Origin of the sequence: Streptomyces termitum (assembly GCF_014650175.1) — a bacterium.
Taxonomy (GTDB): domain Bacteria; phylum Actinomycetota; class Actinomycetes; order Streptomycetales; family Streptomycetaceae; genus Streptomyces; species Streptomyces termitum.
The window spans coordinates 1-55,385 of record NZ_BMUL01000004.1 but is presented as its reverse complement, the minus strand read 5'-3'; the positions used below and the strand labels follow the sequence as shown (position 1 = coordinate 55,385).

The 55,385-nt window shown below is 73.7% G+C and carries 54 protein-coding genes (1 of these 54 running past the window's edge); 15 read left to right on the top strand and 39 right to left on the bottom strand.

Features of this window, described 5'->3' with window-relative positions; all coding sequences use genetic code 11:
* Together IE219_RS08870 and IE219_RS08865 are read left to right on the top strand one after the other, a co-directional pair.
* Positions 1-454, top strand: partial view of an AfsR/SARP family transcriptional regulator gene (locus IE219_RS08870; RefSeq protein WP_189976043.1) — the 3' portion only. Its footprint begins 2,681 nt before the window's first position; only the last 454 of its 3,135 coding nucleotides appear in the window; the start codon falls outside the window, past its left edge; it ends in the stop codon at positions 452-454.
* A 117-nt stretch (positions 455-571) separates the two neighbouring features.
* Positions 572-1,048 carry a hypothetical protein gene (locus IE219_RS08865; RefSeq protein WP_189976042.1) on the top strand — a complete coding sequence of 159 codons (477 nt, stop codon included), beginning with the start codon at positions 572-574 and terminating at the stop codon, positions 1,046-1,048.
* Positions 1,049-1,463: 415 nt separating this feature from the next.
* On the opposite strand, the gene IE219_RS08860 is transcribed toward IE219_RS08865, so the two are convergent.
* From IE219_RS08860 to IE219_RS32235, 3 genes are all read right to left on the bottom strand, one after another.
* Positions 1,464-1,979: a glycine-rich domain-containing protein gene (locus tag IE219_RS08860; RefSeq protein ID WP_189976041.1), complete on the bottom strand. Its 516-nt coding sequence runs from the start codon at positions 1,977-1,979 to the stop codon at positions 1,464-1,466.
* Positions 1,980-2,041: 62 nt separating this feature from the next.
* On the bottom strand, positions 2,042-3,283 hold the full coding sequence (locus IE219_RS08855; RefSeq protein ID WP_189976040.1) for a phenylacetate--CoA ligase family protein: 1,242 nt from the start codon (positions 3,281-3,283) through the stop codon (positions 2,042-2,044).
* A 131-nt stretch (positions 3,284-3,414) separates the two neighbouring features.
* On the bottom strand, positions 3,415-3,549 hold the full coding sequence (locus IE219_RS32235; RefSeq protein ID WP_268256841.1) for a hypothetical protein: 135 nt from the start codon (positions 3,547-3,549) through the stop codon (positions 3,415-3,417).
* 751 nt (positions 3,550-4,300) lie between these two features.
* On the opposite strand from IE219_RS32235, the gene IE219_RS08850 reads away from it, so the two are divergent.
* From IE219_RS08850 to IE219_RS08825, 6 genes are all read left to right on the top strand, one after another.
* A complete protein-coding gene (locus IE219_RS08850) occupies positions 4,301-5,791 on the top strand; it encodes a sensor histidine kinase (RefSeq protein WP_229849669.1) in 1,491 nt (496 codons plus the stop codon).
* Positions 5,721-6,380 carry a response regulator transcription factor gene (locus tag IE219_RS08845; RefSeq protein ID WP_189976039.1) on the top strand — a complete coding sequence of 220 codons (660 nt, stop codon included), beginning with the start codon at positions 5,721-5,723 and terminating at the stop codon, positions 6,378-6,380. Before IE219_RS08850 ends, IE219_RS08845 begins: the two co-directional genes overlap by 71 nt.
* A gap of 360 nt (positions 6,381-6,740) precedes the next feature.
* Positions 6,741-7,343 carry a carbonic anhydrase gene (locus IE219_RS08840; protein WP_229849668.1) on the top strand — a complete coding sequence of 201 codons (603 nt, stop codon included), beginning with the start codon at positions 6,741-6,743 and terminating at the stop codon, positions 7,341-7,343.
* 72 nt (positions 7,344-7,415) lie between these two features.
* On the top strand, positions 7,416-8,966 hold the full coding sequence (locus IE219_RS08835) for a SulP family inorganic anion transporter (RefSeq protein ID WP_189976038.1): 1,551 nt from the start codon (positions 7,416-7,418) through the stop codon (positions 8,964-8,966).
* A 251-nt stretch (positions 8,967-9,217) separates the two neighbouring features.
* Positions 9,218-10,438, top strand: a complete 1,221-nt coding sequence (locus IE219_RS08830) for an MFS transporter (protein ID WP_229849704.1) — start codon at positions 9,218-9,220, stop codon at positions 10,436-10,438.
* Between the two features lie 114 nt (positions 10,439-10,552).
* Complete coding sequence (locus tag IE219_RS08825) at positions 10,553-12,247, top strand: flavin-containing monooxygenase (RefSeq protein WP_189976037.1); 1,695 nt, start codon at positions 10,553-10,555, stop codon at positions 12,245-12,247.
* Here IE219_RS08825 and IE219_RS08820 read toward each other — a convergent pair.
* The 9 genes from IE219_RS08820 to IE219_RS08780 all read right to left on the bottom strand — a co-directional run bounded on the left by IE219_RS08820 (position 12,228) and on the right by IE219_RS08780 (position 19,741).
* Positions 12,228-13,226: a TIGR03842 family LLM class F420-dependent oxidoreductase gene (locus IE219_RS08820; protein WP_189976036.1), complete on the bottom strand. Its 999-nt coding sequence runs from the start codon at positions 13,224-13,226 to the stop codon at positions 12,228-12,230. The genes IE219_RS08825 and IE219_RS08820 overlap by 20 nt on opposite strands.
* Before the next feature lie 10 nt (positions 13,227-13,236).
* Positions 13,237-14,637 (bottom strand): dihydropyrimidinase, encoded by a 1,401-nt coding sequence (hydA, locus tag IE219_RS08815; RefSeq protein ID WP_189976035.1) that lies wholly within the window; start codon positions 14,635-14,637, stop codon positions 13,237-13,239.
* Between the two features lie 30 nt (positions 14,638-14,667).
* Positions 14,668-15,948, bottom strand: coding sequence for an aspartate aminotransferase family protein (locus IE219_RS08810; protein WP_189976034.1), 1,281 nt, complete (start codon positions 15,946-15,948; stop codon positions 14,668-14,670).
* Complete coding sequence (locus IE219_RS08805; protein WP_189976033.1) at positions 15,945-16,784, bottom strand: nitrilase-related carbon-nitrogen hydrolase; 840 nt, start codon at positions 16,782-16,784, stop codon at positions 15,945-15,947. Before IE219_RS08805 ends, IE219_RS08810 begins: the two co-directional genes overlap by 4 nt.
* A gap of 245 nt (positions 16,785-17,029) precedes the next feature.
* The gene (locus IE219_RS08800) at positions 17,030-17,422 is read right to left on the bottom strand and encodes a PPOX class F420-dependent oxidoreductase (protein WP_189976032.1); all 393 of its coding nucleotides are present in this window, start codon (positions 17,420-17,422) and stop codon (positions 17,030-17,032) included.
* A gap of 11 nt (positions 17,423-17,433) precedes the next feature.
* Entirely contained in the window at positions 17,434-18,609 is a 1,176-nt protein-coding gene (locus IE219_RS08795) for an alginate lyase family protein (RefSeq protein ID WP_373298808.1), read from the bottom strand.
* 125 nt (positions 18,610-18,734) lie between these two features.
* Positions 18,735-18,881, bottom strand: coding sequence for a hypothetical protein (locus IE219_RS08790; protein ID WP_189976030.1), 147 nt, complete (start codon positions 18,879-18,881; stop codon positions 18,735-18,737).
* A 195-nt stretch (positions 18,882-19,076) separates the two neighbouring features.
* Positions 19,077-19,376 (bottom strand): hypothetical protein, encoded by a 300-nt coding sequence (locus tag IE219_RS08785; RefSeq protein WP_189976029.1) that lies wholly within the window; start codon positions 19,374-19,376, stop codon positions 19,077-19,079.
* A 113-nt stretch (positions 19,377-19,489) separates the two neighbouring features.
* Positions 19,490-19,741, bottom strand: a complete 252-nt coding sequence (locus IE219_RS08780; RefSeq protein WP_189976028.1) for a helix-turn-helix domain-containing protein — start codon at positions 19,739-19,741, stop codon at positions 19,490-19,492.
* Between the two features lie 48 nt (positions 19,742-19,789).
* Here IE219_RS08780 and map point away from each other — a divergent pair, with 48 nt between their 5' ends.
* Entirely contained in the window at positions 19,790-20,557 is a 768-nt protein-coding gene (gene map, locus IE219_RS08775) for a type I methionyl aminopeptidase (RefSeq protein ID WP_189976027.1), read from the top strand.
* Between the two features lie 59 nt (positions 20,558-20,616).
* Positions 20,617-21,318, top strand: a complete 702-nt coding sequence (locus IE219_RS08770) for a hypothetical protein (RefSeq protein WP_189976026.1) — start codon at positions 20,617-20,619, stop codon at positions 21,316-21,318.
* A 7-nt stretch (positions 21,319-21,325) separates the two neighbouring features.
* Here the strand turns inward: IE219_RS08770 and ggt are convergent, their stop codons facing one another.
* Positions 21,326-23,134 (bottom strand): gamma-glutamyltransferase, encoded by a 1,809-nt coding sequence (ggt, locus tag IE219_RS08765; protein ID WP_189976025.1) that lies wholly within the window; start codon positions 23,132-23,134, stop codon positions 21,326-21,328.
* Positions 23,135-23,250: 116 nt separating this feature from the next.
* On the opposite strand from ggt, the gene IE219_RS08760 reads away from it, so the two are divergent.
* Positions 23,251-23,982, top strand: a complete 732-nt coding sequence (locus IE219_RS08760; RefSeq protein ID WP_189976024.1) for a hypothetical protein — start codon at positions 23,251-23,253, stop codon at positions 23,980-23,982.
* Here the strand turns inward: IE219_RS08760 and IE219_RS08755 are convergent.
* The 16 genes from IE219_RS08755 to IE219_RS08680 form a co-directional block, all read right to left on the bottom strand.
* Positions 23,948-25,222: a cytochrome P450 gene (locus tag IE219_RS08755; protein ID WP_229849703.1), complete on the bottom strand. Its 1,275-nt coding sequence runs from the start codon at positions 25,220-25,222 to the stop codon at positions 23,948-23,950. The two genes, IE219_RS08760 and IE219_RS08755, sit on opposite strands and share 35 nt — an antisense overlap.
* Before the next feature lie 323 nt (positions 25,223-25,545).
* Positions 25,546-26,412, bottom strand: a complete 867-nt coding sequence (locus IE219_RS08750) for an amino acid ABC transporter permease (protein ID WP_189976022.1) — start codon at positions 26,410-26,412, stop codon at positions 25,546-25,548.
* On the bottom strand, positions 26,409-27,053 hold the full coding sequence (locus tag IE219_RS08745; protein WP_189976021.1) for an amino acid ABC transporter permease: 645 nt from the start codon (positions 27,051-27,053) through the stop codon (positions 26,409-26,411). The genes IE219_RS08750 and IE219_RS08745 overlap by 4 nt, the downstream gene beginning before the upstream one ends.
* Positions 27,054-27,070: 17 nt before the next feature.
* A complete protein-coding gene (locus IE219_RS08740) occupies positions 27,071-27,994 on the bottom strand; it encodes a glutamate ABC transporter substrate-binding protein (RefSeq protein WP_189976020.1) in 924 nt (307 codons plus the stop codon).
* Between the two features lie 14 nt (positions 27,995-28,008).
* Entirely contained in the window at positions 28,009-28,752 is a 744-nt protein-coding gene (locus IE219_RS08735; RefSeq protein WP_189976019.1) for an amino acid ABC transporter ATP-binding protein, read from the bottom strand.
* A 153-nt stretch (positions 28,753-28,905) separates the two neighbouring features.
* Positions 28,906-29,343, bottom strand: a complete 438-nt coding sequence (locus IE219_RS08730; protein WP_189976018.1) for a DUF6278 family protein — start codon at positions 29,341-29,343, stop codon at positions 28,906-28,908.
* A gap of 205 nt (positions 29,344-29,548) precedes the next feature.
* On the bottom strand, positions 29,549-30,328 hold the full coding sequence (locus IE219_RS08725; protein ID WP_189976017.1) for an exodeoxyribonuclease III: 780 nt from the start codon (positions 30,326-30,328) through the stop codon (positions 29,549-29,551).
* Positions 30,329-30,411: 83 nt separating this feature from the next.
* Positions 30,412-31,044, bottom strand: a complete 633-nt coding sequence (locus IE219_RS08720; RefSeq protein WP_189976016.1) for an MBL fold metallo-hydrolase — start codon at positions 31,042-31,044, stop codon at positions 30,412-30,414.
* Positions 31,045-31,096: 52 nt separating this feature from the next.
* On the bottom strand, positions 31,097-32,371 hold the full coding sequence (gene pcaDC / locus IE219_RS08715) for a bifunctional 3-oxoadipate enol-lactonase/4-carboxymuconolactone decarboxylase PcaDC (protein ID WP_189976015.1): 1,275 nt from the start codon (positions 32,369-32,371) through the stop codon (positions 31,097-31,099).
* Between the two features lie 115 nt (positions 32,372-32,486).
* On the bottom strand, positions 32,487-33,899 hold the full coding sequence (locus tag IE219_RS08710; protein WP_189976014.1) for a DEAD/DEAH box helicase: 1,413 nt from the start codon (positions 33,897-33,899) through the stop codon (positions 32,487-32,489).
* Between the two features lie 15 nt (positions 33,900-33,914).
* Complete coding sequence (locus IE219_RS08705; protein WP_373298800.1) at positions 33,915-34,517, bottom strand: hypothetical protein; 603 nt, start codon at positions 34,515-34,517, stop codon at positions 33,915-33,917.
* Entirely contained in the window at positions 34,514-35,677 is a 1,164-nt protein-coding gene (locus IE219_RS08700; protein ID WP_189976013.1) for an ROK family glucokinase, read from the bottom strand. The genes IE219_RS08705 and IE219_RS08700 overlap by 4 nt, the downstream gene beginning before the upstream one ends.
* Positions 35,678-35,713: 36 nt before the next feature.
* Positions 35,714-36,508, bottom strand: coding sequence for an ATP-binding cassette domain-containing protein (locus tag IE219_RS08695; RefSeq protein WP_189976012.1), 795 nt, complete (start codon positions 36,506-36,508; stop codon positions 35,714-35,716).
* Positions 36,505-37,560 carry an ABC transporter permease gene (locus IE219_RS08690; RefSeq protein WP_189976011.1) on the bottom strand — a complete coding sequence of 352 codons (1,056 nt, stop codon included), beginning with the start codon at positions 37,558-37,560 and terminating at the stop codon, positions 36,505-36,507. Before IE219_RS08690 ends, IE219_RS08695 begins: the two co-directional genes overlap by 4 nt.
* Entirely contained in the window at positions 37,557-38,588 is a 1,032-nt protein-coding gene (locus IE219_RS08685; protein ID WP_229849667.1) for a sugar ABC transporter substrate-binding protein, read from the bottom strand. Before IE219_RS08685 ends, IE219_RS08690 begins: the two co-directional genes overlap by 4 nt.
* A gap of 96 nt (positions 38,589-38,684) precedes the next feature.
* Positions 38,685-39,398: a GntR family transcriptional regulator gene (locus tag IE219_RS08680; protein ID WP_308434019.1), complete on the bottom strand. Its 714-nt coding sequence runs from the start codon at positions 39,396-39,398 to the stop codon at positions 38,685-38,687.
* 140 nt (positions 39,399-39,538) lie between these two features.
* Here IE219_RS08680 and IE219_RS08675 point away from each other — a divergent pair, with 140 nt between their 5' ends.
* Positions 39,539-40,570, top strand: coding sequence for a Gfo/Idh/MocA family protein (locus tag IE219_RS08675; protein WP_189976008.1), 1,032 nt, complete (start codon positions 39,539-39,541; stop codon positions 40,568-40,570).
* Here the strand turns inward: IE219_RS08675 and IE219_RS08670 are convergent.
* Genes IE219_RS08670 through IE219_RS08660 form a run of 3 tightly spaced genes read right to left on the bottom strand, consistent with a single transcriptional unit; the run spans position 40,567 to position 42,906 of the window.
* Positions 40,567-41,001 (bottom strand): PaaI family thioesterase, encoded by a 435-nt coding sequence (locus IE219_RS08670; RefSeq protein WP_189976007.1) that lies wholly within the window; start codon positions 40,999-41,001, stop codon positions 40,567-40,569. The two genes, IE219_RS08675 and IE219_RS08670, sit on opposite strands and share 4 nt — an antisense overlap.
* Positions 41,002-41,011: 10 nt before the next feature.
* The gene (locus tag IE219_RS08665; RefSeq protein ID WP_189976006.1) at positions 41,012-41,698 is read right to left on the bottom strand and encodes a response regulator transcription factor; all 687 of its coding nucleotides are present in this window, start codon (positions 41,696-41,698) and stop codon (positions 41,012-41,014) included.
* Positions 41,695-42,906, bottom strand: coding sequence for a sensor histidine kinase (locus IE219_RS08660; RefSeq protein ID WP_189976005.1), 1,212 nt, complete (start codon positions 42,904-42,906; stop codon positions 41,695-41,697). The genes IE219_RS08665 and IE219_RS08660 overlap by 4 nt, the downstream gene beginning before the upstream one ends.
* Positions 42,907-43,050: 144 nt before the next feature.
* Here IE219_RS08660 and IE219_RS08655 point away from each other — a divergent pair, with 144 nt between their 5' ends.
* Positions 43,051-43,269 (top strand): hypothetical protein, encoded by a 219-nt coding sequence (locus tag IE219_RS08655; protein ID WP_189976004.1) that lies wholly within the window; start codon positions 43,051-43,053, stop codon positions 43,267-43,269.
* Between the two features lie 41 nt (positions 43,270-43,310).
* Here IE219_RS08655 and IE219_RS08650 read toward each other — a convergent pair whose 3' ends face one another.
* Both IE219_RS08650 and IE219_RS08645 read right to left on the bottom strand, forming a co-directional pair.
* On the bottom strand, positions 43,311-44,243 hold the full coding sequence (locus tag IE219_RS08650) for a DMT family transporter (protein WP_189976390.1): 933 nt from the start codon (positions 44,241-44,243) through the stop codon (positions 43,311-43,313).
* A 126-nt stretch (positions 44,244-44,369) separates the two neighbouring features.
* Positions 44,370-44,981 (bottom strand): dihydrofolate reductase family protein, encoded by a 612-nt coding sequence (locus IE219_RS08645; RefSeq protein ID WP_189976003.1) that lies wholly within the window; start codon positions 44,979-44,981, stop codon positions 44,370-44,372.
* A gap of 180 nt (positions 44,982-45,161) precedes the next feature.
* Between IE219_RS08645 and IE219_RS08640 the strand changes: the two genes are divergently transcribed.
* Positions 45,162-45,902: an SDR family NAD(P)-dependent oxidoreductase gene (locus IE219_RS08640; protein WP_189976002.1), complete on the top strand. Its 741-nt coding sequence runs from the start codon at positions 45,162-45,164 to the stop codon at positions 45,900-45,902.
* Positions 45,903-46,155: 253 nt separating this feature from the next.
* Here IE219_RS08640 and alc read toward each other — a convergent pair whose 3' ends face one another.
* Both alc and allB read right to left on the bottom strand, forming a co-directional pair.
* A complete protein-coding gene (alc, locus tag IE219_RS08635) occupies positions 46,156-47,271 on the bottom strand; it encodes an allantoicase (RefSeq protein ID WP_189976001.1) in 1,116 nt (371 codons plus the stop codon).
* 3 nt (positions 47,272-47,274) lie between these two features.
* On the bottom strand, positions 47,275-48,612 hold the full coding sequence (allB, locus tag IE219_RS08630; protein ID WP_189976000.1) for an allantoinase AllB: 1,338 nt from the start codon (positions 48,610-48,612) through the stop codon (positions 47,275-47,277).
* Between the two features lie 326 nt (positions 48,613-48,938).
* Between allB and IE219_RS08625 the strand changes: the two genes are divergently transcribed.
* Positions 48,939-49,742 (top strand): IclR family transcriptional regulator, encoded by an 804-nt coding sequence (locus IE219_RS08625; protein ID WP_189975999.1) that lies wholly within the window; start codon positions 48,939-48,941, stop codon positions 49,740-49,742.
* Between the two features lie 73 nt (positions 49,743-49,815).
* Here the strand turns inward: IE219_RS08625 and IE219_RS08620 are convergent, their stop codons facing one another.
* The 3 genes from IE219_RS08620 to IE219_RS08610 form a co-directional block, all read right to left on the bottom strand.
* The gene (locus IE219_RS08620) at positions 49,816-50,496 is read right to left on the bottom strand and encodes an ABC transporter ATP-binding protein (RefSeq protein ID WP_189975998.1); all 681 of its coding nucleotides are present in this window, start codon (positions 50,494-50,496) and stop codon (positions 49,816-49,818) included.
* The gene (locus tag IE219_RS08615) at positions 50,493-51,569 is read right to left on the bottom strand and encodes an ABC transporter permease (RefSeq protein WP_189975997.1); all 1,077 of its coding nucleotides are present in this window, start codon (positions 51,567-51,569) and stop codon (positions 50,493-50,495) included. The genes IE219_RS08620 and IE219_RS08615 overlap by 4 nt, the downstream gene beginning before the upstream one ends.
* Before the next feature lie 180 nt (positions 51,570-51,749).
* Positions 51,750-55,385: RHS repeat domain-containing protein (locus IE219_RS08610; protein WP_189975996.1), on the bottom strand; the 3,636-nt coding region annotated here is incomplete at its 5' end.

The following is a 55,385-nucleotide window of genomic DNA, read 5'->3' as shown; positions in this document are numbered from 1 at the left end:
GATGGACCGTGCGGCCCGCGACCGCACCGGCGAGGCGCACGCGCTGCTGGGCCTGGGCCTGACGCACCTGCGCGCGGGCCGTGCCGAGGCGGCCGAGGGGGCGCTGCTCCAGGCCCTGGCACTGGCCCGCCGCACCGGCGACCGGGCGGCGGAGGGGCGGGTCTCGCTCGCCCTGGGCCGGGCGGCCCTGGAGGGCGGCGCGCCCGGCGCGGCCGTCGCCCATCTGACGTCGGCCCGGGAGGTGTTCGGCGGGATCGAGGGCGGCCGGGTGTGGCAGGGCCGGGCGGCCAGCGCGCTGTTCGACGCGTACGCCGCCGACGGCGATCCGGCGGCGGCCCTGGCCGAGGCCGCCGGAGCCGAACGCCTCCTGGCGGCCGATCCGGCCCCGGCCGCGGCCCGCCTGCGCTCGGAACTCGCGGGCAAGCAGCTGCTGGTGCGCGGCACGACGGGCTGAGCCGGTACCGGAGAGGCGGCGCCCGCGTCCGGACGGCCGCCCGATAGCGGGCGGGTAGCGAACGGCGGCACCCTGCGGAAACCGGGCCGGCAGGCCCACCCGCAGAAAGGCCCGCCCATGCCCCGCCCCACCCGGACCGCCCCTCCCAGCCGGACCACCCCAACCGCTCCGGCGCCTCCGACCGCTCCTGCCGACCCCGCCGGCTCCCCGCCTCCCCCGGTCCGGGCCACCGCCGCCCCACCGGTCCCCCCGTACGAGGCGGCGGACGCCGCGCGGGCCGTACGGGCCCTGCTCGTACCGCGCGTCAGCTCGGTGACGGTGCTGGGGACGGGCCCGGCCGTGGGCGCCCACCTCGCGGCGCTGGTGCGCGAGGTGCCCGGCCTCGGCAACGTCACGGTCCACCCGGGCCCGGCCCACTGGCCCGACCCGGAGACCGCCGCCCTCGCCGCCGCCCACGGCACGGTCCTGGCCACGGCGGACTCCCGCGACCGGGCCCTCCTGGGCGCGGACCTGGTCGTCCTGACCACCCCGGCACCCCCGGTGGACCGCACCCTCCTCGCCCCCTCGGCGGTCATCCTCCGGGCCGCACCCTAGGGCCTGTCCGGAAAGTCCCGCCCCCGTACCGGCGAGGGTCCGGTCTCGCCGCGGAGCGGGTCAGTGCGGCGCGAGGCGCGGGGTTCCGGCGTTCGGGCAGGCGGCGCCGGGCGTCGGGGCGCTTCGGAGCCGTGTGACGGGCCGCTGCCTCCGGGCGGTGTCCTGGACGGCGGTCCGGGCGCCCGAGACGATCGCGCGGGCACGTGTCAGCGCGCCGGCCAGGGAGGGGCGTCGCCCGCGGCCCGCGTCCCGGTCGGCCACGAGTCCGGGGCCCGCGCACAGGAGGCCGCACTCGTGGCCGGGTTCCCGCCGCGTCACGCCGCGCGGGGCGCGGACGTCACGCGGATCCGGGAGGTGCGGCCGCCCGGCAGGCCGATCGGATCGGGAACGGCGGCGCCCCGGGAGGGAGAACCGTTCACGCCTCGGCCGCCTGCTTCAGGTCGGCGATGGCCGCGAGGGAAAGACCCATCTCCTCGTGCAGGAATCGCACGATGGTCCAATGGGGCAGCGCGCCCTCGTCGAAGGGGCCGAATTCACGGCAGTACAGGGGTATCCAGCGCAGCGCCTCTTCCAGCGCCCGTTCCCGTCCCGGTTCTTCCTGGTAGTCCTCGTAGGCGATGCTCCGGTGGTGGATGAAGAATTTCCCGGGGAGGCGTTCCTCGCACAATGCGCGGTACTCGCGCGTCTGAAGAATGAGGTAGTGCCATATCTCGTCGATGTCCTGCTCGACCGGGAGGAAGAGCCCGCTGAGCTGTTCCCGGTGGCGCGAGACGAGGTAGAGGTAGCGCAGGCACTCGGTTATCTGGCGCTCCACGAACTCCACGGGGGCGTCCCGTTTCCCGTCCGTGAAATGCCGTACGACCTCCGCGTGCAGCGTCTCCCCGAGAAGGCTTGTCATGTCGCGGGGGGAGAGGGTTCGACCGCTGGTCATGGCGCTCCGGTTCTTGAGGAGGAGGAAGACGGAAAAAGAGAGAGGGGGCCTTTCGGTGGGGTTCAGGCTCCGTCGGCGGTGAGCCAGGCGTACTTCCCGGACCGCCCGATGGGAAGGTGGCTCCGGTGCTCGATTCGGCAGCGCCGGCCGGTCAGTTCTTCGAGCCCCCGCCGCAGCGTCTCCGATTCCCCGGTTCCGACGGGCTCGCCGGTGAACGTCGTGTACAGGAGGGTGGCCTCCTCGCCGCCGTGGACGTCGAGCCGGTGGACGAAGACCGCGTCGGACGCGTCGCCCACGAGGCGGTCGAGATCGCCCTGGGCGACCGGTCCCCGCGGCGTGCCCAGCAATTCCTTCACCCGGCCGCAGAACTGGACGATGCCCTCCGGGTCCGGCTCGCCGTCCGACGTGCGCACGCAGTCCCCCGTCCGGTAGCGGACCAGCGGCATGTAGGGGTTGCGGACGCTGGTCACGACGAGTTCGTGGATCGTGCTTCCGTCGGCCACCGGGAGGAGTTCGACGCTCATCCCGTCGAGGTGCGGCCGGTACCGGCCCTCGCGGTCGCTGAAGTACAGGTAGCCCAGTTCCGTACTGCCGAAGAGGTCGATGACGGGACAGTCGAAGTGCCGGCGCAGGTAGCGCCGTACGTTCACCGGGGTGTACTCGTAGGCGTGGATGATGCTGGCGGGCGGGGGGAAGGCGTCCCGCAGGTTCCAGGCCAGGGCCTTCCGCACCAGATGCGCCAGGTGGTAGCCGGAGCAGTCGAGGTGGTAGAGCCCCTGGGGGTGTTCCCTCCGGGCCTGTTCGATCTCGCCGAGCATGCGCAGCACCTCGTCGCGGTCCCATGTCGCGGGGTCGAGCCGGAGGTTGAGGTAGCAGGTGCGCTCGTCCAGCCGGCGGTCGTCGAGGGTGGGTACGGGGTCGGGCTCGACGCCCCGCCGGGCGGCGTTGACCCTCGCCACGTGCTCCGTCGCGAGCACCGTGGTCAGGGAGACGCGGCGGCAGCCCGACCACCACGTCCCGGCGATGTCGGGGTGGTCGCTCCACAGCTCGTAGTAGGAGCGCAGCAGGAAGTAGGGGGGCCGGATGATCTGCATGCGCGCGTGGTTGGTCCCGGTGGACAGGACGAACTCCGCCTCGCCCGAGGCCAGTGCCGCCGCGAGCCGGGGCGTCATCCAGTTGTCGGGGAATCCCCGCGCGATCTCCGGCTTCTCCAGGAGGGGGAAGTACCCCTCGGCCAACGCCTTCTGGTAGAGGGGTATGTCGCGGACATGCTGGATCACCGCGTCGGTCGGCTGGCCTTTCATTAATTCCTTCTCATGTTGCGCATGGTCGAATCGGAACGGGGCAAAGGGGTCGGCGACCGGGCGCCCGGAGCATATCGGGGCAGGCAGGGGAAACCTCCCGCGCATTTGCCCCGGGCACCCTTGCCGAGGCGTCAGGAGATGCAGCCGGCCTTCGGGGACGCGCTGATGCAGCCGCTCTTGGTCGTCGCGCTGATGCAGCCGTCCTTCGCCTGCGCCTGAGCGGAGTTGACGGACATCCAGTTCTTCCAGACGTCGTCCTCTGCCATCCTCCGGATGAGCTGTTCCATGGTGATCTCCGATACTCGTGGAAGGTTTACTTCGGGCGGACCGTTCATGGAGGAACTTCCTGGCGATTCGCTCCCGGCGATCCGCTCGGTGAATTTAGGAGCGTGATCGATGGACTGTCAACGATTGGTAAAGAAGAATCATGAGAAGTGGTCTTGCCGCAGCGCTCTTTGGCGCGATTCCGACTACTCGGCGCTGGTTCTGTGCCGATTCGTCCGGCGCATCGCGCCACGTCCCCCGTGCGCGGCGACGCGGGCCGTCGGTCGCGGCGGCGGAGAGGACGGGACACCTGCCGGATTCCGGCGGCCCCGCACATGAGGATTCTCTCCTCATGCGCGGCACCCGGATCACGGGCATGCACAATGACCGAATGCTGTGGCACAGGCTGGGGCTGGCACTGGGAGCGGGAGTGACCCTGCCGGCGCTGCTGATCGTCTGGTACTGGCCGGGCCAGCACTCCCCACCTTCGATGGGCCCCGCGGTCGTCCTGGAGCGTCCGCTCCCGCAGGCACCTCCGCCCACTTCCGCGGCCCGTCCGGGACGACCGGCCGGGCCTCTTCCGGCCGCCCCGCGGCCCTCCGCCGCACCCCCCTGCCCCGAAGGCAGGGAGGTCGCGGCCCTGCCTCCTCAGGAGACCGAGGACGACGACTTCTGGGACGACTTGACAGACTTGGAGGAACGGGACGAGTCGGGCTGCCTCCGGGGCCACGACGATGACGAGCGGGACGACTGATGCCGAATCTGTCGATCAGTGCCCGGTCCCGGATCGTGGGCTGGATGATGGTGCTGCTGAGCGCGACCCTGACCGTGCCCACCTTCGGGATCACGGTCCTCTGGCGGGCCGAGCTGGACCGCCGGGTCGACGTACAGCTCCGCGCCGAGGCGGACAAACTGCGGGCCTTCGCCCGGACCTCGCGCGACCCGCGTTCCGGAAAGCCCTTCGCCACGGGGGCCGCGCTGCTCACGGCGTTCATGACGGTTCATCACCCGGCCCATGACACGGCCTTCTTCAGCGTCGTCGACGGGCGCGCCGACCGGCGTAGCCCCGGCCCGGTGCCGGTCCGTCTGGACCGGGATCCCGAGGTCGTGGCCATGGCGAGGGAAGCGACCGACCCGGGCATCCGGTGGCTGGACACCCCGGCGGGACGCGTCCGCTACGGCGTCGTCCCGGTGCGCGTGGAGGGCGACCGCGCCGACACCCGGCTCGTCCTGGTGGCCTTCCGGGACCGGCAGTTGAGCCGGGAGTCGCAGATGGCGCGCACCCTGCTGGCCTCGGGGGGCGTCGCCCTGCTGGCCGCCGGCGCGGCGAGCTGGCTGGTGGCGGGCCGCGTACTGGCTCCGATCCGGCTGGTCCGGCAGACGGCGGAACGGATCAGCGAGACCGACCTGACGCAGCGGCTGCCCGTGCGGGGCAACGACGACGTGGCACGACTCGCCGAGACGTTCAACCACATGCTCGAACGGCTGTCGCAGGCCTTCACCTCGCAGCGCCGTTTCCTGGACGAGGTGGCGCACGAACTGCGGACGCCCCTCACCGTCGTGCGCGGACACCTGGAGCTGATGGACGCCGCCGGGGACGGCGAGTCCCGCCAGACCCGTATCCTGCTCCTCGGCGAACTGGACCGGATGCGCCGGATCGTGGACGACCTCCTCCTCCTGGCACGGGCCGAGCGCCCGGACTTCCTCACCCTCGGCCCGACCTCGCTGACCGATCTGGCGGTCGACGTGGCGGCCAACGCGCAGGGGCTGGGGCGGCGGCGCTGGAAGGTCGCCGAAGTCGCCGACGCCACCGTGCGGGCGGACGGCCAGCGGCTGACCCAGGCACTGATGCAGCTCGCCGCCAACGCGGTCGCCCACACGGCCGAGAAGGGCACCATCGAGATCGGTTCGCGCCTGCGGCGGGGCCGGGTGGTGCTGTGGGTCGCCGACACCGGGCCGGGCGTGGCCCCGGAGGACCGCGAGCGGATCTTCCACCGCTTCTACCAGGCCGACGCGGCGAGTTCCGACACCGGCATCGGCATCGGGCTCGCGCTCGTCCGCGAGATCGCCCAGGCCCACGGCGGCGGCGCCCACGTCGAGGACGCCCCCGGCGGCGGCGCGCGCTTCGTCATCGACATTCCCGCACTGCACCCCACGACGGAGGACACCCACGGTGAGCCGGATCCTGATAGCGGAGGACGATGCAGGAATCGCCGCCTTCGTCGAAAGAGGGTTGAGCCGTAACGGCTACGTCACCCACGTCGTCGCCGACGGCGTCTCCGCCTACGAGCTCGCGCGCGGCCGGGACTTCGACCTCCTGATCCTCGATCTCGGCCTGCCCGGCCACGACGGACTCACGGTCCTGCGCAAGCTGCGGAACGCGCGCGTCACCCTGCCCGTCGTCATCCTCACCGCCCGTGACGCGGTGAGCGACGTCGTGGGCGGGCTGGAGAGCGGGGCCGACGACTACATGTCCAAGCCCTTCGCCTTCGACGAACTCCTGGCGCGGGTACGGCTGCGGCTGCGCCGCGAGGAGCCGCTGGACGCCTTCCTGCTGCGGGTCGGGGACCTGGTCCTCGATCTCCGCACCCGCCGGATCCGGGCGGGGGACCGGGTCACCGACCTGTCCGCCCGCGAGTTCGCCCTGGCGGAGATCCTCCTGCGCAATCCCGACCGGGTGCTCTCGCGGGAGCAACTGCTCAGCCACGTATGGGGATTCGACTACGATCCCGGCTCTAACGTCGTCGACGTCTACGTCCGCTACCTGCGGCGCAAGATCGGGGCCGAACGCGTCCAGACCGTGCGCGGGGTCGGCTACCGGCTCAAGGTCTGACCCGCGGCCGCCCGCGCGCGAGTCCGCCGGAGGGTCCCCGCCGGCCCCGGTTCATGAGAACTGTCTCACCGTCATCCCATTTTCAACTCATGGTCTGGACCAATAGTGTTCCTGCGGGTCGCCGACGACGCGATGCCCGTGAGGCGACGCGTTCGGCCGCCGCGGCGGCGTTCCGGGACCCGGGCGCCACCGCACCGACAGCCGGCACGGGCGACCTCGACGACACCCCCGCGCGACGACTCGCAGCCGTTCCCCACGGCACCCGTGCCACCTCGTACCCCCGAGAGCCCTGTCGCACCGGCCGAAGCCGCCACCGGTACGACGAGCCACGCACCACTCCCCCCCAAGGAGGACACTCCCGTGTTGCACCTCATCGACCAGGCCCGGGACTTCCCTCACCGATACGGCGAAGAGGGACCCGGTCTCCACGGCTTCGCCGACGGCCAGCGCCCCTCCGCCATGTTCATCACCTGCTCCGACTCCCGCGTGGTCCCGACGCTGCTGACCGGCGTCGGACCGGGCGAACTGTTCGAGCTGCGCACCGCGGGCAACATCGTCCCCCCGTACGACCCGGAGAACGCCACCAGCGAGATGGCGACGATCGAGTACGCGGTCTCCGTGCTGGAGGTGTCCGACATCATCCTCTGCGGGCACTCCCACTGCGGCGCCGTGGGAGCCCTCGCGCGGGGGGAGGACCTGCGGACCCTGCCCGCGGTGCGCGACTGGCTCAGCCGGTCCATCCCCGCGGAGGACGGCGGGCCCGGCCTCGAAGACCCCGGCCCCGATGTCGCGCTGCCCGTGCAGCACAACGTCGTCGCGCAGATGCGGAGGCTCCGCGACTACCCCTGCGTGAGCCGGGCCGTCCGCGAGGGCCGGCTCGGCCTGCACGCCTGGTACTACGAGGTCCACACCGGCGTCGTCCGGGCCCACCAGATCGCCACGGGCGCCTTCTCCTCCCTGTAGACGGCGATGCCGACGCGCGCGGTCCCGCCGCCGCCCCGGCCGCCACTCCCCCACCCCCAGGAGCCGAAGTCAATGAAGACCTCTCCCCGTCTCCGGTTACGGCCGGACGTCCTCTCCCGCGACCTGCTCGCCTCGGTCGTGGTGTTCCTCGTCGCCGTCCCCCTGTGCGTCGGCATCGCCGTGGCCTCCGGTGTCCCCGCCGAACTGGGCCTGGTCACGGGCATCGTCGGCGGGCTGCTGGTCGGCGCGCTGCCGGGCAGCGCGTTCCAGGTCAGCGGCCCGGCCGCGGGGCTCACGGTCCTCGTGTACGAGGCCGTGACCAGCCACGGGACCGGTGTGCTCGGAATCCTCGTCCTGACCACGGGGCTCCTCCAGATCCTGCTCGGTGTCGTCGGCTTCGGACGGTGGTTCCGCGCCATCTCCACCGCGGTCGTCCACGGCATGCTCGCCGGCATCGGCCTCGTCCTGATCGGCAGCCAGCTCTACGCCCTGGCGGGAGCCGAGGCGCACGGAAACGGTCTCGCCAACCTGGCCGGCCTTCCGGAACTGCTCACGAGGAGCGTGTCCGGGGCCCCGGCGCTGTCCTCCTGCGCGATCGGCGCCGGGAGCATCGCCGTGCTCGTCCTGTGGAAGCGGCTTCCCGGACGCCTGCCCCGGCTGCTTCCCGGACCGCTGGTGGCCGTGGGTCTGGCCACCGTCGCGGTGGCGGTGCTGGACCTGCCCGTCGCCACCATCGAGGTCCGCGGCCTGGTCGACTCCCTCGATCTGACGGGCCCGGACGACATCGGGCTGCTGGCGGATCCCTCGCTGCTGGGCGTCGTGCTCGCCTTCACGCTCATCGCGTCCGCCGAATCCCTCTTCAGCGCCGCCGCCGTGGACCGGATGCACGACGGCCCGCGCACCCACTACAACAAGGAACTCGTCGCCCAGGGAGCGGGGAACGCGCTGTGCGGCCTCGTCGGCGCGCTGCCCATGACCGCCGTCATCGTGCGCAGCGCCGCCAACGTCCAGGCCGGTGCCCGTACCAAGATGTCCAGGATCCTGCACGGAGTGTGGCTGCTGCTGTTCGCCGCCCTGTTCCCCGCCGTCCTCGGCCTGATACCCGTGGCCGCGCTCGCCGGGGTGCTCGTCCACGCCGGTGCGAAGCTCGTCCCGGTCAAAATGTTCGGGACGCTCTGGCGCGAACACCGCGGCGAGGCGGTGGTGCTGGCCACGACCGGGCTGGCGATCATCGCCACGGACATGTTCATGGGTGTCCTGGTCGGCATCGGGGCCGCCGTCCTCAAGACGGCGTGGGAGACCTCCGCCGTCCGTCTCGACGTCGGCGAGCGGGACGGGCGCACCACGGTCGCCCTCAGCGGCAACGCGACCTTCCTGCGCCTTCCGCTGATCCTCGACACCCTGGAGGCGCTGCCGAAGGACCGGCCGGTGGAGGTCGACCTCTCGCGGCTGCGCCACCTGGACCATGCCTGCCGGACCGCCCTGGACGCGTGGACCGCCCAGAACGACGCCGGCCTCCGGGACCCCGGAGGCATGCCCGACCCGGAACCGCGCGAGACCGCCCTCGTCGCCGCCGCACGGGGCGGCGGCACCGCGGACGGCCGGCGCGGAACCACCTCCTGACGGACGTGCGCCCCTCCCCCTCGTCCTCAGCGGGTTCCACCCCGCACCGGCACCACCGGGAGCGGTTCCCCCTCCCGGTCCGCTGATGCCCCACGCCGTCGGCGCGGCCGCCCCCGCGCCGACGGCTCCCGCCCGCCCCGCCCGCACCGGCCCCACCGGTGCGGGCCGCCGCGCGCCCGACGCCCCCGAAGGAGCCCCATGCCCACCCCCGCCACCCGCGCCCCCTCGGGCCATGCCGCCCGGGAGCACGCGTGACCCGCACGATCCCCCCGGCCACGGCGGCGGGTTTCTCCCCCGGACAGCGCCGCGCCCTGACGGTGCTCGGCATCTCACAGGCGCTCGGCGGCCTGGGCATGGCGGCCGGCATCACGGTCGGCGCGCTGCTCGCCCAGGACCTGCTCGGCTCGACCGGTCTGGCCGGGGTCCCGGCCGCGCTGTACACCGCCGGCGCGGCCTTCGGAGCGGCGGGGCTCGGGCGCGTCGGTCAGCGTTTCGGGCACCGTCCGGGACTGGCGCTCGGCCACGGCATCGCCGCGCTGGGCAGCGTGGGCGTGGTCGCGGGAGCCGCGGCCCGCTCGCCCGTCCTGCTCCTGACGGCCCTCTTCGTGTACGGGGCGGGTACGGTCACCGGGCTCCTGGCGCGCTACGCGGGCGCCGGTCTCGCGCCGCCCGGACGACGTGGCCGGGCCGCCGGAACCGTCCTGTTCGCCATGACCCTCGGAGCGGTCGTGGGCCCGAACCTGACCGGACCCACCGGCGACCTCGCCGCCGCCTGGGGTCTGCCGCGGCTGACGGGGCCCTTCCTGCTGGCGGCGGTCGCGTACGTGGCCGCGGCGCTCACCCTGGTGGTGTGGTCGCGCCCGGATCCGCCGCCCCCGGCCCCGCCCCGGAAGCCCGGGGCCGCCCGTACCGGGTACGCCGCCCCCGGCGTCGTCACCGGCGCCGCCGTGATGATCACCGCGCAGCTCGTGATGATCGCCGTGATGACCATGACTCCCGTCCACATGGCGGGCCACGGCCACACGACACAGGCGGTGGGTCTGGTCATCGCCCTGCACGTGGGCGCCATGTTCCTGCCGTCACCGCTGAGCGGCCTGCTCGCGGACCGGATCGGCGGGCAGTGGGTCGCCACCGCGGCCGGAGCCGTCCTGCTGGGCGCGAGTCTGCTCGCGGGCCTCGCCCCGCCGGCCTCCGCCCCCTCGCTGGCCTGCGCACTGGTCCTGCTCGGAGTCGGCTGGAACCTGGCCCTGCTCGGTGGCACCGCCCTGCTCACGGACGCCGCGCCCGCCGAGAACCGGGCCTCGGTGCAGGGTCTCGCGGACGTGGGGATGTCCGTGGCGGGCGCGACCGGCGGCATGGCCTCCGGGCTGGTGATGGGCGGGGTCGGATACCCGGTCCTGGCCATGGCCGCCGGGGCCCTCGCCCTCACGGTCATCCCGGCGGTGGCGATGAACCGCGGCCGCCCCGCCTGACGACCGGCCGGCCGGTACGTGCGCGGGAGGACGCCGCGTAACCCGTCCCGGCGGACTCTCCGCTTCCCTTCTCCTCCTCCCTCGTCCGTGATCCGACAGAACAGGAGCCGGCAGATGAGCCGTCCGACGATTTCCCCGGCGAGCGACCCGACGGTGTCCGCCGCCCGGCCGCCCGCCGCCGACGACCGGGTCGACGCCGTGGTCGTGGGGGCCGGGCTCTCCGGTCTCTACCAGCTCCACCGGCTGCGGGAGCTCGGCCTGACGACGGTGGTCTTCGAGGCGGGCGACGACATCGGCGGAACGTGGTACTGGAACCGGTACCCCGGGGCCCGCTGCGACATCGAGAGCATGTCGTACTCCTACTCCTTCTCCCCGGAACTCGACCAGGAGTGGGAGTGGAGCGAGCGGTACGCCGCCCAGCCGGAGATCCTGCGCTACATCCACCACGTCGCCGACCGGTTCGGCCTGCGCGAGGACGTCGCCCTGCGCACCCGGGTCACCCGCGCCGTGTACGACGGGGCGGACCACCGCTGGCGGCTGTCCACGGACACCGGACGGACCGTCACCGCCCGCTTCGTGATCATGGCGACGGGCTGCATGTCGGTCCCCAAGGACCCGGGGATACCCGGTGTCGACAGCTTCACCGGCGCCGTCCACCACACCGCGCGGTGGCCGCGCGAGGACGTCTCCTTCGCCGGGAAGCGGGTCGCCGTGATCGGCACCGGATGCTCGGGCGTGCAGGCCGTTCCCGTCATCGCCGGCGAGGCGGCCTCCCTCACCGTCTTCCAGCGCACCCCGGCCTACGTCCTGCCCGCGCGCAACCGTCCACTGCGGGCCGCGGAGCGCTCGGCGCTCAAAGCCGGGTACCCCGAGTTCCGGCGGGCCCAGCGGCGCTCGCGGGGCGGGACCGTCTTCGCGCCCCCGACCCGCTCGGCGCTGGAGGCGGACGAGACGGAGCGCACCGCCGCCTACGAGGCGGCCTGGGAGGAGGGCTTCCTCAACGGACTGGTGCGCACCTACACCGACATCCTCACCGACGAGGAGGCCAACGCGACCGTGGCGGAGTTCGTCCGGTCCAGGATCCGGTCGGTCGTGACCGACCCCGCGACGGCGGAACGGCTCTCCCCGCGCACGTTCCCGTTCGCGACCAAGCGCCCCTGCCTGGGGACCGGCTACTACGAGACGTACAACCTGCCGCACGTGGCCCTCGTGGACCTGCGCGCGACCCCGATCGAACGCGTCACCCCCCGGGGCATCCGCACCTCGGACGGGGAGCACGACCTCGACGTGATCGTCCTCGCCACCGGCTTCGACGCCCTCACCGGCTCCCAGCTCGCCGTCGACATCGTCGGCAAGGGGGGCGTGACGCTCCGGGAGCGGTGGGCCGAGGGCCCCCGGAACCACCTCGGGCTCGTCTCGGCCGGCTTCCCCAACCTCTTCACCGTCCTCGGACCGCTCAGCCCCTCCGTACTCACCAACATCACGGTCTCCATCGAACAGCAGGTCGAGTGGATCACCGACTGCATCGGCCACCTGCTCAGGAACGGCCTCACCGAGATCGACGCCACCCCGTCCGCCGAGGCCGACTGGGGGACGCACGTGGCGGAACTCGCCGCCCGTACGCTCTACCCGGCGGTGGACTCCTGGTACACCGGGGCGAACGTCCCGGGCAAACCCCGCGTGTTCCTCGCCTACGCGGGCGGGCTCGACCGGTACCGGGAAGAGTGCGACACCGCGGCCCGCGACGGCTACACCGGCTTCACCCTCTCTTCCCCCGGCGCGTTCCCCCTCAGCGAAGAGCGGGAATGATCTCGGAGCCGTAGGCGTCGATGGTGCCCTCGCGGTCGTCGTGCATGGCGTAGACGGCGAACTGGTCGACGCCGAGGTCCTTGAGGTGGCGGAGCTTGTCGATGTGGGCCTCGGCGGGGCCGAGGAGGCAGAAGCGGTCGACGATCTCGTCGGGGACGAAGGCGGTGTCGGGGTTATCGGCGCGGCCGTGGTGGGAGTAGTCGTAGCCGTGCCGGTCCTTGATGTACGCGGTCAGCTCCTCCGGCACCATGTCCGAGTGCTCGCCGTACCTGGCGACCAGGTCGGCGACGTGGTTGCCGACCATGCCGCCGAACCACCGGCACTGGTCCCGGGCGTGCGCCGGGTCGTCCCCCACGTAGGCGGGGGCGGCGACGCAGATGGTGAGGGCGTCGGGGTCGCGGCCGGCGTCCCGGGCGGCCTTCCGGACGGCCTTGACCATCCACTCGGTGAGGAACGGGTCGGCGAGCTGGAGGATGAAGCCGTCGGCCTTCCGCCCGGCGAGCGCGAGAGCCCTGGGCCCGTACGCCGCCATCCACACCGGCAGCTTGCCGTTCCTCACCCACGGGATGCGGATCGGGTTGCCGTCCACGGTCGCCTCGCGGCCCTCGGCGAGGTCGCGGATGGCGTCGATGGCCTCGCCGAGCCGGGCCAGGGTGTTGGGCCTGCGGCCCGCGACGCGCATGGCGGAGTCGCCGCGGCCGATGCCGCACACCGTGCGGTTGCCGAACATGTCGTTGAGGGTGGCGAAGGTGGAGGCCGTCACCTCCCACGTACGCGTCCCGGGATTCGTGACCATCGGGCCGACGTGGAGCTTGGTGGTGTGTTCGAGGATCTGGCTGTAGATGACGAAGGGTTCCTGCCAGAGCACGGCGGAGTCGAAGGTCCAGCCGTAGCGGAAGCCGTTGCGCTCCGCCCGTCGCATCAGGCCGACGACCTGCGAGGCGGGCGGGTCGGTCTGGAGCACGATGCCGAAGTCCAAGGTCATTCTCCTAGCTCAGGTACTGGCAGGTGGCGCGCGGTACGAACGTGCCGTGGCCGGCGCGGCCGGTGTACTTCCGTCCGTCGATCACGACCTCGCCCCGGGAGAGGACGGTCTCGACCTGCCCGGTGACGGTCTTCCCCTCGTACGCCGAGTAGTCGACGTTCATGTGGTGGGTCTCCGCCGACAGCACCTGTGTGGCGTGCGGGTCGTAGATGACGACGTCCGCGTCCGCGCCGGGCGCGATCGTGCCCTTCTGCGGGTAGAGGCCGAACATGCGGGCCGGGGTGGCGCAGGCGATCTCGATCCAGCGGCGCCGCGAGATGTGCCCGTCGACGACGGCCTGGTGGAGGAGGTCCATGCGGTTCTCCACCCCCGGCAGGCCGTTGGGGATCTTCGAGAAGTCGCCCCGGCCCAGCTCCTTCTGGCCCGTGAAGCAGAACGGGCAGTGGTCCGTGGACACCACCTGGAGGTCGTTGGTCCGCAGTCCCCGCCACAGCGCCGCCTGGTGCTCCTTCGGCCGCAACGGCGTCGAGCACACGTACTTGGAGCCCTCGAAGTCCGGCTCCGCCAGGTTGTCCGTCGACAGGAAGAGGTACTGCGGGCAGGTCTCGCCGAAGACCGGCAGGCCCAGGTCCCGGGCGGCCGCCAGTTCGGCCAGCGCCTCCTCGGCGGACACGTGCACGACGTAGAGGGGGCTGCCCGCGACCCTGGAGAGCTGGATCGCCCGGTGGGTGGCCTCCGCCTCAAGCAGCGCCTTGCGGACCTCCCCGTGGAAGCGGGGATCGGTCTCGCCCCGCGCCAGGGCCTGTTCCACGAGGACGTCGATCGCGATGCCGTTCTCCGCGTGCATCATGATCAGCCCGCCGGTCCCGCCGGCCACCTGCATGGCCCGCAGGATCTGCCCGTCGTCCGAATAGAAGACGCCCGGATACGCCATGAACAATTTGAACGAGGTGATGCCCTCCTCGACGAGCTTCGGCATCTCCCTGAGCGTCGCCTCGTTCACGTCCGACATGATCATGTGGAAGGCGTAGTCGACCGCGCAGTTGCCGTCGGCCTTGGCGTACCAGGTGTCGAGCCCCTCGCGCAGGGAGCGGCCGACGGACTGGACGGCGAAGTCGACGATGGTGGTGGTGCCGCCCCAGGCGGCGGCGCGGGTGCCGGTCTCGAAGGTGTCGGAGGCGAAGGTGCCGCCGAAGGGCAGCTCCATGTGGGTGTGGGCGTCGACGCCGCCGGGGAGGACGTACCGGTCGGTGGCGTCGAGGACGCGGTCGGCGGTCCAGCCCGCCGCCGTGTCGGAGCCGCGGGCGGCGAGCGCGGCGATCCGGCCGTCCTCGACGAGGACGTCGGCGTGGAGTTCGTCGGAGGCGGTGACGACGAGGCCGCCCCGGATGAGGGTTCGGGTCACGGGACTTTCTCCCTGCCTGTGAGAAGCCTGCTAGAGCGTGCGGAGGGCCTGCTCGAGGAGGGCCGCGCCCTCCTCGGCCTCGGCGACGGTGAGCGAGAGCGGCGGTGCGACGCGCAGGACGCTGGTGTCGTGGCCGCCGCCCTTGCCGATGAGGAGTCCTCCCGCGCGGGCGGCCTCCAGGACGGCGGAGGCGGCCTCGGGGGCGGCGGCGCCGGTGGCCGGGTCGGCGAGTTCGACGCCGATCATGAGGCCCCGGCCGCGGACCTCGCGGACGGCGTCCACCCCGGCGGCCGCGGCCCTGATCCGCTCGATGAGGAGGCCGCCGACGCGGCGGGCGTTGCCCTGGAGGTCGTGGTCGAGGAGGTACGACAGGTTGGCGAGTCCCGCGGCCATGGTGACGGGCGAGCCGCCGAAGGTGGAGATGGAGTGGGCGTCGAGGCAGTTCATGACCTCGGCGCGGGCGACGACGCCGCCGACGGACATGCCGTTACCGATGCCCTTGGCGAAGGTGAGGATGTCGGGCGGTCCGGCCTGGGCGTGCGCCTGCCAGCCCCAGAAGTGGTCGCCGGTGCGGCCCCAGCCGGTCTGCACCTCGTCGGAGATCCACAGGACGCCGTGCCGGTCCAGGACACGGCGGAAGGCGGCGTACAGGCCGTCGGGCGGGGCGGTGAAGCCGCCGACGCCCTGGACGGGTTCGGCGATGAGCGCGGCGACCCGGTGGGTGTGGCCGAGGAGGTCTTCGAGGTCGGCGACGCACGCCTCGGTGAAGCCCTCGTCGGTGAGGCCGGCGAAGGGGCCCCGGGTGCGGACGGCGCCGTGGACGTACAGGGTCTGGAGCGGGGAGAGGCCGGTGGGCGACCAGGCGTGGTTCCCGGTGACGCCGACGGTGGAGAAGGAGCGGCCGTGGTAGCTGTTGCGCATCGCCAGGATCTGGTTCGAGCGGCGGTACGCGGTGGCGAGGAGGAGGGCCGTGTCGTTGGCCTCGGTGCCGGAGGTGGTGAAGAAGACGCGGGCGTCGGGGATGCCGGAGAGGGCGGCGATCCGCTCGGCCAGTTCCACCATGGGCCGGTCGAGGTAGAGGGTGGAGGAGTGGACGATCCGGCCGGCCTGCTCGGCGATCGCCTTGGTGACCTCGGGGAGGGCGTGGGCGGTCATGGTGGTGAGGATGCCGCCGAAGAAGTCGAGGTAGCGGCGGCCGTCGGCGTCCCAGACGTGCCGGCCCTCGCCGTGGGTGAGCTCGATGGGGTCCTCGTAGTAGAGGGCGAGCCAGTCGGGGAGGACGGCGCGGTGCCGGTCGTGCAGGGCGCTCACGGCTTCACCAGCCCGTCGTACGCGTCGGGGCGGCGGTCGCGGTAGAAGGCCCACTGCTGCCGGACCTCCTCGATGAGGCCGAAGTCGAGGTCGCGGACGACGAGTTCCTCCTCCTTGTCGGAGGCGACGTCGCCGACGAAGCGGCCGCGGGGGTCGACGAAGTAGCTGGTGCCGTAGAAGTCGTTGTCGCCGTACTCCTCGACGCCGACGCGGTTGATGGCGGCGACGAAGTACTCGTTGGCGACGGCGGCGGCGGGCTGTTCGAGCTGCCACAGGTGGGCGGAGAGGCCGCGGTGGGTGGCGGACGGGTTGTAGACCAGCTGGGCGCCGCCCAGGCCGAGTTGGCGCCAGCCCTCGGGGAAGTGGCGGTCGTAGCAGATGTAGACGCCGACCTTGCCGACGGCGGTGTCGAAGACCGGCCAGCCGGCGTTCCCCGGGCGGAAGTAGTACTTCTCCCAGAAGCCCTTGACCTGCGGGATGTGGTGCTTGCGGTACTTGCCGAGGTAGCTGCCGTCGGCGTCGATGACGGCGGCGGTGTTGTAGTAGAAGCCCTCGGACTCGATCTCGAAGACGGGGACGACGATGACCATGCCGGTCTCGCGGGCCAGCTCCCGCATGCGGTTCACGGTGGGGCCGTCGGGCACGGGCTCGGCCCAGCGGTAGTGCTCGGGCTCCTGGACCTGGCAGAAGTAGGGGGCGTTGAACACCTCCTGGAAGCCGATCACCTTCGCGCCCCGCCGGGCGGCCTCGCGGGCGTGCTCCTCGTGCTTGGCGATCATGGATTCGGTGTCGCCGGTCCAGGTCGCCTGGACGAGTGCGGCGCGTACGACGGTCATGAGCTGCTCCTTCGGCACGGCGTCAGAGAGCCTCTACGCCCGTAGACACGGTGCGTAGGAGGAGAACGTAAGCCCCGTCACACCCCGGAGCAAGACCGCCGCCCTGACGAAGCGGAGTCGATCATGTTTCATACCGGAGTGGTCCGCATCGGACACGTACCGACACGTACCCGTTGGCCCCTTTCTCCGGCGCTTCCCCGGCGCTCCTCCGGCGTGTCTCCGGCGTTTCCCGTCCCGGGAGCGGCTCAGAACGTGACGACGATCCCGGTGTGCGGGCGCTTCCCGCGCCGGAAGAGCGCGGCCGGCCGGTCGACCAGCCAGAACTGGTAGGTGTACTTGCGGGAGAGCAGCGCGCGGACGCGGCGCAGCTCCTCCCCCGTGACCAGCCGGGCGGTGCCGGGGACCCGGGCGGCCCCCTCGGCGACGTTGCCGCGCACGTCGCAGACGGCCAGCTCGACCCGGGGGTCGTTGCGCAGCCGCTTGACCTTCCAGGAGTCGGTGCGGGTCCACACGTACGCCTTCCCGTCCTCCACCGCGTACCAGACCGGGGTGGCGACCCCCGTGCCGTCCCGGCGGAAGGTGGTGAGGCTGACGTAGCGGCCGCGCCGCAGCGCTTCGATGGTCTCTTCGGTCGTCATGGACGGCGAGCCTATGCCGGGGTGGGGTTGCGGGCGTGGGTCAGGGTCTCCCAGGCGACGAAGAGGTTGTCGGTGCCGCCGGGCCGCTGGCTGGCGGCGAGCCGCTCGGTCTGCGGCAGCCGCATCCCCATCCGGCCCTCCAGGTGGTTGAGGGCGACCTCGACGTCCGGCCCCATGGTCCGCTCCACCTTGCCGCCGCACAGCCAGCCCGGGGCGGTCGCGCCGAGCTGGTAGCGGGCGTGGAACTCCAGGGCGGCGGCGATCCGCGGCGCCTCCTCGCGGTAGAGGTCGACGCCCTGGTGCCAGGCGGTCTCGGCGATGTGGGCGGTGGCGGCGAGCGAGTAGCCGATGTGCATGAAGTTGCGGCAGGTCTCCTGGCCGAGGCCGTCGCGGTAGGTGCGCTGGCCGAACCAGTAGGTGGCGAGCTGGTCGGCGGTCCGGATGGTGCCGCCGGGCGGCGGCTTGGGCAGGGCGCCGTCGGAGGCCAGGTAGAAGTAGGCGGGGACCCGGGCGCGGTAGCGGCGCACGGACTGCTCGAAGAGGCCCCGGTCCTCCAGGAAGACGGCCATGCCGATGGCCGCGTCGGTCATCGCCAGCTCCCAGTTCCCGTTGTAGTCGGGGACGGCGGCGGTGACGGCGGGCAGGTACGCCTTGCGGAGCATCCACTTGAAGCGCTGCACGGCCGGGGCGCCCCAGCCGGGGTAGCCGGCGTGCACGATGTCGGCGGCGCGGGCCCAGGAGGAGCCGGCCCAGGCCGTCTGGAGGTCGGCGTCGTCCCGGGTGTGCTCCTTGATGACGCGCGCCCAGGCGTCCATGATCTGCACGGACTTGGCGGCGTACGCCCGCTCGCCGGTGACCGACCACATGAGGGCCTGGGTGTAGGCGGCGAGGGCGTCCTCCCGCTCGGCGACGCACGCCTCGGTGCCGGCGTTGGAGGCGCAGGCGACGGTCTCGGCCGGGTGCGGCACGTAGTCGGGGTCGGCGTACGGGCTGGTGCTCATCGCCCGGTAGGCCGAGGCCCACGGCTCCTCCCCGGCCGCCACGTGCCGCCGTACGGCGCTGAGCTGGGCGCCGCCGACGAGCACGCCGGGGTGGCGGAAGTGCGCCGGGGCGGCGCCGGACGGCGGGACGGGCCCCCGGTCGGGCGCGGGCGGCCCGCCGCAGGCCGCCACGCCGAGGAGCAGCAGCGGGGCGAGGACGGCGGCGGCCCTGCGGCGGAGCCGGGGGCGGCGGGCGAGGGGGCGGACGCGGGGGCGGGGCTGTCGGTGCACGCCACCACGGTGGGCCCGCGGGCGCGCCGCCGCATCCGCTGTTACGCCACCGGGTCGTCCCGGTCGCGGGCGGACCGGGCGGCCCCGACCTCGGCGCCGTGCGCGCGGGCCCGGACGCGGGCGGTGCCGGCGGCGCGGCCGGGGCCGCCCAAGCGGCCGGGGTTGTCCGAGCGGCCGGGGTCGTCCAAGCGGCCGGGGTCGCCCAAGCGGACGAAGGCGTCCGGGCGGACAGGGGCGTCCGAGCGGACGGGGACCGGCGGGCGCGGGAGCGGCGGCTTCGGCCATGGGGCGCCGGTGCCGTCGAAGCGGCCGGGGCCCGGGGGGCCGGTGGGGCCGGGTGTCCCGGTCGCGCGGCTCCCCGGGGCCGTACCCGGCGGGAGGGGTCAGCCGTCCGCGCCGAGGGCGGCGAGTCCCTTCGCGAGGTCCTCGCGGTTCATCACCGGCGAGTAGTGGATCTTCGCGCCGAGCTCCATGAAGAAGGGCTCGGCGATGACCGGCAGGTCGGAGGGGTCGGCGAGGTCGAAGAAGAGGTAGCCGGTGCGGCAGCCGTTCTCGACGGTGAAGTACGCCGCCTCGGGGGCGATCCGCTCGAACGCGCCCTGCATGAGCTTCGGGAGAGAGCCCCGCCGGATCGCCTCGTTCGCCGCCTCGGTGTCCATCTGCACCTTCATGAGCATGCGCATGGCGGACTCCCATCCCGGCCGGGCGGGGGCTTCGCTCGGTACGCCCCTGGTCCACCCGGACGTACTCACCTCCCAGCCTCCTCCCCCACCGGCACGGGGGCCACCCGGCGGGCTCAGACCGGCGCGAGCGCGCAGCGGACCAGCAGTTCGTCCATCGAGAGGCCGAGGACTCCGGCGAGGGCCGCGACGGTGAAGAAGGCCGGGGTGGGGGCGCGGCCGGTCTCGATCTTGCGGAGGGTCTCCGCCGACAGGCCCGCGGCGGCGGCGATCTCGACCATCGACCGCTCGCCGCGCGCCGCGCGGAGCAACTGGCCGAGCCGCTCGCCGCGTTCGCGCTCTTCGGGGGTGAGGGGGGTGCGCACCATGCCCCCACTGTACCCCCACCCCATTCTTATACCGGTATAGTAATGGGAATGGTGAAGCTGAAGACCGACGAGAACATCGCCGCGATGCGCGAGGCGGGCCGCGTGGTGGCCCGCGCCCTGGCGGCGGCACGGAAGGCCGCCGCGCCCGGCGTGCCCGCCACCGCCCTGGACCGGGCCGCCCGGGAGGTGCTGGCGGAGGCCGGCGCGGACTCCCCCTTCCTGGGCTACCGCCCCGACTGGGCCCCCACCCCCTTCCCCGCCGTCGTCTGCGTCTCCGTCAACGACGCGATCGTGCACGGCGTCCCGGACGGCACCCCGCTCGCCGACGGCGACCTCGTCTCCCTGGACTGCGGCGCGCTGCTCGGCGGCTGGGCCGGGGACTCGGCGGTGAGCTTCACCGTCGGCCGGGCCCGCCCGGAGGACACCCGGCTGATCGCCGCGGCCGAGGAGGCCCTGGCGGCCGGCATCGCGGCGGCCCGGGTCGGCAACCGGATCGGGGACATCGCCCACGCCATCGGCACCGTCTGCCGGAAGGCCGGGTACGGCATCCCGGACGGCTTCGGCGGCCACGGCATCGGCCGCGCCATGCACGAGGACCCGGGCGTGCCCAACGAGGGGCGGCCGGAGCGCGGCATGCGGCTGCGGCACGGCATGGTCCTGGCGATCGAGCCCATGCTCCTCGCGAGCGGCGACGACGGGTACTACACGGCGCGGGACGGCTGGACGATGCGGACCCTCGACGGCTCCCGCGCCGCGCACGCCGAGCACACGGTCGCGATCACCGACGCGGGCCCGCGCGTCCTGACCGCCCCGTGAGCGGGACCCGCCCCGTCGCCGCCCGCCGCCCTGTCGGTGTCCGCTCCTAGACTCCCGGCATGACGAGCGAGGACACGGGCGCGGGCGCGGGGACGGGCGGGGACGGGGAGCCCGGGGCCGTCGCCCTGGCGGCGGAGCTGAGCGGGCGGCTCGGGCCGGTCGCCGCCGAGGCGCCCGACGGCGCCGGGCCCTGGACCCTGGTGTGGACGGACGGCCCCACCGTCGAGGAGGTCGGGGCGGCGGCCCTGGCCCGCGCGCCGGAGACCGCGCCCGGCCTCGCCCTGCGCCGCGAGCTGTCGGAGCGGTGGACCGCCCTCGGCGCGATCCGGCTGGCCTGCGCCCCGAGCCCGCTCTCCTGCGGGCTGCCGGTGCCGGTCTCGCCGTCCGGCGTGGAGGCGCTGTGGTGGCACACCCCGCTGCCCGTCCCCCTCACCCCGCGCGAGGAACGGCTCGTGTACGCGCTGCTGTACGAGGTCCACGACGACCACCGGAGCGACCGCGTCACCGCCGAGCAGATCTGCCGGGGCCTGAGCCTGCGGGGCCCGGCGGCGCTGCTGCGGCGGTCCGGGGCCGAGCCGACCCCGGCCGAGGTCCTCACCGACCGGTACGCCGCCGCGCACGGACACCTCGCCTGGCGGCACGCCCTGCGGACGATGCCGGTGCCGGTGCTCCTGCGGGCCGTACGGGACGACCCGCGTCCGCCGCCGGAGTGCCTGGCCGCGGCCCGTGCCCTGGAGTCGGCCGGCCGCGACCAGGGTTGACGATCCGTCAGCGGTCGGGGTGGACCACCATCGCCGAACCGCCGCCCCGGCGGACGGTCTCGGCGGCGGCCAGCCACCGCCCGTCGGGCAGCCGCTGCACCCCGGTGGCCGCGCCGATCTCCGGGTTCTGCCGGAAGCCGTGGCCGAGCGCTTCGAGTTCGGCCCGCAACGGGCTGTTCCAGAGCGCCGGTTCGAGTTCCGTGGTGGGCTGGTTGCGCTGGCTGGCGCGGGGCGCGGCGATGGCGTCGACCAGCGGCAGGCCCCGGTCGAGGACCCCGGTGAGGGTCTGGAGGACGGTGGTGATGATGGTGGCGCCGCCCGGCGAGCCGACCGCGAGGACCGGCCGGTCCCGGCCGTCGAGGACGATCGTCGGGGAGATCGAGGAGCGGGGCCGCTTGCCGGGTCCGGGCAGGTTCGGGTCGTGGACGGCCGGGTTCGCCGGGGCGAAGGAGAAGTCGGTCAGCTCGTTGTTGAGCAGGAAGCCGCGCCCGGGGACGGTGATGCCGCTGCCGCCGGTGGACTCGATGGTGAGCGTGTAGGCGACGACGTTGCCCCACTTGTCGGCGACCGTGAGATGGGTGGTGTTCTCCCCCTCGTACGGGGTGGGGGCGGCGGTCCCGCCGGGCGCGCACGGCACCGGGCGGCGGGGGTCGCCGGGGGCGAGCGGGCTGGTCAGGGCCGCGTCGTCGCGGATCAGGCAGGCCCGGGAGGCGGCGAACCGCCGGGAGAGCAGGCCCCGCACGGGCACCTCCTCGAAGGCGGGGTCGCCGACCCAGCGGCCCCGGTCCGCGAAGGCGATCCGGCTCGCCTCGATGAAGCGGTGCAGGTACCGCTCCGGGGAGGCGGCGGACAGGTCGGTGGTCCCCAGGATGTTGAGCGCCTCGCCGACGGCGGTGCCGCCGGAGGAGGAGGGGGCCGTGCCGTAGACGTCGAGTCCCCGGTAGGAGACCTTGGTCGGGGCGCGGCGGATCGCCCGGTAGGAGGCGAGGTCCCGTTCGGTGAGGTCGCCGGGGCGGACGTTGCGCGTGGCGCCGGGGCGGACCGGGGGCGTGCGGACGGTGTTCACGATGTCGCGGGCGAGCGGACCCTTGTAGAGGGCGCCGACGCCCTTCTCGCCGAGGAGCGCGTAGGTGCGGGCCAGGTCGGGGTTGCGGACGGTCGAGCCGACCTCGGGGAGCCGGCCGCCGGGCAGGAACAGCGCGGCGGAGGCCGGGAAGTCGCGGAAACGGGCCTCGTTGGCGGCGGTCTGGGCGCGGTAGGTGGTGTCCGCGGTGAAGCCGTCGCGGGCGAGGCGCTCGGCGGGCCCGAGGAGCGTGCGCAGCGGCTTGCTGCCCCAGGCGTCGAGGGCGGCCGCCCAGGTCGCGGGGGTGCCGGGGGTGCCGACGCTCCGCCCGCTGGTCATGCCCTCCTCGAAGGGGATCGGCGCGCCGTCCTCCAGGAAGAGGCCGGCGTCGGCGGAGGCGGGGGCGGTCTCGCGGCCGTCGAGGGTGTGGACCGTGCGGCTGCGGGCGTCGTAGTAGACGAGGTAGCCGCCTCCGCCGATGCCGGCCGAGTAGGGCTCGGTGACGCCGAGGGCGGCGGCGACGGCGACGGCCGCGTCGACCACGTTGCCGCCCCGGCGGAGGATCTCGACGCCGGCGGCGCTGGCGTCGGCGTCGACGCTGGCGACGGCCCCGCCGTGGCCGGTGGCGACCGGCACCTTCACCGGGGCCGGGGGCGGCGGGGCGGGGTGCGGCGGGGCCGCGGCCCCCACCGAGAGCACCGTCGCGGCGGCGGCCGCGACCGATCCGTACCGCAGCAGGGCGGAGCGACGCATTCCTGACCTCCCGTCAAGAGGGTTCGACGCAGCGTAACTTCCGGGCGGCGGATCCGTCAGGACCGCCTCCCGGCCACCCTCGAACGGACGACCGGACGCCGTTACCATGCGCCCTTATGGACGAGGACCTGCGGAACATCGTGCTCGGGGTGGCGGCGACCGGTGTCAGCGCCTTCCTGGGCTGGTTCACCCGGACGTACGCGTGGCGCCGGAAGCTCCGCCGCCGGCAGGCGTTCTTCGGCCTGCCGGACCACTCGGAGTGCCTGCTCGTGGTCAACAGGGAGGCGGGCGGCGACGGGGCCGTGCACCGCTTCGACGTGTTCGCGCTGCTCGAACTGGCCGCGCTGGTCAAGGACTGCGGGGCGCACGCGCAGATCGTGCAGCACGACCGGGCCCACATGGGCTTCGGCGACCGCACCGAGTTCTGCGTCGGCGGGCCGGGCTCCAACCGCAGGACGCAGGCGCACCTGTCCTCCCTGCTCCCCGGGCTGACCATGCGGACCGAGCCGGACCCGGTGGCGGAGCGGGGCGTGATCGAGGTCGGGGGCGAGCGGTACCCGATGGATCCGGGGGCGGTCGAGTTCGTGGTGCTGGCCCGGATCACGGCGGGCGACGGCGGGCGTCCGGTCTTCCTCTTCTGCGGGCAGCGGGCGATCACCAACCAGGCGGCGACCCGCTATCTGGCCCGCCACCACGAGCGGCTCGCCCGCACCCACCGGGGCGGTTCGTTCGTCCTGCTCCTGAAGGTGGTCAACTCGCAGGCGTACGGCCCCGACGTGGTCGAGCTGGTGGCGGACGTGACCCGGGCGGCGCTCAGGGCGCCGGCAGCCGCACCGGCAGCGTCTTGAGGCCGTTGATGAAGTTGGAGACGAGCCTGCGGGGCGGCCCGGCGAGCTCGACCTCCCCGCAGACGGCGCGCAACTCCTCGTAGAACAACCTGAGTTGGAGCCGGGCGAAGTGGGCGCCGAGGCAGACGTGCGGGCCGTCGCCGAAGGAGACGTGCGGGTTGGGGCGGCGGCCGAGGTCGAGCCGGTGCGGGTCGGCGAAGACGCGCTCGTCGTGGTTGGCGGAGCCGTGGAAGACGACGACCTTGTCCCCGGCGGCGATCCGGGTCCCGGCCAGCTCGGCGGCGCGGGCTGCGGTGCGGCGGAAGGAGAGCACCGGCGGGTGCGCGCGCAGGAGTTCTTCCACGGCGGTGGCGGTGTCCACCTCGCCCCGCCAGAACCTGCGCCGCTCGCCGGGGTCGGCGGCGAGCGCGAGGACGCCGCCGGGGGCGGCCGACCGGACGGTGTCGTTGCCCGCGACGGTGAGCAGGAAGAAGAACATCTCCCGTTCGGGGTCGTCGAGTCCGCCGGTGGCGAGGGCGGTCATGAGGTCGTCGGCCGGGTGCTTCCGCTTGTGCGCGGCCAGGTCGCGCGCGTACGCGAACATCTCGGCGAGCATGGCCGGTGAGCGGGGGTTGACCGGGTTTCCGCGGGCGTCGAGGACGGGCGGTTCGTCGGGGTCCTGGTAGGCGATGACCCGCTCGGTCCAGGTGTGCAGGAGGTCCCGGTCGGCGGCGGGCACGCCGAGCAGGTCGGTGAGGTTGAGGAGCGCGTACTCGTCGGTGACGGCCCCGACGAGGTCGGTCGTGCCGCCCGCCTCCCGTGCCGCCAGGAGCAGCCGGCGGGCCCGGACCCGGGCGGTGGCCTCGAAGCGCCCGATCCGTCCGGGGGTGAGGGCGCGGCTGACGGTCCGCCGCAGCCGGCCGTGGTCCGGCGGGTCCTGGTTGAGCATCATGCGGCGGATGAACGGCAGGTCGGCCGGGTCGGGGTCGCGGATCTGGGTGGCGCCGAGCCAGGAGGAGTACGTACCGGGGTCCTTGAGGACGCGGACGACGTCGGCGTGCCGGGTGACCGCCCAGAAGCCGGGTCCGGCGGGCCAGCCGAGCAGCGCGGGCTCCTCCTGCCACGCGACGGGCGCCCGGTCGCGCAGCGCGCGGAAGGCGTCGTGCGGCGGCCCGGCGGCGTGGATCCGGGGGTCGAAGACGTCGGGAAGGCTCGGCTGCTCCACGGACCAAGCCTGGAGCAGGGGTGACGACATGTCCATCATGACAGGCCGGAGCCGCTTTCCGCAGGACGGAGAGCACGGTTCGGGCGCCTTGTCCGGGTCGGCCGCGAGCTCCCGGAATCGCCGTCATGACACCTGGGGGTGGAGCGGGGATCGTGAACGGCGACGAGGTGCCGCAGGCCCGGGTGACGCTGCCGGGGTCGGGGAGGCGCGCGCCGGCCCCGGAGTGGCCGCGGTGCTGCGGGGCGAGGGCTGAGAGAAGGGGACCGGGTGGGCGGCTGACCTTCTCCGGCCCGTCGCGGGAGGAGTGATCGCGGCCGCCGGCCGGTCCGGGACCGGGTGGCGCCCGGTCCCCCTCGGGATCATTCGCGGCCCGGCAGCGTGGGCACCGGGGCGGCGGGGGCGACGTCCACCCCCTTCGTCCGGGGGTCGCGGCGCTCCCGCCGCGCGATCCAGGTCGCGCTCCACGAGAGCAGCATGCACAGGCCGATGTAGAGGGGCGAGATGACCAGGACCACCGGGATGAACGGCAGGTCGTAGTCGAGGTTGGAGGCGATGAGCTTCCCGGCGTGCAGGAACTCCTCGTAGGTGATGAGGTAGCCGAGCGAGGTGTCCTTGAGGGCGACGACGAGCTGGCTGATGATGGCGGGCAGCATCGCCCGGACCGCCTGCGGCACCAGGACGAAGGTCATCACCTGGGTCTTGCGCATGCCGAGGGCGTACGCGGCCTCGCCCTGGCCGCGCGGCACGGCGTGCACGCCGGTGCGGAAGACCTCGGCCAGCACCGAGCCGTTGTAGAGGGCGAGTCCGGTGACCAGGGCGGGCAGCGGCTGCACCTTGAGCGCCACGAAGATGAAGAAGATCATCACCAGTACCGGCATCGCGCGGAAGAACTCCACGAGCAGGGTGGCGATCCAGCGGACCGGGCGGTGGTCGGAGAGCCGGCCGGTGGCGAGGACCGCGCCGAGCACGAGCGAGAGGACGGCCGCCAGCGCGAACGCCTTGAGGGTGTTCACCAGGCCCTTCCACAGGAGTTCCTGGATGCCCTCGTAGAGGAAGGGCCGCCACTTGACGGCGGTGAACTGGTCGGTGTCGAAGAGGAGGTAGAGGATCCAGGCCGCCAGGCCGAGGAGGACGGCGGTGGAGAGCAGGCCGTAGAGGAGGTGGCGGCGGCGGGCGTGCGGTCCTGGGACGTCGTACAGGGCGCTGGCCTGCGGGGGGCGGCTCATCGGGTCACCCCCCAGCGCTTCTCCATCAGGTTGAAGACGGCGCTGATGGCGAGCGTGATGATGAGGTAGCCGACGGCGATCCAGACGAAGGTCCAGATGATGTTGTAGCCGAGTTCGCTCAAGGTCTTGTAGGTGCCCAGGAGTTCGGTGACGCTGAAGGCGCCGGCGATGGCGGAGTTCTTGGCGAGCGCGATCAGGGTGGAGCCGATCGGCGGGATCACCGAGCGGAACGCCTGCGGCAGGACGACCGTGCCCAGGGTCTGGGTGAAGTTCATGCCGAGGCTGCGGGCGGCCTCGCCCTGGCCGACGGGGACGGTGTTGATGCCGGAGCGCAGCGCCTCACAGATGAAGGCCGAGGTGTAGCAGCCGAGGGCGAGGACCGCGAAGACCTCGAAGGGCAGCACCAGTCCGAAGCGGGGCAGGCCCAGCATCACCGCGAAGAAGAGGAGGGTGAGCGGGGTGTTGCGCAGGACGGTGACCCAGACCGTGCCGAACACCCGGAAGGAGCCGACGGGGGCGACCCGGAAGGCGGCCATGACGAAGCCCAGGACGAGGGCGAGCGCGGAGGCGTAGACGGTGAGTTCGAGGGTTCCGAGGAAGCCCTCGCCGTAGAGCGAGAAGTTCTCTGTCAGTACGTCCATGTCAGGGGTGGGGGTCCTCAGTTGGCCGGGTAGCGGTCGATGGCGGGCGGCTTCGGGGCGGGGACCCCGGAGAGGCCGAGGGTCGCGTCGTACGCCTTCTTCCAGTCGCCGTTCTTCTCGTGCGCGGCGATCGCGTCGTCGAGGGCGAAGCGGAGCGCGTCGTCGCCGCGCGGGACGCCGATGCCGTACGGCTCCTTCGAGAACGGCTCTCCGGCGAGCTTGAGTTCGTCGGGGACCTTGGCGGCGTAGCCCATGAGGATGGTGTCGTCGGTGGTGACCGCGTCGACCTGGTAGGTGAGGAGGTTGTCGACGCAGATCGAGTACGTGTCGTAGGCGACGAGTTCGGCCCGGGGATAGTCCTGCTGGATGCGCTGGTAGGGGGTGGATCCCGCCGCCGAGCAGACCCGCTTGCCGTCGAGGTCCTGGGGGCCGTCGATGTCGTTCTCGTCGGTGCGGACCAGGAGGGACTGGCCGGCCATGTAGTAGGGGCCGGCGAAGCCGACGAGCTTCTTGCGCTTGTCGTTGATGGTGTAGGTGCCGACGTAGTAGTCGATCTGCCCGTTCTGCAGGGCGGTCTCGCGGTTGGCGGAGGCGATGGTGCGGAACTCGATGCCGGAGGGCTGGAAGCCGAGCGAGGCGGCCATCATCTTGGCGATCTCGATGTCGAAGCCGGAGTAGCGGCCGGTGGCCGGGTCCTTCTCGCCCAGGTACGGCTGGTCCTCCTTGGCGCCGACGATCAGCCGGCCGCGCTTGCGGGCCCGCTCCCAGGTGGCGGAGGACGGCAGGGCGAAGCCCGCGTCGACCCGGTAGGCGGGCAGCCGGTCGGGCTGCGGGCCCTTGACGGGCGGGCTGCCGGGCCGGCCGCAGGCGCCGAGCAGCAGGCTCGCGAGGAGGAGCGGCAGGACGGCGAACGGGCCCGGACGGCGGTGTGTGCGCTGCATGGTGGCCACCCCGGTCAGTGCGAGAGGATCTTGGAGAGGAAGTCCCGGGCGCGCTCGGTGCGCGGGGCGGTGAAGAACTCCTCCGGGGAGCGGTCCTCCAGGATCCGGCCGTCGGCCATGAAGACGACGCGGTTGGCGGCGGAGCGGGCGAAGCCCATCTCGTGGGTGACGACGACCATCGTCATGCCCTCGCGGGCGAGCTGCTGCATGACCTCCAGGACCTCGTTGATCATCTCGGGGTCGAGGGCGGAGGTGGGTTCGTCGAAGAGGAGCGCCTTGGGGTCCATGGCGAGGGCGCGGGCGATGGCGACGCGCTGCTGCTGGCCGCCGGAGAGCTGCGCCGGGTACTTGTCGGCGTGGGCGGCGAGGCCGACCCGGTCGAGGAGTTCGCGGGAGCGCCGGTCGGCCTCGTCCTTCTTCCGCCGGCGGACCTTGATCTGCGCCAGGGAGACGTTGTCGAGGACGGTCCGGTGGGCGAAGAGGTTGAAGGACTGGAAGACCATGCCGACCTCGGCGCGCAGTCCGGCGAGCGCCTTGCCCTCCTCGGGCAGCGGGCGGCCGTCGATGAGGATCTCGCCGGACTCGACGGTCTCCAGGCGGTTCATGGCCCGGCAGAGGGTGGACTTCCCGGAGCCCGAGGGGCCGATGACGACGACGACCTCGCCCCGGCCGACCGTCAGGTCGATGGACTGGAGCACGTGCAGCGTGCCGTAGTGCTTGTTCACGCCACGCAGTTCGATCAGCGGGTCGGCGGCCATGCGCTGTCTGCCCCTCTTCCTCGGCGGTGTGTCGGGACAGCGCAAACTATCCGCCGGGAAAGGGGCTTCACGCCCGACACGCGCAAGACGGGACGAGCCGGGATTAGCCGTATTTACGACCGATGGGTGAACCGCCGCCGCCCCGCCGGGCGGTCACTGCTCGGCGGCCTCCGCGTACGCCTGGGAGAGTTCGGGGGCGCCGGTCATCGCCCAGTCGAGGCCGTACTCGACGACCGGGATCTCGCGGCCGGACTCCAGGACGACGACCGGACCGCCGTTCGGCCAGACGCGCCAGTGGGCGCCGGGGACGTTCCGCACGATGACGGTGCCGAGGTAGAGGCCCGCGTCGTTCCCGAACCAGGGCAGTTCCTCCTGGTCGTCGCGCCAGCGCGGCGGGAGCTGGTCGAGGCGCTGGAGGGAGCCCGGGGTGTCGTCGAGCGCGACGCCCGCCCGCTCGACCCGGCTGCGGAGCAGCGCGCACTCGGCGAGCAGCTCCGCCACCCCGTCGGGGTCGCGGTCGAAGGCCTCGACCAGGGGCGGCGGTTCGGGCTCGTGGCGCTTGCGCCAGTGGTCGAGAAACGGGATGTTCATCGGAACAGCGTCGCACCGCGGGCCGCCGGTCCACCACCCGGCACGCGGAGATCGTCCCGGTGCGTCCCTGGTCCGTCCCCCGGGCCGGGCCGGGTGGCCGGGCCTGACCAAGTGACCGGGCCGGGGACGGACCGGGTGGCCGGAGGGATGGGCCGGGGACGGACCGGGTGGCCGAGGGACGGGCCGGGGGGACGGACCGGGGCGGTCAGAGGTCGAGGTCGACGACGACCGGGGCGTGGTCCGAGGCGCCCTTGCCCTTGCGCTCCTCGCGGTCCACGTAACTGTCCTTCACGGCACCGGCGAACGGCTCGTTGCCGTAGACCAGGTCGATGCGGATGCCCTTGTTCTTGGGGAAGGCGAGCTGGCGGTAGTCCCAGTACGTGTAGGGGTGGTCGTACTTGAGGGGGCGCGGGACGACGTCGGAGAGGCCGGTGGCGCGCAGGGCGGCGAGGGCGGCCCGCTCGGGCTCGGTGACGTGGGTGCCGCCCTCGAAGACCGAGCGGTCCCAGACGTCCTCGTCGGCCGGGGCGATGTTGTAGTCGCCGAGCACGGCGAAGGGGCGCTCGCCCGCCGCGTCCCCGGCGACGGCCTCCTTCAGCGCCTCCAGCCAGCGCAGCTTGTAGGCGTAGTGCGGGTGGTCGACCTCCCGGCCGTTGGGCACGTAGACCGACCAGAGGCGGAGCGGGCCGCAGGTGGCGGAGATCGCGCGGGGCTCCTGCGCGCCGTCGTACTCGGGTCCGCCGGGCAGGCCGGTGACGACGTCCTCGAAGCCGACGCGGGAGACCAGCGCCACGCCGTTCCACCGGCCGGTGGCGTTGACCGCCGACTCGTAGCCCAGCGCGCGCAGTTCCTCCACGGGGAACTGCTCGGCGGCGCACTTGGTCTCCTGGACGCACAGCACGTCGGTGCCGCTGCTCTCCAGCCAGGCCAGCAGCCGGGGCAGTCGGGCGGTGATCGAGTTGACGTTCCAGGTGGCGATGCGCATGGTGCCCACCCTACTGGCGGCCACCGACAACGGCGGCCCGGACGGGGACGGCCCCGGGCGACGGCGGCCCGGACGCCGGTGGCTCAGACGTCGGCGGAGGTCCCGGGGGCGAGGCGGCGGTGGTCGGTGCCGCCGAGGGCCCCGATCTGCCCGTCGTAGATCGGCCGGGCCAGATCGGTCAGGAGCGCGTCGTGGATGTCGTACGCGCGCCGCGGCCGCACCTCGCGGACGTAGTCGATCACCTCGGAGATCTTGTTCCACGGGGCCATGACCGGCAGCAGCAGGGTGTCCACCGGACGGTCCGGGACGGTGAGGGCGTCGCCGGGGTGGAAGACCGCGCCGTCGACGAGGAAGCCGACGTTGGTGACGCGCGGGAGGTCCGGGTGGATGACGGCGTGCAGCTCGCCGTGGACCTCGACGTCGAAGCCGGCGGCGGTGAAGGCGTCGCCGTGGCCGACGGTGCGCACCCGGCCCGGATAGGCCGCGGACAGCCGGTCGGCCACGCTGCGCAGGGTCCAGAGCTCGACGGCCGGATCGGCGTCGAGGGCGGCGCGCAGCCGGCCCTCGTCGAAGTGGTCCGGGTGCTCGTGGGTCACGAGGAGCGCGTCGGCCCCGCGCACCGCGTCCTCCTCCGTGAACATCCCGGGGTCGAGGACGAGCGTCCGCCCGTCCTTCTCCAGCCGGACGCAGGCGTGGGACTTCTTCGTCAGCTTCACGCGGTCAACCCTACGCCGGGCGTGCGGGCCCGGCGCGGACACGGCCGTCGGCTCACGCCGGCGGGGTGGTCTCCTCGTCGATCACCCGGCCGACGGTGCCGAGCGCGGTCTCGGCGGCCGGGAGGCCGCAGTAGACGGCGGTGTGCAGCACGATCTCGCGGATCTCGGCCGGCGACAGGCCGTTGCGCAGCGCGGCCCTGGTGTGGTCGGCGAGCGCCTCCCGGTGCCCGCCCGCGACGAGGGCGGTGAGGGTGACAACGCTGCGGGTGCGCCGGTCGAGGCCCTCCCTGGCCCACACCTCGCCCCAGGCGTAGCGGGTGAGCAGTTCCTGGAGGTCGGCGGCGCCGGGGTCGGCGAGGGCCCGGTCGACGTGGGCGTCGCCCAGGATCTCGCGGCGCAGCCCGAGCCCCTTCTCGTACGGGTCGGGGCGGCCGGCCGGCGCCTCCTCGGCGTCGCCGGGCGCGGGGACGGCGGCCGAGGCGGGCTCGGCCGGGACGGCCGGCGGCGGGGCGAGCGGCGGCGGGACCGCGAGGGTGCCGCTGGTCTCGTGGGCGGTCGCCGAGAAGTGCTCCAGGAGCAGGTCGGTGACGGCGGCGGGCTGCTCGACCGGGGCGAGGTGGGAGGCGCCGGGGACGACGGCCAGCTTGGCGTCGGCGATCCCGGCGACCAGGGTGCGGGCCTCGGCGGGGCCGGTGACCCGGTCCTCGGAGCCGACCAGGACCAGCGCGGGCACGCCGATGCTGCCGAGCGCGGCCCGTACGTCGAAGACGGCGAGGGCCTCGCAGGCGGCGACGTAGCAGCCGGCGTCGGTGGTGCGCACCATCTGGACGGCCCAGTCGACGATGGCGGGCTGGTTGGCGGCGAAGTGCGGGGTGAACCACTGCTCGGGCGCGGTGCGGGCCACCGGCTCCAGGCCGTTGGTGCGGACCATGACGCCGCGCTGGCGGAACTCGTCGGCGGTGCCGAAGCGGGGCGCGGTGGCGACCAGCGCCAGGGAGGCGACCCGGTGCGGGGCGCGCAGCGCGAGGTCGAGGCCGACGGCCCCGCCGAGGGAGCAGCCGGCGTAGCCGAAGCGCTGGACGCCGAGGCCGTCGAGGACGGCGAGCAGCCGGTCGCCGAGTTCGGCGACGGAGGTGAAGGGCTGGGCCGGGGCGCCGCCGTGGCCGGGCAGGTCGAAGCGGACGACCCGCCGCTCCCGGATCAGGTCGGGAATCTGCCGGTCCCACATGTGGAAGGTGGTGCCCAGCGAGGGGCCCAGGACCAGGACGGGCGCGTCCTCGGGCCCGTCGACTCGGTATTGCAGGGTGTGCGTCGGTGTCTCACTCACTCGCCAGACCCTCTCATCCTTTCGGCCCCGGCGGGGCGGCGGGGCGGGATTCGCCGCCCCGCGCGGGCCGCGTGGCGGGGGCCGGAAGGGAGCCGGGGAGGGGGGCCGGTGGGGGTCAGTGGCCTCGGCGGACGCGGGCGGCCTTGCGGGCCTCGGCGAGTTTGCGGTCCTCGGCGGAGCGGCGGGACTCGTTCTTGGCGCGGCCGGGCTTGCCGGGGACGGTGCCCATGCCCCGGAAGGCGGCGCCGCCGCGCCGGGGGCGCTCGGCACTGGCGCCGCTGCCGGGGACGGGGACGCCGGAGGGGGCCTTGGCGCCGGTGAGGCGGCTGAGCTCGGCCTCGCCGGAGCGGACCCGGGTGACCTGGGGCCGCAGGCCCGCGTCGGCCATCAGGCGCAGCACGTCGCGGCGCTGGTCGGGCAGGACCAGGGTGACGACGGTGCCGGACTCGCCGGCGCGGGCGGTGCGGCCGCCCCGGTGCAGGTAGTCCTTGTGGTCGGCGGGCGGGTCGACGTTCACGACGAGGTCGATCTCGTCGACGTGGATGCCGCGCGCGGCGACGTTGGTGGCGACCAGGACGGTCACCTCGCCGGTGCGGAAGCGCTCCAGGGTGCGGGTGCGCAGCGGCTGGGACTTGTCGCCGTGCAGGGCGGCGGCGCGGACACCGCTGCCGAGGAGGTGGGCGGTGAAGCGGTCCACGGCGGCCTTGGTGGCCAGGAACATGATCACGCGGCCGTCGCGGGCGGCGATCTCGGTGGCGACGGCGAACCGGTCGGGGCCGTGGACCTGGAGGACGAGGTGCTCCATGGTGGCGACGGCGGCGGCCGCGGGGTCGGCGGAGTGGGAGACCGGGTCGTGCAGGTAGCGCTCGACGAGGAGGTCCACGTTCCGGTCGAGGGTGGCGGAGAAGAGCAGCCGCTGGCCGTCGGCGGGCACCAGGTCGAGCAGGGCGGTGACCTGGTCGGTGAAGCCCAGGTCGGCCATCTGGTCGGCCTCGTCGAGGACGGTGGCCGTCACCCGGTCGAGGCGGACGTCCTTGCGCTCGACGAGGTCCATGAGGCGGCCGGGGGTGGCGATGACGACCTCGGCGCCCTCCCGGAGCGCGGTGGCCTGCCGGCCGATCGACATGCCGCCGACGACGGTGGCGAGCCGCACGCCCAGCTCTGCGGCGTACGGGGCGAGGTCGTCGGTGACCTGCTGGGCCAGCTCGCGGGTGGGGACGAGGACGAGGCCCCGGGGCTTGCGGGCCTCGGCGCGCCGGCCGGCGGTGCGGACCAGGAGCGGCAGGCCGAAGGCGAGGGTCTTGCCGGAGCCGGTGCGGCCCCGGCCCAGGACGTCGCGTCCGGCGAGCGCGTCGGGGAGGGTGGCGGCCTGGATCGGGAAGGGCGTCTCGATGCCCCGCTCGGTGAGCAGCCGCCGTATCCCGGCGGGAAGGTCGAACGCGTCGAAGGAGGCGGGCGCGGCGGAGGCGTCGGGGGTGGCCGAGGCGGCGGAGGCGTCGGGGGCGGGGCGGGGCGCTGCGGTGTTCATGGGGTCCCTTGCGGGTCAGGGGCTGGTGGTGGAGACCACGAAGACGCGGGGGAAGGCCGGGTCCGTCAGGTCGACCGTGATGTCGGTGGTCGGGCGGGGTCCCTCGCGGGTGACGGTGGCGCCGGACCAGGCCGTGCCGTCGGTGAAGGTCCAGCCGGCGATGCCCGCGTCGCGCGCGGAGACGGTGACCCGGCCGGGGGCGAGGGCGGAGCGGCTGGTGCCCGACTCGGCGAGGAAGGTGTCGAGGCCGCCGGCGCTGGTGGTGAAGTGCACGTACAGGCGGCTGGTCTTCCAGTTGCTGGTCTCGTAGTAGGCGACGGCGAAGGCGTCCGGGGGGACGGGCACCTCGAAGACCCGGCGCTTCATCAGCGAGGGCCAGTTGTCCTGGAGGCCGACGGCGGAGGACTCGCGCTCCTTGTCGAGGCCGCTGGCCCGGCTCTGCCCGGCGGAGATCACCAGGTAGCCGGCGGGGATGCCGACGAGGAGGACGATGATGACCGCCGTCAGCCAGCGGCGGCGGATCATGTGGCCCCGGTCCTCGGGCATCCGCCCGGCGGCGGTCCGCTGCTCGGGGAGGCGCTCCTCGGGGGGAGCGGCGGGCGGGGGGTGCGGGGTCATGTGGCGGGGTCCTCGGGGGTGCGGGAGGCGCGTCCGTGCGCGCCGGCTCGGAACGCCTGCGCGTAGCGCTCGTACTTCTCGTACCGCTCGACCCGGCGCCGGTTGGCGCGGCGGAAGCGGCGGGCGACGAGGCGGGCGAGGTCGGCGGCGCCGACCATGCCGGCCTCGGGTCCGAGCTGGGCGCGGGTGATGCGGGCCTCCGGGCGGTAGCCGCGGCCGGTGAGGTGGCGGCGGAAGGCGTCCCGGGCGGGGCCGATGAGCAGGTCGTCGGCGGCGGAGACGCCGCCGCCGATGACGAAGCAGGAGGGGTCGAGGGCGGCGGCGAGGTTGGCGATGCCGACGCCGAGCCACTGGCCGATGTCCTGGAGCAGTTCGACGCACATGGCGTCGCCCTCGCGGGCCAGCTCGGTGATGAGGGGGCCGGTGATGTCGGGGACGTGGCCCTTGACCCGCTCGATGATCTCGTGGGCGACCGGGGAGTCGGCGGCGGCCAGCTCGCGGGCCTCGCGGACCAGGGCGTTGCCGGAGCTGTACTGCTCCCAGCAGCCGCGGTTGCCGCAGGGGCAGCGGTGGCCGCCGGGCACGACCTGCATGTGGCCGAACTCTCCGGCGACGCCGTACTTGCCCCGCTTGACCTTGCCGTCCTCCAGGATGGCGCCGCCGATCCCGGTACCGAGGGTGATCATGACGAGGTGGTCCTCGCCCCGGCCGGCGCCGAAGCGCCATTCGGCCCAGGCGGCGGTGTTGGCGTCGTTGTCCACCATGACGGGGACGGCGAGGCGGTCCTGGAGGGCGTCCCGGAGGGGTTCGTTGCGCCAGGCGAGGTGGGGGGCGAAGAGGACCCTGGCCCGGTCGGCGTCGACCCAGCCGGCCGCGCCGATGCCGACGGCGTGCACGTCGTGCCGGTCGGAGAGGTCGAGGACCAGGTCGGCGATGGTGTCCTCGACGACCTTGGGGCTCTTGGACTTGTCGGGGGTCTCGGTGCGGATCTTCTCCAGGATGGTGCCGTCGGCGTCGACGACGCCCGCCATCACCTTGGTGCCGCCGATGTCGATGCCCACCGTCGGCACCCGGGGCGCCGACAGGTGGGAGCGCCGCTCGCGGGTCCCGACGGTCCGCAGGACGCCTCCCCGGGCGGCGGGGTCACGGTAGGTACTCATCGGATCGATTCTGCCAGGCGCGGCGTCGGGTCCGCGTCACGAAGCGGCGGGCCGCTCCAGTTCGTGGCGGAGGTCGTCGAGCTCGCTGCCGCCGGCCATCTGCCGGGTCAGCTCGTCGAGGGTGACCTCGCCCTTGGTGTGGCTCGCGGCCATCGTGCCGCGCTTGAGCAGCACGAAGCGGTCGCCGACGAGGTAGGCGTGGTGGGGGTTGTGGGTGATGAGGACCACGCCGAGGCCCTGGTCGCGGGCGGCGGCCACGTATTTGAGGACGACCCCGGACTGTTTGACGCCGAGGGCGGCGGTCGGCTCGTCGAGGACGAGGACCCTGGCGCCGAAGTGGACGGCGCGGGCGATGGCCACGCACTGCCGCTCGCCGCCGGAGAGGGTGCCGATGGGCTGGTCGACGTCGCGCAGGTCGATGCCCATGCGCAGCAGCGCCTCGCGGGTGGTGGCGCGCATCAGGTCGACGTCGAGGCGGCGGAGGGGGCCCTTGCCCTTCGTGGGCTCGGAGCCGAGGAAGAAGTTCCGCCAGACCGGCATCAGGGGGACGACGGCGAGGTCCTGGTAGACGGTGGCGATGCCCCGGTCGAGGGCGTCGCGCGGGTTGGCGAGGGCGACCTCCTCGCCCTCGATGCGGAAGGTGCCGGCGTCGTGCCGGTGCAGCCCGGCGACGATCTTGATGAGGGTGGACTTGCCGGCGCCGTTGTCGCCGAGGACGCAGGTGATCTCGCCGGCCCGGACCTCCAGGGAGACCCCTTCGAGGGCGCGGATGTTGCCGTAGTACTTGGAGACGTCGTCCAGCTCCACCAGGGGGGCGGTGTCGGTCGTCACTTGGTGGCCTCCACGCGCTTGCGGATCCAGGCGTTCAGGAGGGTCGCGAGGAGCAGCATCGCGCCCAGGAAGAACTTGAACCAGTCGGGGTTCCACTCGGCGTAGACGATGCCCTTGCTGGTCATGCCGAAGATGAGGGCGCCGACGGCGGAGCCGATGGCGGAGCCGTAGCCGCCGGTGATCAGGCAGCCGCCGATGACGGCCGCGATGATGTAGATCAGCTCGTTGCCGACGCCTTCGCCGGACTGGACGACGTCGAAGGAGAGCAGCAGGTGCTGGCCGGAGATCCAGGCGCAGAACGCGACGCCCATGTAGAGGCCGATCTTGGTGCGGTGGACGGGGACGCCGACCGCGCGGGCGGCGTCGGCGCCGCCGCCGACCGCGAAGATCCAGTTGCCGAAGCGGGTCCTGAGCAGGATCCAGGTGGCGACCGCGACCAGGGCGAGCCACCACAGGATGGTGACCTTGAGCTCGACGCCGCCGACGGTGAGGGTGGAGGCGAAGAGGGCGTGGGCGGAGGGGAAGCCCTCCATGTCGGCGATCGACTTGGTGGAGACGGTGCCGGCGATGAGTTTGGTGAGGCCCAGGTTGAGGCCGGTGAGCATGAGGAAGGTGCCGAGCGTGATGATGAAGCTGGGCAGCTTCGTGCGGGTGAGCATGAAGCCGTTGAAGGCGCCGATGGCCAGGGTGACCAGGAGCGAGACGCCGACGCCGACCCACACGTTCGCGGTCATCTGGTAGCTGGACATCGAGGAGACCAGGGCGGAGCTGGTCACCAGGACGCCGGCGGAGAGGTCGAACTCGCCGCCGATCATGAGCAGCGCCACCGGGACGGCCATGATGCCGAGGACCGAGGCGGCGTACAGGACGGTGCCGAGGCTGGAGGGGCGCAGGAAGCTGTCGGCGACGAGCGAGAAGAAGACGAAGACGGCGATCGCGCCGACGACCGAGCCCAGCTCGGGGCGGGCGAGGAGCTTCTTCAGGGGGCTGGTGCGCAGCAGCCGTTCGTCGACGTGGTCGAGGCCGTCCGGTGGCGGGGCGGTGGTGCTCATCGGGTCCCCCGCTCCGTGTACCGCTTCAGGGCGCCGGCCTGGTCCTTGGTGATGATCTGCGGGCCGGTGAGGACGGGCTTGCCGCCGCCGAGGACGTCGGCGTTGTAGCGGTAGAGCCAGAGCAGGTCGACGGCCTCGTAGCCCTGGAGGTAGGGCTGCTGGTCGACGGCGAAGCCGAGGGTGCCGGCCTCCAGGGCGGCGGCGACCTTGGCGTTGAGGTCGAAGGTGTCGATCTCGGCCGTGCTGCCGGCGCTCTTCGCGGCCTGGACGGCGGCGTCGGCGAAGGGGGCGCCGAGGGTGACGACGGAGTCGATGCCCTTGTCGGCCTGGAGCTTGGCCTCGATGGACGCCTTCACGTCGGGCATGTTGGTGCCGTCGACGTAGAGGTTGACGAGTTCGCCGCCGAAGGTCTCCTCGGTGCCGGCGCAGCGCTGCTCGTGGCCGACGTTGCCCTGCTCGTGCAGGACGCAGAGGGCCTTCTTCCTGCCCCGCCTGTCGAGCTCCTCGCCGACGGCCTGGCCGGCGACGGTCTCGTCCTGCCCGATGTGGGTGAGCGCGCCGAACGCCTTGGACTGCTCGGCGCCCGAGTTCACGGTGATCACCGGGATGCCGGCCTTGACGGCCTTCGCCACGGACGCCTTCATGGCGTCGGGCTTGGCGAGGGTGACGATCAGCCCGTCGACGCCCTTGGCGACGTACGAGTCGATCAGCTGCGCCTGCTGCTGGGCCTCGTCGCTGTGGGCGTAGAGGAAGTTGATGTTGTCCTTGGCGGCGGCCTGCTCGGCACCGTTCTGGACGATGTCCCAGAAGGTGTCGCCGTCGCCCGAATGGGTCACCATCGCGACGGTCCAGCGGGGGGTGTCCACGGCCGACCGGCCCTGGGCGGCGGCCGCCTTGCGGGCGTCCTCCGCGCGCTTGCCGCCCGTGCTGCTGCACCCGGCGAGCGCGCCGGTGAGCGCGAGCGCGAGCACGGCGCCGACGGCGGCGCGTCCCCCTCCTGTCCGAAGCCCTGTCCGAAGCCTGGTCACGAGGTCGTGCCCTCCTTTATGTCCTTCTGCGTGCATTGCAGTATCGGTCATGCGGGTCGCGGCGCTCGCCCGGGGGCCCGTCCCCGGGCTCCGGCCCTACGGACGGACCATCAACTGGAACTCGAAGGAGTAGCGGCCGGCCCGGTAGAGGTGGGAGCCGAACTCGACGGCCCGGCCGGTGGTGTCGAAGGTGGTGCGCTCCATGGTGAGGAGCGGCGCGCCGGGCTCCTCGTCCAGGAGCGCGGCCTCCTCGGGGGCGGCGGCGCGGGCGCCGATGGACTGGCGGGCGGTGTGCAGGGCGGGTCCGGCGGCGCGCAGCAGGCGGTAGAGGCCGGTGGACTCCAGGCCGGCGGTGTCGACGAGGCCGGCGGGCAGGTGGTTGCGGAGGCGGGCGACGGGCGCGCCGTGCGCGGTGCGGAGCCGTTCCAGGTAGTGGACCTCGGTGCCCTCGGGGAGGCCGAGGGCGGCGGCGACCGGGCCGGTGGCCGGTTCGAGGCGGTCGACGAGGAGGCGGGTGCCGGGGCGGTGGCCGGCCGCCTCCAGGTCGTCGTAGAGGCTGCTCAGCTCCAGCGGGCGGCGGACCCGGGAGTGCACGACCTGGGTGCCGACGCCCCGGCGGCGGACGAGGAGCCCCTTGTCGACGAGGGTCCGCAGGGCCTGGCGGACGGTGGGCCGGGACAGGCCGAGGCGGCCGGCGAGGTCGATCTCGTTGCCGAGGAGGGTGCCGGGCGGCAGCGTCCCGTCGGCGACGGCCCGCTCCAGCTGCCGGGCCAGCTGGGAGTGGAGCGGGACCGGGCTGGCGCGGTCCACGGAGAGGGGCGGCAGGGGGGATCCGGACGGCGGGGCCACGAGAGGGCAGGGTAGCCCCGCTCCGGGGCGCCGGGAAGGAGTCGCGTCCGCTTGTCCTGACATGCCTTGACACCGCTGGGCGGGCGGCCCACGGTGGGGCCATGCGCATCGGACTCATCGGTACGGGCCGGATCGGGAGTTTCCACGCGGGCGTCCTCGCCCGGCATCCGCGGGTCGGCTCGCTGGTGGTGGCCGACGCCGATCCGGCGCGGGCGGCCGCGGTGGCGGGGTCGGTGGGCGCGGAGGCGGTGGCGGACGCGGCGGCGGTGCTGGCGGCCGGTCCGGACGCGGTGGTGATCGCCTCGGCGACGGCGGCGCACGCGGAGCTGATCGCGCGGGCGGCGCGGGCCGGGCTGCCGGCCTTCTGCGAGAAGCCGATCGCGCTGGACGTGCCGGGGACGCTGGCGGCGCTGGCGGCGGTCGAGGAGGCGGGCACCGAGCTCCAGCTGGGTTTCATGCGGCGGTTCGACGCGGGGTACGCGGCGGCGCGGGAGGCGGTCCGGTCGGGGCGGCTCGGGCGGCTGCACACGGTGCGGACGGTGACCTCGGACCCGGAGCCGCCGCCCGCCGCCTACCTGCCGCTGTCCGGCGGGCTGTTCCGGGACTGTCTGGTGCACGACGCGGACGTGGTGCGCTGGGTGACCGGCCGGGAGGTGGTGGAGGTGTACGCGCGCGGCGCGGACGCGGGCCCGGCGGTGTTCCGGGAGGCGGGGGACGTGGACACGGCGGCGGCGCTGCTGGTCCTGGACGACGGGGCGCTGGTGACGGCGACGGCGACCCGGTGCAACGGCGCGGGGTACGACGTGCGGATGGAGCTGGCGGGCGAGCGGGCGCAGATCGCGGTGGGCCTGGACGAGCGGACCCCGCTGACCTCGGTGGAGCCGCACGGGCCGGGCGCTCCGGTGAAGCCGTGGCCGGGTTTCCTGGAGCGGTTCGCGCCCGCGTACGAGGCGGAGCTGGACGCCTTCGTACGGCTGGCGCGGGGCGAGGGCCCCAATCCGTGCGACGGCCGGGAGGCGCTGGCGGCCCTGCGGATCGCGGAGGCGTGCGAGCGCTCCCGGCGGGAGGGACGGCCGGTGCGGGTGGAGGGCGTGCCCCGGGGGCTTGGCGGAGGGCCTTCCCCCGAGGTCTAGCCGACCGCGCGGACGGTGCCCTGGGCGAGGGCGCAGAGGGTCTCGGTGCCGTGCTCGTCGACGGTGAGCAGCCGGCAGTGGACCACGGCCTGGCGGCGGCCGGCGTGCAGGACCTCGGCGCGGGCGCGCAGGAGGACGCCGGTGGCGGGGCGGGCGTAGTCGATGGAGTAGCCGGCGGTGAGGACCGAGGGGCCCAGGACGGTGCCGGCGGCGAAGGTGAGGGCGTTGTCGGCGGCGTAGGAGAGGACTCCGCCGTGCACGAAGCCGTTCTGCTGGCGCAGGTCCTCGCGGATCGGGAGTTCCAGGGTGGCGCCGCCGTCGCCGAAGGCGGTGACGTCGGCGCCGACGAGGCGGCTGAAGGGCTGGGCCCGCAGGATGCCGCGCGCGAGGGCGAGGGGGTCGGCGGCGGGGGCTGCGTCGGTGTCGGTCATCCGCGTCACCCTACTCGCCGGTAGCGCCGTCGGGGGTCTCGTCGAGGAGACCGGCGTCGTGGACGAGGAGGGCGATCTGGACCCGGTTGTTGAGGCCGAGGCGGGCGAGCAGCCGGGAGACGTGGGTCTTGACGGTGGGGACGCTCATGTAGAGCCGGGTGGCGATCTCGGCGTTGGAGGCGCCCTGGCCGACGGCGAGCGCCATCTCCCGTTCGCGCGCGGAGAGTCCGGCGAGCCGTTCGGCGGCGGCGGGCCGCCGGGGCGGGGTCTCGGGCCGGTCGGTGACGTGGCGCATCAGCTGGCGGGTGACGGCCGGGGAGAGCACCGGGTCCCCGGCGGCGACCCGGTGGACGGCGGCGAAGATCTCGGCGGGCGGGGTGTCCTTGAGGACGAAGCCGGCGGCGCCGGCCCGCAGGGCGCGCAGCACCTGCTCGTCGGCGTGGAAGGTGGTGAGGACGATGACCTCGGGGGCGCCGGGCCGGGCCCGCAGCCGCTCGGTGGCGGTGAGGCCGTCGACGCGCGGCATCCGGATGTCCATGAGGACGACGTCGGGGACGAGCCGGTCGACGAGGCCGGGGACCTCGCTGCCGTCGGTGCCCTCCCCGACGATCTCCAGGGAGTCGGAGCCGCCGAGCATCAGGGAGAGGCCCGCGCGGACCAGGGGGTCGTCGTCGACGACGAGCAGCCGGATCGTCATGGGGGCCACGGTAGCCAGGCGGTGACGGCGAACCCGCCACCGGGGGCGGTCCCGTGGTCGAGGCGGCCGCCGGCGAGGGCGGCGCGCTCGGAGAGGCCGATGAGGCCCTGGCCGGAGCCGGGGACGTGCGGCACCTCCCCGTCGGGGGCCGGGTTGCGGACCTCGACGGTGAGGCCGTCGCCGGGCCGGCCGCGCAGGAGGACGGTCACCTCGGTGCCGGGGGCGTGCTTGCGGGCGTTGGTCAGGGCTTCCTGGGCGATGCGGTAGACGGTGCGGCCGGTGGCGGCGGGAACCGCGCCGGGGTCGTCGAGGGTGGAGTCGAGCCGGACCCGCATGCCGGCCGCGCGGGACTCGTCGACGAGGGCGCCGAGGGTGGCGAGGGTGGGCTGCGGCCGGTCCCCGCCGCCCTCGTCGCCGGGGGCGCGCAGGACGCCGATGATCTCGCGGAGGTCCTGGAGGGCCTCGTGGGCGCTGTCCCGGATGACACCGGCGGCGCGGGCGATCTGCGCGGGCGGGGCGTCGGGGCGGAACTCCAGGGCGCCGGCGTGGACGCTGAGCAGGGTGAGCCGGTGGGCGAGGACGTCGTGCATCTCGCGGGCGATGGCCTCGCGGGCGAGCCGCTGGGCCTGGGCGGCGCGCAGTTCGGCCTCGGCCTCGGCGCGTTCGGCGCGTTCGCGCAGCGCCTCGACGAGCTGGCGGCGGGCCCGTACGAGCATGCCCCAGGCGGCGGCGAGGAGGGTGAGGACGCAGCCGAGGGTGATGCCGAGGACGGCGCCGGTCTCGGGGTCGGGGCGGACGAAGACGGTGCCGACGGCCCCGGCGAGGGCGAGGGCGAGGATCCAGGCGATGTCCCGGAAGGGCCGCCGGACGGCGACGCTGAACAGGGCGGCGAGCATGGCTCCGGCGGCGGCCGGGACGAGGGCGCCGGTGACCGCGAGGACGGCGGCGACGGCGACGGGGGCGCGGCGGCGCAGCCAGAGCGCGCAGCAGGCGAGCGCGCCGACGATCTGGTCGGTGAGGACCAGGGCCTCGCCGTCGTAGCGGGCGCTGGCGTCGACGGCGAGGAGTCCGAAGCCGGCGGCCAGCAGGAAGATCAGGACGTCGACGGTCCAGTCGCGGACGGTGCGGCGCGGCCGGCCGGCCCCGGCACCGTCCGGTTCGACCAGGTGGGAGGGGAGCAGCCAGCGGTGCCGGACCGTACGCGTCATGGTCGCAATGTACGCAGCCGGACCCCTGCCCACCGGCCCGGAGCGCCCGCCCGCTACTTAAGTCGCGGAGATCGCTACTTGGGTAGCGGGCGGGTGGACCGGAGGCGGACGCGGCCGACCGGAGGTCGCGTCCAAGATCGTCCCATGAAGAAATTCCTTGAGGTGTCCGGTTTCCTGCTCGCCGTGTTCGGGGTGTGCGGGGTGATCCGCGAGCTGACCGACGGCTGGTTCTCGTTCATGGGGGTGACGCGGTTCCTGACCGAGAACGTGGGGTTCATGGCGGGCCGGGAGGTCTTCGTGAACATCGTGATCGCCGTCCTCGGCGTGGCCGTGATGATCGCCTCGGACCGGGTGGAGAAGTGACCCGTGCCCCCGCGCCCCCTCCTGGTAGGGGGCGCGGGGGCCTATCGGCCGTCCGTGTCGGCGGTGCGGCGGCCCCAGGCGGTGCCGCCGAGGACCAGGAGCGCGCCCGCGAGGCCGAGCGGACCGGGGCGGTCGCCGGCCAGGGCGATGCCCGCGACGGCGGCCCAGAGCGGTTCCGTGCCGAGCAGCAGGCTGACCCGGGACGGGGAGGTGCGGCGTACCGCCCACATCTGCACGAAGAACGCGAAGAGCGTGCAGAAGACGGAGAGGAAGACCAGGCCCGCCCACTCCCGGGGGCCGAAGCCGAGCGCGGCCGACCAGGGGCTCGCGCCGTCGCCCGTGGCGGCGAGGACGGCGAAGACGAGGACGGCGGTGCCGAGCTGGACCGTGGTGAGGGAGAGCGAGTCGGCCGACCGGACGGCCTTGATCCGGGCCATCGCCAGGACGTGGGCGGTACGGCCCAGGGCGGCGAGCAGGATCAGCAGGTCGCCGAGGGAGGGGGTGGTGAAGCCCGCGCCCTGGGTGAGCAGGACGACGCCGGTGACGGAGAGCCCGGCGGCGCCGAGGAAGCCGGGCGCGAGGCGCGTGCGGGTGACGGCGGCCTCCGCGAGCGGGGTGAAGATCATGGTGAGGCTGATGATCAGGCCCGCGTTGGTGGCGGAGGTGTGGACGACGCCGTACGTCTCCAGGAGGAAGATCCCGGCGAGGATCGCGCCGAGGACGGCGGCGCCGCGCCACTGGGCGCCGGTCAGCGCGCGCAGCCCGCGCAGCCCGGCGGCGACCAGGACGGGCACCACCAGCGCGAAGCGCAGCACGAGGACCGCGACGACGGTGTGGCCGGTGGTGATGCCCTTGGCGGCGAGGTAGCTGCCGCCCCAGAAAACGGCGACCAGCAGCAGCGGCAGGTCGGTGAGCCAGGCGCGGCGCGGGGCGCCGAGGGGGACGGGTGCGGCGAACGACGGGGAAGCGGCCATCTCGGTCCGGGTCTCCAGCTCTGCGGACGGGGTGGAGACGTCGGCGGCTCGCACGGGGAGCGCTCACGGTACCCGGCGGGCGCCCCTTGGGTCACGGCCGTTTCACGGGGTGGCGGGCGCTCCGGTTCAGGCGTAACTGCCGTACGTGGGGCGGCCCGCGCGCGCGTAGGTGTGGAGGGCGACTCCGGCGGCGGTGGTGCCCGCCTCCACGAGCCGGAAGGCGGCCGGGCGGGAGCCCTCGGGGAAGAGGCGGCGGCCGGTGCCGAGGACGACGGGGAAGACCAGCAGGTGGAGGGTGTCGACGAGGTCGTGGTCGAGGAGGGTGTGGGCGAGGCCGCCGCTGCCGTGGACCTGGATCTCGCCGTCGAGCCGCTCCTTGAGCGCGGCGACCTCGGTGGGGACGTCGCCGCGCAGCAGGGTGGTGCCGGCCCAGTCGGCGGAGTCGAGGGTGGTGGTGGCGACGTACTTGGGCAGGGCGTTGAGCTTGCTCGCGACGGGGTCGTCGGCGTCGGTCCGCAGCGGCCAGTAGGAGGCGAAGATCTCGTAGGTGCGGCGGCCGAGGAGGAAGGCGGTGGGGCGGGTGAAGACGCCGTCCATGAAGCGGCCGAAGTCCTCGTCGCCGTACGGCACCGACCAGCCGCCGTGCGGGAAGCCCCCGGAGGCGTCCTCCTCGGGGCCGCCGGGGGCCTGGTGGACGCCGTCGAGGGTGAGGAACTGGGTGAGGCTCAGGGTGGCCATGGTGCTGCCTTTCGGGGTCCGGTCCGTCGTGCTTCACCTGTGCTGACCGGGCCCGGCGGCGGAATTCATCGGTGCGGCGGCGATCTCGCCGTCCGATAGCCGCCAGCGGGGGCGCCCGCCGCCGTATTTCCTTGAATTCGCAACCAGTTGTGGGAAGCGGAACCGAGGGAAGAGGCAGCGATGTCCACGATGAACGGGAAGACGGCACTGGTCACCGGCGGGAGCCGGGGCATCGGCGCGGCGACGGCGGTCCGGCTCGCGGCGGAGGGCGCGGACGTGGCCTTCACCTACGTCCGGGACGAGGCGGCGGCGAAGGAGGTGACGGCCCGGGTGGAGGCGCTCGGCCGGCGGGCCCTGCCGCTGCGCGCCGACGCGGCCGACGCCGGGGACGCGGCGGGCGCGGTGCACCGCGCGGCCGACGACCTGGGGCGGCTCGACGTCCTCGTCAACAACGCGGGGATCGGGGTGCTCGGCCCGCTGGCCGCCCTCACCCTCGCCGACGTGGACCGGGTCCTCGCGGTCAACGTCCGGGGGGTCTTCCTCGCCGCGCGGGCGGCGGCGGAGCGGCTCCCGGACGGCGGCCGGATCATCACCGTCGGCAGCTGCGTGACGCTGCGGGCGGCGAGCCCCGGCGGCACGCTCTACGCGATGAGCAAGTCGGCGCTGACCGGGCTGAACCGGGCGCTGGCCCGGGAGCTGGGCGGGCGCGGGATCACGGCGAACGTCGTCCACCCGGGCCCGGTCGACACCGACCTCAACCCGGCGGACGGGCCGCACGCGGCGGGCCAGGCGGCGCTGACGGCGCTGGGCCGCTTCGGCACCCCGGACGAGGTGGCGGCGGCGGTCGCCTACCTGGCGGGACCGGAGGGCCGGTACGTGACGGGCGCCGAACTGTCGGTGGACGGCGGGTACGCGGCCTGAACCCCGCGGACCGGGACCATACGGGAACGGGGGCCCGGGGGCTCGGAGCCGTACAAAAGAAGGGGGCGCGGGGGCGCACCGGTGCTGTCGGGTCGGTGCGCCCCGCGCGCCGGGCGGGGTGTCGTGCCCGCCCGGTCGGCGGGACCGGAGCGCGTCCGGTCCCGTCCCCGGCGGGCCGGGGCCCCCGGGGTCGTTCCGGGGGACGGCCGGTGTCGGCCGGTCCGGTCCCCCGGGGTCCTCGTACGGCGGCGGGTCAGCCGCCCAGTTCCCGGTGGCGGGCGGCGAGCGCGGCCGCGCCCGTCTCCGTCAGCGAGCCGAAGAGGCGGAGGCGGGAGATGCCGCCGTCGGGGTAGATGTCGATCCGGACCCGGGAGCCGACCGCCGGCGCGTCGAGCACGAAGCGGTGGTCGGTGTCGGGCTGGAGGCGGGTCCGGGGCAGGATCTCGGTCCAGTCGTCCGAGCCCTCGGCGGCGACGGAGAGGGCCGCCCAGCCCGCGCTGTTGCCCTTGAGGTAGGCGGTGTCGATCTCGACGGCGCGGATCGCGGACTCGGCGACGAGCGCGTAGCGGATCCAGTCGTTGCCCTTGTCGCGGCGGCGGCGGGTCTCCCAGCCGTCGTCCATCTTGCGGGACCTGCCCGGCTGGATGGTGTGGGTGGCGGGCGAGTAGAAGCGGTCGGAGGCGTCCTCGACCCGGCCGCCGTTCTCCAGCGCGGCGAGGTCGAAGGTGCCGAGCACGCCCAGCCACGCCGGGTCGGGGGCGACCTCGCCGTGGACGCGGAGGCGGGCGATGCCGCCGTCCGGGTGCTGGTTGACGCGGAGGTGGGTGAAGCGCTGCTCGGCGTCGACCGCGAAGCCGTTGGCCGCGTGGCCGCCGATGGCGGTGCGCGGGACGAGCACCGTCCACTTCACGTCGTCGGCGAGGAGGTCCTCGGGCGAGGGCGAGCCGGGCACGGAGGCGGCCTCGACGGAGACGGCCTGCGGGTAGTTGCCCCGGAAGTGGGCGGTGTCGACGACGATGCCCCGGATCACGCCGGGGGCGCCGAGCCGGACGAGGGCCCAGTCGTGGTCCTCGGCGGCGGGGTGCGGCTCGGCGGCGGAGGCGCCCCGGCGGCGGCGGGTCTCCCAGCCGTCCATGATCTTGCCCTTGTGGCCGAAGTGCTCGGGGTCGAACTCGGCGGCTCCGGGCTTGAGCAGGTTCTCCCGCTCGGCGAAGAACTCGTCGTTGGCGGCGATCACACCGGCGCCGAGGCGGCGGTCGGCGAGGTCCGCGTAGTGGGCGAAGGGAAACTCGGCCGTGCGGTAGTCGGCGTACGGGTCGCCGCCGCCGTAGGGGCTGGCGTCGCCGGTGAAGGAGGGTATGCCGGTCACGGGTCAGTTGTTCCTTTCCAGGAGCAGGCCGCTGGGGTCGGTGAGGGTGCCGCCGTCGTTGATCTTCTCGCCGCGCAGCCAGGTCGCCTTGACCACGCCGTGGAGGGTCTTGCCCGCGTAGGCGGTGATCCGGTTGCGGTGCTGGAGCCCGGCCGGGTCGACGGTGAACGTCGCCTCGGGGTCGATGACCGCGAAGTCGGCGTCCTTGCCCGCCTCGATGCCGCCCTTGCGGTCCAGTCCGGCGAGCCGGGCCGGGCCGGCGGACATCCAGCGCGCCACGTCCTCCAGGCCGTGGCCGCGGCGCCGGGCCTCGGTCCAGATCGCGGGCAGCCCCAGCTGGAGCGAGGAGATGCCGCCCCACGCGGAGGAGAAGTCCGGCGTCTTCAGGTCCGCCGTGGACGGGGAGTGGTCGGACACGACGCAGTCGATGACCCCGTCGGCCAGGCCCTGCCACAGCGCGTCCTGGTTGGCGGCCTCGCGGATCGGCGGGCAGCACTTGAACTCCGTCGCCCCGTCCGGGATCTCCTCCGCCGTCAGCGTGAGGAAGTGCGGGCAGGACTCGACGGTGATCTTCACGCCCTCGGCCTTCGCCGCCGCGATCGGCTCCAGCGCGTCCGAGGAGGACAGGTGCAGGACGTGGACCCGGGCGCCGAGGCGGCGGGCCTGGTCGATCAGGTTCTGGATCGCGGTGTTCTCCGCGTCCCTGGGGCGCGAGGCCAGGAAGTCCGCGTAGGCGGTCGAGGACTTCTGCGGGGCGGCGGCCAGGTGGTGCGGGTCCTCGGCGTGGACGATCATCAGCCCGTCGAACCCGGCGATCTCCGCCAGCGACGACGCCAGTTGCTCCTGGTCCAGCTCCGGGAACTCGTCCACGCCCGACGGCGACAGGAAGCACTTGAAGCCGTGGACGCCCGCGTCGTGCAGGGGCCGCAGGTCCTTGACGTTGTCGGGCAGCGCGCCGCCCCAGAAGCCCACGTCCACGTGCGCCTTCGACCGGGCCACGTCCTGCTTCACCCGCAGGTTCTCCACCGTCGTCGTCGGCGGCAGCGAGTTCAGCGGCATGTCCACGATGGTCGTGATGCCGCCCGCCGCCGCCGCGCGCGTCGCGGTCCAGAACCCCTCCCACTCGGTGCGGCCGGGGTCGTTCACGTGCACGTGGGAATCGACCAGACCCGGCAGCACGACGTCGTCGCCGACGTCCTCCAGCCGCGCGCCCGCCGGAACCCCGGCCTCGTAGGGCCACACCCCGGCGATCGTCCCGCCCGACACGGCCACGGCCGCCGGCCGCGTCCCCTCCGGGGTGACGACACGCGTCGAGCGCAGTACCAGGTTGACGTCCACCATGCCCCTTCCCGCTCCACTTCCACGAAGCAGAATTTCAACGAACTGTTGAAGGAGTCTGCGGCCGGGAAGAGACAGCCGTCAAGGGCGCCCCCGCCCGCCGGAGTGCGACCATCCCCACTTGGACGTTTCCACAAAGTGGAATCCTGATTTCGTACAGTAGAAGGTAGCTCCGCACAGGCGGAGCGCCCCAGACCCCCGCCGACCAGCCGCCGACACCGGACAAACACCCCGCTGACCGGCCCGTACGCCGGGCCCCGCACACCGGGTCCGGCGCCGTGGACCGGTAGGCTGCTGCCTTGCCCGCCTGCCCCGAAAGGACCGTTGCCGTGCCGACGTCCAGCGCCAGCACCACCGACGCCGCCAAGCCCGCCGCGAGCGGCGGCGTCCAGTCCCTCGAGCGCGCCTTCGACCTCCTGGAACGGATGGCCGACGCCGGCGGCGAGGTCGGGCTGAGCGAGCTCTCCGCCAGCAGCGGACTGCCGCTGCCCACCATCCACCGCCTCATGCGCACCCTCGTCGCCTGCGGCTACGTCCGCCAGCAGCCCAACCGGCGGTACGCGCTCGGCCCCCGGCTGATCCGCCTCGGCGAGTCCGCCTCCCGCCTCCTCGGCACCTGGGCCCGCCCCTACCTGGCGCGGCTCGTCGAGGAGACCGGCGAGACGGCGAACATGGCGCTCCTCGACGGCGACGAGATCGTGTACGTCGCGCAGGTGCCGTCCAAGCACTCCATGCGCATGTTCACCGAGGTCGGCCGCCGGGTGCTGCCGCACTCCACCGGCGTCGGCAAGGCACTCCTCGCGCACACCCCGGACGACGAGGTGCGCGCCCTGCTCTCCCGCACCGGCATGCCGGCCGCGACCGAGAAGACCATCACCACGGCCGACGGCTTCCTCGCGGCGCTCGCGGCGGTCCGGGACGCCGGCTACGCCGTCGACGACAACGAGCAGGAGATAGGAGTCCGCTGCCTCGCGGTCTCCGTCCCCGACTCCCCCACCGCGGCGGCCATCTCCATCTCGGGGCCCGCCGGGCGGGTCACCGAGGCGGCGACGGAGAAGATCGTGCCGATCCTCCAGCAGGTCGCCCGCGAGCTCTCCACGGCCCTCGCCAACACCGCCAACGGCCAGCACTGACCCCACCGGCACACGCGGACGGGCCCGCACCCCTTGGAGAAGGGGTGCGGGCCCGTCCGCGTACGAGGGGGTGCTACACCGTCGCCGGGCGGGTCAGCCGGCCGTCGTGGACCGTGACCGTCTCGTCCGCCCCGGCCAGGTGCGCGTGGTCGTGGGTGACCAGGACCGTCGCCGTGCCCCGGGTCCGGGTCAGCTCGGTGAGGAGGGCGACGACCGCCGCCCCCCGCTCGTGGTCGAGGGCGCTGGTCGGCTCGTCGACGAGGAGCACGGCGGGCTCGTTCATGAGCGCCCGCGCGATGTTGACGCGCTGGCGCTGGCCGCCGGAGAGCTGGTGCGGGCGGCGGCCGGCCCGGTCCGCGAGGCCGACCGCGTCGAGCAGGCCCATGGCCCGGTCCCGTACCGACGCGGGCGGGCGGCCCGCCAGGTGGGCCATCACCTGGAGCTGTTCCAGGGCGGTCAGCGAGGGCAGCAGGTTGGGCTGCTGGAAGACGATGCCGATCGTGTCCCGGCGCAGCGCCGCCCGGCCCGCCCGGTCGAGCCCGGCGGTGTCGGTCCCGGCCACGACGACCCGGCCCCGGTCGGGGGTGACGAGGGTCGCGGCGACCGCGAGGAGGCTGGACTTGCCGGAGCCGGAGGGGCCGACGACGGCCGTGAGGCGGCCGGCCGGGACGGTGAGGGAGACCTCGTCGAGGGCGGTGAGCCGCCCGTCGCCGTCCGGGTAGGTGAGGGTCACGGCTTCGAGTGCGAGGCTCATCGGGCGCTCCCGAGCGCGGTGAGGGGGTCGACGGCGGTGATCCGCCGGATGGACAGGGCGGAGCCGACGGCCCCGAGGACGATGATCACGGCGGCCGGGCCGAGGACGGTGAGCGGCGCGAGGACGAAGGGCACGTCGCCGCCGCTGACCAGGAGGCCGATGCCGAGGGCGAGGCCGGTGCCCAGCAGGGTGCCGGCGACCAGCATGAGCACGGCCTGGCCGAGGGCGTCGCGCAGCAGGTAGCCGGTGGAGGCGCCGAGTGCCTTGAGGACGGCGACGTCACCGCTGCGCTGGATGGTCCAGACGGTGAAGAAGGCCCCTATGACCAGCGCGGAGATCACGAAGAGGAAGCCGCGCATGAGCTGGAGGGAGCCGTTCTCGGCCTGGTAGGACCCTATGGCGGTGAGGGCGCCGTCGACGGTCCGCGCCTCGGTTCCGGCCGCCGCGTCACCGGCCGCCCAGTCGGCGCCGTCGCCGCGCAGCGCGATCACCGTCGCCTGCTCCTCGGTGGTGGTGCCGCTGTGGCCGAGCCGCTGCCAGTCGTCGAGGGAGGTCCAGGCGACCGGCGTGTGGCTGTACGAGGCGTCCCCGGCGACGGCGGAGACGGTGACGTCGAGCGGCCCGAGCCGGACGGTCTCCCCCACCTCCGCGTCGAGCTCCTTCGCCGCGGACGCGGAGAGGACGGTCCGGCCGGGGGCGACCGGGGCCGGGGCGAGCCCGTCGTCCGGCTCCGTGCCGAAGGCGGAGACGGCGGCGGTGCGGTCGCCCGCGGTCGCGTTGAGGGTGCGGATGCCGAGCGGCGCGGCGGCGGTCACCCCGTCCCGGCCCGCCCAGCCGGTCCACTGCTTCTCCGTCACCGTGGAGTTGGTGAAGGAGACGGACTGCCCGGCCGGCGGGGCGGCGAAGGCGATCCGATCGGCGGGCAGGCCGGTGATCGCGGAGACGTTCTCCCGCGCGAGTCCGGCCGTCAGCCCGGAAAGGAGCCCCACGAGCAGGGTGATCAGCACGATCACCGTGCCCATGAGGGCGAACCGCCCCTTGGCGAATCTCAGGTCTCTCCATGCCACGAACATGAGGCCAAGCCTGCTGGGCCGGGCCCGCCGCGGGCATCGCGCCACGGATGGCTCCCGGGTCAAACTTTCGGTTGAGTCCGGGAACGACCCGGCGGGCCGGAGGTGTTCCCTCCGGCCCGCCGGGACCGTGTCTCCGCGCGCCGCCGGGGCGGTCGGCGCGGGGGCGGTTCGCCCCGTTCGCTACGGGGTGATCGCCATCGGGAGCGACTCGCTCCAGGTGACGGTGAACCTCAGCTCGCGCTGACCGCCCGGGAACACCGCGCGCGCCCCGTCGGACACCGCGACCGCGGGTCCCTCCTTGGCCCCGCCCTTGTATCCCTCCTCGGAGACGCCCCGGGTCAGCGACTCGACGGTCATCTTCTGCGTGAGCTCGAAGTCGACCTTCGCGGTCTTGCTCAGGCTCTGGTACTCGCTCACGGTCGCCTTCAGGTTGAAGGAGCCGAGGGTGGCGCGGGTGGCGCCCTCGATGGACCCCTCGTCACCGCCGTAGTAGGCGGCGAAGTCGGCGAGTTCGCCGGCCATGAGCAGCTTCAGCGGGATGCCGTTCATCTTGGCGCCGTACGTGGTCTTGTAGTCCAGGCCCTTGATCGTGTCGCCGACCTTGGTGCCCTGTCGCATCCGCAGGTACCTGCGGACCACGTCCATCCAGATGTGCTGCTGGACCCCGGCGGTGAACTTGTCGCGCTCGTCGAAGTGGTAGGCGCTCGGGGTGATCCCGACGAACCACATGGTGACGATCTGCGTGGCGTCCGGGTTCAGGATCGTCTCGCCCTTCCAGTTCCCGCCGGAGCGGTAGGCGGCGTTGACCCGTCGGCCGAGTTCCTGCCGGCGCTGCTCGTCGGCGACGGCCTGGTGCTGCTGGCGCTCCGACGCCTTGTTCTGCTCCACGATCTCGTCGTAGCGGCTGCCCTTGCTGATGATCTCCGTACCGCCCTTGCAGCGGTACATGCCGTTGACGCACTCCTCGAACGCCTCGCCGGTCGGGTCGGAGAAGGTCACGGGGTTGTTGCCCGCGTAGCCGTAGCCGTTCATGGTCTGCGGCTTGTCGGCCTCCAGGATCGGGTCGACCGAGACGAAGCGGCCGATGGCGGGGTCGTACTCGCGGGCACCGATGTGGGTGAGCCCGGAGTCGGCGTCCCGGGTGCCGCCGATGAAGCCCTTGTCGCCGGTCCAGCCGGTGGGCTGGGGGCCGCGGGCCTCGCCGAAGAGGGAGGTCTTGCGGCGCGTGACGGTCTGGGCGGCGTCGGCCGTGATCTGGACCGTGCCGGTGCCGTGGTGGTCGGACAGGGTGAAGAGCAGCTTGCCGCCGGTGCGCAGGGCGACGATCTTCGCGTCGGCCGTGTAGTAGCGGGTGCCGGTGACCTTCCCGGCCTTGTCGAGCCGCACCTCGTTGCCCGCGGGCAGGGTGATCGTGGTGCCGGTGGAGTCCTTCTTGACCAGGCGCTGCCCCTCGGTGGTGTAGATGTACGAGCTGACGTTCGCGCCCTGGGTGACGGAAGCGAGCCGTCCCTCGTCGTTCCAGGCGAGCGTCTGCTGGGCGGCGGACCCGATGGTGCGGGTCCGGGTGTTGCCGGCCGCGTCGTAGGTGTAGGTCTCCTCGCGCGGGTCGGTGCCGGTCTGGGTGACCTTGGGCAGGTCGTGCGTGCCTGCGGTCGGGGCGGCGTAGGTGCGGACGGTGTCGGCGGTGGGACCGGAGGGCGTCTTGTGCCTGGTCTCGGTCTTCCGGTTGCCGACGGCGTCGTAGGTGTACGTCGTCCAGTAGGGGTTCTCGCCGCCGACGGCCGTGCCCGACGGGGCGGCGGCGCAGGCCGTGCCGGTGTTGGTCCACGCCTCGGTGATCCGGCGCAGGGCGTCGAGCGCGAAGCACTGGGTGTCGGTGGTGCGGCCCGTGCCCTGGCCGTAGCCGGTGGCGAGCGAGGTCATGTTGCCCGCGGCGTCGTAGCCGAAGGCGGTGTCCTCGACGCGCTGCGGGGCGACCTCGCGGTCGACGTAGCGCCGCAGCGGGGCGCCGGTGTGCTCGTCGTACTCGTTGCTGACCCACACGTGCTGGGCGAAGGCGCCGAGCTCCTGCCGGGTGTTGCGGCCGTAGTGGTCGTAGGTGTTCGCCGACACGAGCGCGTCGGAGCCCGCGCCGACGGTGTTGAGCAGGCCGTGCACCGGGGTGTACGTGTTGGCGACCTTCTCCGCCGGCAGTCCGCCGATGGCGGGGTGCTGGGTCCACATCACCTGGCCGGTGTTGGGGTTGTAGGAGGTCGTCCACTTGTACGTGCCGGCCAGGGCGCCCTCGGAGGCCGGGACGGTCAGCTGGGTGACCACCGGCTGGTAGAGGCTGTTGTACGAGGTCACCGAGGTCTGGTAGGCGGCGGAGCCCTCGTAGCGGGTGGCCTTGGAGAGCTGGCCCTTGGCGACGGTGTCGTACTCCCAGGTGGCGAGGGTCGCCGCGCCCGAGGTGAGCGAGACCTTGCGGCCGAGCTCGTCGTAGGAGGTGTGCAGGGTGGTCGGGCGGGCGTCGGTGACGTCCGTGGCCCGGTCGCCCTTGTCGTAGGTGGTGCGGGTCGTGCCCTTGTCGGGGTCGACGGACTCGGTCCGCCGGCCGCGGACGTCATAGCCGTACGTCCACACGGCGCCCGTCGGGTCGGTGATGCGGTCGACCCGGCCCCGCTTGTCGAAGCGGTAGGACGTCGACTGGGAGGCGGTGCGGGCGGCGTCGGTGTACTCCCTGACCTCCGTGGTGCGGCCGAGGGCGTCCTTGACCGTGGTGGTCGCGGTGCCGCCCTTCGGCGGGACGATGGTGGTGGTGTCGCCGGTGTACGCGGTGGTGGTGCGCTTGGTCTCGTCGCCGTACTTCCGCGCGATCACCGCCGTGACCCGGCCCGCGCCGTCGTACAGGGTGTCCGTGGAGGCCGGGTAGTTCAGGTCCTGCCCGGTGACCAGGACGGGTTCGGGAGCTCCGGTGGCGAAGAAGGACCCGGAGTTGCGCCACACCAGGCCGCGGGTGTCGTAGAAGGTCTCGGTGACGAGGCGTCCCGCGAGGTCCGGCGATTCCATCTGGGTCTGCCGCTCGCGCAGCAGGCCGTCCTGGAAGGAGTAGGTGACGTCGTACTTGCTGTCGTGGGTGAGCGCCCTGGTGGTGACGACGATCGGGCCGTCGCGCCGGACGAGGTACTCGAAGGCGTAACTGGGCGAGTCGGGGTAGGTGGCGGCCGAGCGGGTCGGCTGCCACACCTTGACGGCCCGGCCGAGCGGGTCGTACGCGGTGGTGGTGATCTTGCCGTTGGCGTCGGTGACCTGGGTGGCCTGGGCGCGGAGCGGGTCGGCCACGGTGGTCGTCACGTGCCCCTTGGGGTTGGTGACGGTGATCGTGGTCGGGATCTCGCCCGTGGCGGGGGCGTAGGAGGTCTTGGTGACGTTCCCGTAGGCGTCCGCGCCGGCCAGGGTGCGTCCATAGGCGTCGTAGCAGAGCTGGGTGCCGCCGGTGCCGCAGAGGGACGGGGTGGTGGCCACCGGGTCGTAGCCGTCGCCCTTGCCGTTGATCCGCTCGGTGCGGGTGACCATGGCCCGGGTGGGCGCGGCGCCGAAGGTGCCGCCGTCGTAGAAGGTGCGGGTGTCGTCGATGACGTCGGCGGGACGGGAGACCGCCGCGCCGCAGGACACGGCGACGGTCTCGACCCGGCTGACCTTGTCGAGGATGTTCGCCCCGGTGTTGCGGGCATAGGTGGTGGTGACACACTTCTCGTCGCCGGGCTTGGCGGTGTCGCCGGTGGAGGACTCCGTGGAGACCATCCCGTACGCGTCGAAACCGCGGCTCACCTCGGT

What these genes read in the sequence shown, in the direction of transcription:
- IE219_RS08865 (WP_189976042.1), top strand. Translation starts at nt 572, where the DNA reads ATGCCCCGCCCCACCCGGACCGCCCCTCCCAGCCGGACCACCCCAACC.
- IE219_RS08860 (WP_189976041.1), bottom strand. Translation starts at nt 1,979, where the DNA reads ATGACCAGCGGTCGAACCCTCTCCCCCCGCGACATGACAAGCCTTCTC.
- IE219_RS08855 (WP_189976040.1), bottom strand. Translation starts at nt 3,283, where the DNA reads ATGAAAGGCCAGCCGACCGACGCGGTGATCCAGCATGTCCGCGACATA.
- IE219_RS32235 (WP_268256841.1), bottom strand. Translation starts at nt 3,549, where the DNA reads ATGGCAGAGGACGACGTCTGGAAGAACTGGATGTCCGTCAACTCCGCT.
- IE219_RS08850 (WP_229849669.1), top strand. Translation starts at nt 4,301, where the DNA reads ATGCCGAATCTGTCGATCAGTGCCCGGTCCCGGATCGTGGGCTGGATG.
- IE219_RS08835 (WP_189976038.1), top strand. Translation starts at nt 7,416, where the DNA reads ATGAAGACCTCTCCCCGTCTCCGGTTACGGCCGGACGTCCTCTCCCGC.
- IE219_RS08825 (WP_189976037.1), top strand. Translation starts at nt 10,553, where the DNA reads ATGAGCCGTCCGACGATTTCCCCGGCGAGCGACCCGACGGTGTCCGCC.
- IE219_RS08805 (WP_189976033.1), bottom strand. Translation starts at nt 16,784, where the DNA reads ATGACCGTCGTACGCGCCGCACTCGTCCAGGCGACCTGGACCGGCGAC.
- IE219_RS08800 (WP_189976032.1), bottom strand. Translation starts at nt 17,422, where the DNA reads ATGACGACCGAAGAGACCATCGAAGCGCTGCGGCGCGGCCGCTACGTC.
- IE219_RS08785 (WP_189976029.1), bottom strand. Translation starts at nt 19,376, where the DNA reads ATGCGCATGCTCATGAAGGTGCAGATGGACACCGAGGCGGCGAACGAG.
- IE219_RS08780 (WP_189976028.1), bottom strand. Translation starts at nt 19,741, where the DNA reads ATGGTGCGCACCCCCCTCACCCCCGAAGAGCGCGAACGCGGCGAGCGG.
- map (WP_189976027.1), top strand. Translation starts at nt 19,790, where the DNA reads ATGGTGAAGCTGAAGACCGACGAGAACATCGCCGCGATGCGCGAGGCG.
- IE219_RS08770 (WP_189976026.1), top strand. Translation starts at nt 20,617, where the DNA reads ATGACGAGCGAGGACACGGGCGCGGGCGCGGGGACGGGCGGGGACGGG.
- ggt (WP_189976025.1), bottom strand. Translation starts at nt 23,134, where the DNA reads ATGCGTCGCTCCGCCCTGCTGCGGTACGGATCGGTCGCGGCCGCCGCC.
- IE219_RS08760 (WP_189976024.1), top strand. Translation starts at nt 23,251, where the DNA reads ATGGACGAGGACCTGCGGAACATCGTGCTCGGGGTGGCGGCGACCGGT.
- IE219_RS08755 (WP_229849703.1), bottom strand. Translation starts at nt 25,222, where the DNA reads ATGGACATGTCGTCACCCCTGCTCCAGGCTTGGTCCGTGGAGCAGCCG.
- IE219_RS08750 (WP_189976022.1), bottom strand. Translation starts at nt 26,412, where the DNA reads ATGAGCCGCCCCCCGCAGGCCAGCGCCCTGTACGACGTCCCAGGACCG.
- IE219_RS08745 (WP_189976021.1), bottom strand. Translation starts at nt 27,053, where the DNA reads ATGGACGTACTGACAGAGAACTTCTCGCTCTACGGCGAGGGCTTCCTC.
- IE219_RS08740 (WP_189976020.1), bottom strand. Translation starts at nt 27,994, where the DNA reads ATGCAGCGCACACACCGCCGTCCGGGCCCGTTCGCCGTCCTGCCGCTC.
- IE219_RS08735 (WP_189976019.1), bottom strand. Translation starts at nt 28,752, where the DNA reads ATGGCCGCCGACCCGCTGATCGAACTGCGTGGCGTGAACAAGCACTAC.
- IE219_RS08730 (WP_189976018.1), bottom strand. Translation starts at nt 29,343, where the DNA reads ATGAACATCCCGTTTCTCGACCACTGGCGCAAGCGCCACGAGCCCGAA.
- IE219_RS08725 (WP_189976017.1), bottom strand. Translation starts at nt 30,328, where the DNA reads ATGCGCATCGCCACCTGGAACGTCAACTCGATCACCGCCCGACTGCCC.
- IE219_RS08710 (WP_189976014.1), bottom strand. Translation starts at nt 33,899, where the DNA reads ATGAACACCGCAGCGCCCCGCCCCGCCCCCGACGCCTCCGCCGCCTCG.
- IE219_RS08705 (WP_373298800.1), bottom strand. Translation starts at nt 34,517, where the DNA reads ATGACCCCGCACCCCCCGCCCGCCGCTCCCCCCGAGGAGCGCCTCCCC.
- IE219_RS08700 (WP_189976013.1), bottom strand. Translation starts at nt 35,677, where the DNA reads ATGAGTACCTACCGTGACCCCGCCGCCCGGGGAGGCGTCCTGCGGACC.
- IE219_RS08690 (WP_189976011.1), bottom strand. Translation starts at nt 37,560, where the DNA reads ATGAGCACCACCGCCCCGCCACCGGACGGCCTCGACCACGTCGACGAA.
- IE219_RS08675 (WP_189976008.1), top strand. Translation starts at nt 39,539, where the DNA reads ATGCGCATCGGACTCATCGGTACGGGCCGGATCGGGAGTTTCCACGCG.
- IE219_RS08670 (WP_189976007.1), bottom strand. Translation starts at nt 41,001, where the DNA reads ATGACCGACACCGACGCAGCCCCCGCCGCCGACCCCCTCGCCCTCGCG.
- IE219_RS08665 (WP_189976006.1), bottom strand. Translation starts at nt 41,698, where the DNA reads ATGACGATCCGGCTGCTCGTCGTCGACGACGACCCCCTGGTCCGCGCG.
- IE219_RS08660 (WP_189976005.1), bottom strand. Translation starts at nt 42,906, where the DNA reads ATGACGCGTACGGTCCGGCACCGCTGGCTGCTCCCCTCCCACCTGGTC.
- IE219_RS08655 (WP_189976004.1), top strand. Translation starts at nt 43,051, where the DNA reads ATGAAGAAATTCCTTGAGGTGTCCGGTTTCCTGCTCGCCGTGTTCGGG.
- IE219_RS08650 (WP_189976390.1), bottom strand. Translation starts at nt 44,243, where the DNA reads ATGGCCGCTTCCCCGTCGTTCGCCGCACCCGTCCCCCTCGGCGCCCCG.
- IE219_RS08645 (WP_189976003.1), bottom strand. Translation starts at nt 44,981, where the DNA reads ATGGCCACCCTGAGCCTCACCCAGTTCCTCACCCTCGACGGCGTCCAC.
- IE219_RS08640 (WP_189976002.1), top strand. Translation starts at nt 45,162, where the DNA reads ATGTCCACGATGAACGGGAAGACGGCACTGGTCACCGGCGGGAGCCGG.
- allB (WP_189976000.1), bottom strand. Translation starts at nt 48,612, where the DNA reads ATGGTGGACGTCAACCTGGTACTGCGCTCGACGCGTGTCGTCACCCCG.
- IE219_RS08620 (WP_189975998.1), bottom strand. Translation starts at nt 50,496, where the DNA reads ATGAGCCTCGCACTCGAAGCCGTGACCCTCACCTACCCGGACGGCGAC.
- IE219_RS08615 (WP_189975997.1), bottom strand. Translation starts at nt 51,569, where the DNA reads ATGTTCGTGGCATGGAGAGACCTGAGATTCGCCAAGGGGCGGTTCGCC.